Source organism: Actinomadura fibrosa, from assembly GCF_900659615.1.
Taxonomy (GTDB): domain Bacteria; phylum Actinomycetota; class Actinomycetes; order Streptosporangiales; family Streptosporangiaceae; genus Spirillospora; species Spirillospora fibrosa.
Window position 1 is genome coordinate 1 of record NZ_CAACUY010000026.1, and the last position, 57671, is coordinate 57671.

The 57671-nt window shown below is 73.4% G+C and carries 48 protein-coding genes (1 of these 48 running past the window's edge); 32 read left to right on the top strand and 16 right to left on the bottom strand.

The window, feature by feature from the left end; translation table 11 throughout:
• On the bottom strand, positions 1-152 hold a 152-nt coding region (locus E1300_RS53925; protein WP_165502805.1), incomplete at its 3' end, for a homocitrate synthase/isopropylmalate synthase family protein.
• A gap of 56 nt (positions 153-208) precedes the next feature.
• Between E1300_RS53925 and E1300_RS12440 the strand changes: the two genes are divergently transcribed.
• The 8 genes from E1300_RS12440 to E1300_RS12475 all read left to right on the top strand — a co-directional run bounded on the left by E1300_RS12440 (position 209) and on the right by E1300_RS12475 (position 10609).
• On the top strand, positions 209-1465 hold the full coding sequence (locus tag E1300_RS12440; RefSeq protein ID WP_131757134.1) for a bifunctional cobalt-precorrin-7 (C(5))-methyltransferase/cobalt-precorrin-6B (C(15))-methyltransferase: 1257 nt from the start codon (positions 209-211) through the stop codon (positions 1463-1465).
• Positions 1466-1470: 5 nt separating this feature from the next.
• On the top strand, positions 1471-2076 hold the full coding sequence (locus E1300_RS12445) for a cobalamin biosynthesis protein (protein WP_242619117.1): 606 nt from the start codon (positions 1471-1473) through the stop codon (positions 2074-2076).
• An 88-nt stretch (positions 2077-2164) separates the two neighbouring features.
• The gene (locus E1300_RS12450; RefSeq protein WP_131757136.1) at positions 2165-2779 is read left to right on the top strand and encodes a precorrin-8X methylmutase; all 615 of its coding nucleotides are present in this window, start codon (positions 2165-2167) and stop codon (positions 2777-2779) included.
• 35 nt (positions 2780-2814) lie between these two features.
• On the top strand, positions 2815-3855 hold the full coding sequence (gene cobC / locus E1300_RS12455; protein WP_370784774.1) for an Rv2231c family histidinol phosphate aminotransferase CobC: 1041 nt from the start codon (positions 2815-2817) through the stop codon (positions 3853-3855).
• 75 nt (positions 3856-3930) lie between these two features.
• Positions 3931-5166: a nicotinate-nucleotide--dimethylbenzimidazole phosphoribosyltransferase gene (locus tag E1300_RS12460; protein ID WP_131757137.1), complete on the top strand. Its 1236-nt coding sequence runs from the start codon at positions 3931-3933 to the stop codon at positions 5164-5166.
• A gap of 135 nt (positions 5167-5301) precedes the next feature.
• Positions 5302-6540, top strand: coding sequence for a uroporphyrinogen-III C-methyltransferase (gene cobA, locus E1300_RS12465; protein ID WP_131757138.1), 1239 nt, complete (start codon positions 5302-5304; stop codon positions 6538-6540).
• A complete protein-coding gene (locus E1300_RS12470; RefSeq protein WP_242619110.1) occupies positions 6537-8906 on the top strand; it encodes an AAA family ATPase in 2370 nt (789 codons plus the stop codon). The genes cobA and E1300_RS12470 overlap by 4 nt, the downstream gene beginning before the upstream one ends.
• A complete protein-coding gene (locus tag E1300_RS12475) occupies positions 8903-10609 on the top strand; it encodes a P-loop NTPase family protein (RefSeq protein WP_131757139.1) in 1707 nt (568 codons plus the stop codon). Before E1300_RS12470 ends, E1300_RS12475 begins: the two co-directional genes overlap by 4 nt.
• Positions 10610-10685: 76 nt before the next feature.
• On the opposite strand, the gene E1300_RS12480 is transcribed toward E1300_RS12475, so the two are convergent.
• Positions 10686-11303 carry a TetR/AcrR family transcriptional regulator gene (locus tag E1300_RS12480; RefSeq protein ID WP_131757140.1) on the bottom strand — a complete coding sequence of 206 codons (618 nt, stop codon included), beginning with the start codon at positions 11301-11303 and terminating at the stop codon, positions 10686-10688.
• Between the two features lie 51 nt (positions 11304-11354).
• Between E1300_RS12480 and E1300_RS12485 the strand changes: the two genes are divergently transcribed.
• From E1300_RS12485 to E1300_RS12515, 7 genes are all read left to right on the top strand, one after another.
• Positions 11355-12155, top strand: a complete 801-nt coding sequence (locus tag E1300_RS12485; RefSeq protein ID WP_278045355.1) for a glucose 1-dehydrogenase — start codon at positions 11355-11357, stop codon at positions 12153-12155.
• 102 nt (positions 12156-12257) lie between these two features.
• Entirely contained in the window at positions 12258-12719 is a 462-nt protein-coding gene (locus E1300_RS12490) for a single-stranded DNA-binding protein (RefSeq protein WP_131757141.1), read from the top strand.
• 1927 nt (positions 12720-14646) lie between these two features.
• Entirely contained in the window at positions 14647-15936 is a 1290-nt protein-coding gene (locus E1300_RS12495) for a sensor domain-containing diguanylate cyclase (protein WP_131757142.1), read from the top strand.
• Between the two features lie 61 nt (positions 15937-15997).
• Positions 15998-17659, top strand: coding sequence for an energy-dependent translational throttle protein EttA (ettA, locus tag E1300_RS12500; protein ID WP_131757143.1), 1662 nt, complete (start codon positions 15998-16000; stop codon positions 17657-17659).
• Positions 17660-18308: 649 nt separating this feature from the next.
• Positions 18309-18746: an acyl-CoA thioesterase gene (locus tag E1300_RS12505; RefSeq protein ID WP_131757144.1), complete on the top strand. Its 438-nt coding sequence runs from the start codon at positions 18309-18311 to the stop codon at positions 18744-18746.
• Entirely contained in the window at positions 18743-19447 is a 705-nt protein-coding gene (locus E1300_RS12510) for a GNAT family N-acetyltransferase (RefSeq protein ID WP_207399676.1), read from the top strand. The genes E1300_RS12505 and E1300_RS12510 overlap by 4 nt, the downstream gene beginning before the upstream one ends.
• A gap of 783 nt (positions 19448-20230) precedes the next feature.
• Positions 20231-21613 carry a S28 family serine protease gene (locus tag E1300_RS12515; RefSeq protein ID WP_207399677.1) on the top strand — a complete coding sequence of 461 codons (1383 nt, stop codon included), beginning with the start codon at positions 20231-20233 and terminating at the stop codon, positions 21611-21613.
• 169 nt (positions 21614-21782) lie between these two features.
• Here E1300_RS12515 and E1300_RS12520 read toward each other — a convergent pair whose 3' ends face one another.
• From E1300_RS12520 to E1300_RS52385, 4 genes are all read right to left on the bottom strand, one after another.
• A complete protein-coding gene (locus E1300_RS12520; protein WP_131757146.1) occupies positions 21783-23354 on the bottom strand; it encodes a glycoside hydrolase family 13 protein in 1572 nt (523 codons plus the stop codon).
• A gap of 18 nt (positions 23355-23372) precedes the next feature.
• Entirely contained in the window at positions 23373-23762 is a 390-nt protein-coding gene (locus E1300_RS12525) for a globin (protein ID WP_131757147.1), read from the bottom strand.
• A gap of 20 nt (positions 23763-23782) precedes the next feature.
• The gene (locus E1300_RS12530) at positions 23783-24778 is read right to left on the bottom strand and encodes a mechanosensitive ion channel family protein (RefSeq protein WP_131757148.1); all 996 of its coding nucleotides are present in this window, start codon (positions 24776-24778) and stop codon (positions 23783-23785) included.
• 217 nt (positions 24779-24995) lie between these two features.
• The gene (locus E1300_RS52385) at positions 24996-25463 is read right to left on the bottom strand and encodes a hypothetical protein (RefSeq protein WP_242619111.1); all 468 of its coding nucleotides are present in this window, start codon (positions 25461-25463) and stop codon (positions 24996-24998) included.
• A gap of 510 nt (positions 25464-25973) precedes the next feature.
• On the opposite strand from E1300_RS52385, the gene E1300_RS12540 reads away from it, so the two are divergent.
• Both E1300_RS12540 and E1300_RS12545 read left to right on the top strand, forming a co-directional pair.
• Entirely contained in the window at positions 25974-27542 is a 1569-nt protein-coding gene (locus E1300_RS12540; protein WP_131757149.1) for an NsdA family TPR-like regulatory protein, read from the top strand.
• A gap of 6 nt (positions 27543-27548) precedes the next feature.
• Positions 27549-28223, top strand: coding sequence for a GNAT family N-acetyltransferase (locus E1300_RS12545; RefSeq protein WP_242619112.1), 675 nt, complete (start codon positions 27549-27551; stop codon positions 28221-28223).
• 321 nt (positions 28224-28544) lie between these two features.
• On the opposite strand, the gene E1300_RS12550 is transcribed toward E1300_RS12545, so the two are convergent.
• Positions 28545-29366, bottom strand: coding sequence for a class I SAM-dependent methyltransferase (locus E1300_RS12550; RefSeq protein WP_131757150.1), 822 nt, complete (start codon positions 29364-29366; stop codon positions 28545-28547).
• 60 nt (positions 29367-29426) lie between these two features.
• Positions 29427-31514 carry a prolyl oligopeptidase family serine peptidase gene (locus tag E1300_RS12555; RefSeq protein WP_131757151.1) on the bottom strand — a complete coding sequence of 696 codons (2088 nt, stop codon included), beginning with the start codon at positions 31512-31514 and terminating at the stop codon, positions 29427-29429.
• A 297-nt stretch (positions 31515-31811) separates the two neighbouring features.
• Between E1300_RS12555 and E1300_RS12560 the strand changes: the two genes are divergently transcribed.
• The gene (locus E1300_RS12560; protein WP_131757152.1) at positions 31812-32321 is read left to right on the top strand and encodes an HNH endonuclease; all 510 of its coding nucleotides are present in this window, start codon (positions 31812-31814) and stop codon (positions 32319-32321) included.
• Positions 32322-32337: 16 nt separating this feature from the next.
• Positions 32338-32559, top strand: a complete 222-nt coding sequence (locus E1300_RS12565; RefSeq protein ID WP_131757153.1) for an FmdB family zinc ribbon protein — start codon at positions 32338-32340, stop codon at positions 32557-32559.
• A 4-nt stretch (positions 32560-32563) separates the two neighbouring features.
• Here E1300_RS12565 and E1300_RS12570 read toward each other — a convergent pair whose 3' ends face one another.
• The 3 genes from E1300_RS12570 to E1300_RS12580 form a co-directional block, all read right to left on the bottom strand.
• Positions 32564-32911 (bottom strand): DUF1330 domain-containing protein, encoded by a 348-nt coding sequence (locus tag E1300_RS12570; RefSeq protein WP_131757154.1) that lies wholly within the window; start codon positions 32909-32911, stop codon positions 32564-32566.
• A 117-nt stretch (positions 32912-33028) separates the two neighbouring features.
• A complete protein-coding gene (gene ilvD / locus E1300_RS12575) occupies positions 33029-34882 on the bottom strand; it encodes a dihydroxy-acid dehydratase (protein WP_131757155.1) in 1854 nt (617 codons plus the stop codon).
• A gap of 382 nt (positions 34883-35264) precedes the next feature.
• Positions 35265-36083, bottom strand: coding sequence for a nuclease-related domain-containing protein (locus tag E1300_RS12580; protein WP_242619113.1), 819 nt, complete (start codon positions 36081-36083; stop codon positions 35265-35267).
• Positions 36084-36285: 202 nt separating this feature from the next.
• On the opposite strand from E1300_RS12580, the gene E1300_RS12585 reads away from it, so the two are divergent.
• Positions 36286-37710 carry an amidase gene (locus tag E1300_RS12585; RefSeq protein ID WP_242619114.1) on the top strand — a complete coding sequence of 475 codons (1425 nt, stop codon included), beginning with the start codon at positions 36286-36288 and terminating at the stop codon, positions 37708-37710.
• A gap of 28 nt (positions 37711-37738) precedes the next feature.
• Positions 37739-39814: a 4-alpha-glucanotransferase gene (malQ, locus tag E1300_RS12590; RefSeq protein ID WP_131757156.1), complete on the top strand. Its 2076-nt coding sequence runs from the start codon at positions 37739-37741 to the stop codon at positions 39812-39814.
• 95 nt (positions 39815-39909) lie between these two features.
• Here malQ and E1300_RS12595 read toward each other — a convergent pair whose 3' ends face one another.
• Both E1300_RS12595 and pepN read right to left on the bottom strand, forming a co-directional pair.
• The gene (locus tag E1300_RS12595; RefSeq protein ID WP_131757157.1) at positions 39910-40938 is read right to left on the bottom strand and encodes a hypothetical protein; all 1029 of its coding nucleotides are present in this window, start codon (positions 40936-40938) and stop codon (positions 39910-39912) included.
• 162 nt (positions 40939-41100) lie between these two features.
• Positions 41101-43635 (bottom strand): aminopeptidase N, encoded by a 2535-nt coding sequence (pepN, locus tag E1300_RS12600; protein ID WP_131757158.1) that lies wholly within the window; start codon positions 43633-43635, stop codon positions 41101-41103.
• A 166-nt stretch (positions 43636-43801) separates the two neighbouring features.
• Between pepN and E1300_RS12605 the strand changes: the two genes are divergently transcribed.
• The 8 genes from E1300_RS12605 to E1300_RS12635 all read left to right on the top strand — a co-directional run bounded on the left by E1300_RS12605 (position 43802) and on the right by E1300_RS12635 (position 50264).
• Entirely contained in the window at positions 43802-44416 is a 615-nt protein-coding gene (locus tag E1300_RS12605; RefSeq protein WP_131757159.1) for a mycothiol-dependent nitroreductase Rv2466c family protein, read from the top strand.
• 204 nt (positions 44417-44620) lie between these two features.
• The gene (locus E1300_RS12610) at positions 44621-45346 is read left to right on the top strand and encodes an energy-coupling factor ABC transporter permease (RefSeq protein ID WP_165502806.1); all 726 of its coding nucleotides are present in this window, start codon (positions 44621-44623) and stop codon (positions 45344-45346) included.
• A gap of 15 nt (positions 45347-45361) precedes the next feature.
• Positions 45362-45733, top strand: a complete 372-nt coding sequence (locus E1300_RS49995) for a PDGLE domain-containing protein (protein WP_165502807.1) — start codon at positions 45362-45364, stop codon at positions 45731-45733.
• A complete protein-coding gene (cbiQ, locus tag E1300_RS12615) occupies positions 45733-46497 on the top strand; it encodes a cobalt ECF transporter T component CbiQ (RefSeq protein WP_131757160.1) in 765 nt (254 codons plus the stop codon). Before E1300_RS49995 ends, cbiQ begins: the two co-directional genes overlap by 1 nt.
• On the top strand, positions 46494-47258 hold the full coding sequence (locus E1300_RS12620) for an energy-coupling factor ABC transporter ATP-binding protein (protein ID WP_131757161.1): 765 nt from the start codon (positions 46494-46496) through the stop codon (positions 47256-47258). Before cbiQ ends, E1300_RS12620 begins: the two co-directional genes overlap by 4 nt.
• A 273-nt stretch (positions 47259-47531) precedes the next feature.
• Complete coding sequence (locus E1300_RS12625) at positions 47532-48479, top strand: ATP-binding protein (protein WP_207399678.1); 948 nt, start codon at positions 47532-47534, stop codon at positions 48477-48479.
• A gap of 44 nt (positions 48480-48523) precedes the next feature.
• Positions 48524-49711 (top strand): hypothetical protein, encoded by a 1188-nt coding sequence (locus E1300_RS51500; RefSeq protein ID WP_207399679.1) that lies wholly within the window; start codon positions 48524-48526, stop codon positions 49709-49711.
• Positions 49712-49787: 76 nt separating this feature from the next.
• Entirely contained in the window at positions 49788-50264 is a 477-nt protein-coding gene (locus E1300_RS12635; RefSeq protein WP_131757162.1) for a ribose-5-phosphate isomerase, read from the top strand.
• Positions 50265-50311: 47 nt separating this feature from the next.
• On the opposite strand, the gene E1300_RS12640 is transcribed toward E1300_RS12635, so the two are convergent.
• Positions 50312-50524 carry a hypothetical protein gene (locus E1300_RS12640; RefSeq protein WP_131757163.1) on the bottom strand — a complete coding sequence of 71 codons (213 nt, stop codon included), beginning with the start codon at positions 50522-50524 and terminating at the stop codon, positions 50312-50314.
• Between the two features lie 197 nt (positions 50525-50721).
• Between E1300_RS12640 and E1300_RS12645 the strand changes: the two genes are divergently transcribed.
• A complete protein-coding gene (locus E1300_RS12645) occupies positions 50722-51840 on the top strand; it encodes a PP2C family protein-serine/threonine phosphatase (protein WP_131757164.1) in 1119 nt (372 codons plus the stop codon).
• 35 nt (positions 51841-51875) lie between these two features.
• Here the strand turns inward: E1300_RS12645 and E1300_RS12650 are convergent, their stop codons facing one another.
• Entirely contained in the window at positions 51876-53207 is a 1332-nt protein-coding gene (locus E1300_RS12650; protein WP_165502808.1) for a serine/threonine-protein kinase, read from the bottom strand.
• A gap of 557 nt (positions 53208-53764) precedes the next feature.
• Here E1300_RS12650 and E1300_RS12655 point away from each other — a divergent pair.
• Entirely contained in the window at positions 53765-55186 is a 1422-nt protein-coding gene (locus E1300_RS12655; RefSeq protein WP_131757166.1) for a sensor histidine kinase, read from the top strand.
• 44 nt (positions 55187-55230) lie between these two features.
• Here the strand turns inward: E1300_RS12655 and E1300_RS12660 are convergent, their stop codons facing one another.
• On the bottom strand, positions 55231-56652 hold the full coding sequence (locus E1300_RS12660; protein WP_242619115.1) for an amidase: 1422 nt from the start codon (positions 56650-56652) through the stop codon (positions 55231-55233).
• A 120-nt stretch (positions 56653-56772) separates the two neighbouring features.
• Here E1300_RS12660 and E1300_RS12665 point away from each other — a divergent pair, with 120 nt between their 5' ends.
• A protein-coding gene (locus tag E1300_RS12665; RefSeq protein WP_131757168.1) for a carboxyl transferase domain-containing protein crosses the window boundary here: on the top strand, positions 56773-57671 show its 5' portion. It continues 586 nt past the right edge of the window; 899 of the gene's 1485 nt are visible here — the first part of the coding sequence; it begins with the start codon at positions 56773-56775; the stop codon falls past the right edge of the window.

The following is a 57671-nucleotide window of genomic DNA, read 5'->3' on the forward strand; positions in this document are numbered from 1 at the left end:
GGGCCGAGCGTCTCCTCGTCGTACAGCTCGTAGTTGCCGTGGTCCTTCAGCGCACCGTCCGCGTGGATGCCGGACTCGTGCGCGAACGCGTTCCGCCCGGTCGCCGCCCAGGTGGTGCTGGTCGACGCGGCGGGCGAGCGCATGGTCGGCATGTACGGGCGGATGGCGCGGTGAACGGCCCCGGCCCGTCCGCGGAACGGCGCCCGGCGTGCTGACGGTCGTCGGCCGCGCCGGGACGCCGCTCCCGGAGGCCGCCGCGACGGCGCTGGCGGAGGCCGCGCTCGTCATCGGCCCGCCGCGGCGGCTGGAGGGCCTGCCGGTGGCGCCCGGCACGCGCCTGATCCCCGCGGACGACGTCGTGGACGCCCTCCGAGGCGTGGATGTCAGGAAACAGGACGTCGTGATCGTCGTGGACGGCGATCCGGGGCACTTCGGGATCGTCCGGGAACTCCTCGACCAAGGGCACGCGCCCGACGTCCTGCCCGGGACACCGCTGGTCGCACGTGCCTTCGCGCACGCTGGCCTGCCCTGGGAGGACGCGCTCGTCGTGTCCGCCCGGGACGGGAACCTCGACCGCGCGGCGAACGCCTGCCGCGCCCACCCGAAAGTGGCCGTGCTGACCGGCCCCGGCGCGGGACCGGCGGAACTGGCCCGCGCCCTGTTCCCGGTGACGCCGCGCTCCTTCGTCGTCTGCGAGGACCTGGACGGGCCGAGCGAGCGCGTCGTCCACGTACGCCCGGCGGAGGCGACGACGCGTCCGTGGAACGAACCCGAGGTGGTCCTCGTCCTGGACAACCGCCGAGCCCTGGGCGAACGGGGCTGGATCTCCGGCGCCACGCTCACTCCCGCCGGATGGGCCCTGCCCGCGGACGCCTTCGGCGACGGACACGGCCCCGGCCCGGAGACGCGGGCCGTCGCCCTCGCCAGGCTCGGCCCCAGGGTCGGCGACATGATCTGGGACGTCGGCTCGGGCGACGGGTCGATCGCCATCGAATGCGCCCGCTTCGGCGCCGCCGTGGTCGCCATCGAACGCGACCACGCCGCCTGCGAGCGGATCCGCGAGAACGTCCGGCTGCACCGCGTGAAGGTCGCGATGGCCCGCGGCGACGTCCGCGCCATGCTCGGCCACGTCCCCGAACCCGACGCCGTGTTCATCGGACGCGGCGGCCCGGAGACCGTCCGGACCTGCGCCGGGCTCGCCGCCGGACGGCTCGTCGCGATCGCCGGAGAGGGCGAGGCCGAACCCATGCTGGACGTCCTGGCCGAGGCCGGATTCACCGCCGAGGCCGTCCGCCTCCAGACCGTCGCGATCACCCGCGGCACGGCCGGAGCGCCACCGGAACCTCCCGCGTCCGTGACCATCGTCTGGGGCGGACGCGGCGCCCGGGCGCCCGAGCGGCGGCCGTCCCCGGCGTCCCGTCCCATCGAGACCATCCCCGGCCCGCCCGGCGGGCCCGAGGCGTGACCGGGATGGTGATCGGCGCCGGGGCGTCCGGCGGCGCGAGCGCGGCCGAGATCGCCGAACTGATCGGAACCGTGCTGGCCGAGGCGGGCGCCGCGCCGGAGGACGTCCGCTGCGTGGCCACCGCGACCGGACGGGCCGGCACGGCCGCCGTCCGCGCGGCCGCCGGATACCTCGGATTTCCCTTCGTCGCCTACCCTGTGGACGTGTTGGCGCAGGTGGACGTGCCGCACCCGTCCGAGATCGCACGAGCCCGGACGGGCACCGCGAGCGTCGCCGAAGCCGCCGCCCTCCACGCGGCGACCACGCTGCTGGACGACGCCCTCTCCAACAACGGCCCAGCCTCGAACACGCAACCCAACGCCCAACCGGGCACGCGGTCAGGCGCTCGGCCGGACACACCACCACCGGACGCGCAGCCCGACGCTCGGCCGGACACACCGCTGGACGCGCAGCCGGACGCACGAACCAGCGCGCAGCCGGGCGCACGATCCGCCGCTCGACCGGACACGGCGCCCGGCGCTCGGCCGGTCGTGCGGTTGGTGGTGGGGAAGCGGCGGTCGGGGCGGGCGACGGCCGCGGTCGCCCGGATCGTCGTCCGGAGCGGTCCGTGACACCCTTGTGCCCGACCCGGGCGACCCGGGAACGCCCGTACGGATCCCCGGCGACAGCGAGGATCGCCGTGATCAGCCAGGAGGCGCAGTGACCGTCCGACAGCCCCACCCGATCGAGCTCCGCTCGTACGAGATCCTGCGGTCCCGGGTCGACCTGTCGCCGATGCCGCCGCTGTGGCGGGCCGTCGCCGAGCGCGTGATCCACGCCACCGCCGACCTGGAGTACGCGGTGGACATCGTGACGCGCGAGGAGCACCTCCGGCAGGGCTGGTCCGCGCTCCGGTCGGGCGCCCCGATCGTCACCGACGAGCGCATGGTCGCCGCCGGGATCACCGCCCGCGAGCCGCTCTGCCACGCGGACGACCCCGCGGCGGCGCGGATGGCGCGGGCCGCGGGCATCACCCGCTCCGCCGCCGCCGTCCGGCTGTCCTACTCGGAGGTGGGGCCCGGCGCGGTCTGGGTCGTCGGGTCCGCGCCGGAGGCGATCTCCGAGATCATCACCCGCGGGGTCCAGCCGGCGCTGGTGATCGGCATGCCGGTCGGGTTCGTCGGCGCGTCCGAGGCCAAGGAGGCGCTGCGCGCCAGCGGGCTGCCGCAGCTCAGCAACGTCTCGGAGAAGGGCGGTTCCGCGGTCGCCGCGGCGGCGGTCAACGCGCTGCTGTACTTCGACCCGGCGAACGACGACCGAGGGGGACGGGCGTGAGCGGGGCCGGACAGCGCGCGGCGATCGCCGCGGCCCTGGCGGCGGTGGCGGTCCCCGAGACCGGCGACGTCGACCTGCGGCACCACGGCGACAGCGAGGTCGGCGACGGGCTCGCCGACTTCGCCGTCAACGTCCGCGCGGGGACGCCGCCCGCCTGGCTGGCCGAGCGGCTGCGCGCGTCCCTCGGCGGCCTCGCCGCCTACCCGGACCCGCGCCCGGCCCGCCGCGCCGTCGCGCGCCGCCACGGCAGGGCGCCCGGGGAGGTGCTGCTGACCGCTGGCGCCGCCGAGGCGTTCGTGCTGCTCGCGCGGGTCCTGGAGCCGCGCCGGGCGGTCGTCGTGCACCCGCAGTTCACCGAGCCGGAGGCCGCGCTCAGGGCGGCCGGGCACGCGGTGGAGCGGGTCGTCCTCGGCAAGGACTTCACGCTCGACACCGCCGCCGTCCCCGCGGACGCCGATCTCGTCGTGATCGGCAACCCGACGAACCCCACGTCCGTCCTGCACCCGGCGGACGCGGTCGCCGCCCTCGCGCGGCCCGGCCGGACCGTCGTGGTGGACGAGGCGTTCATGGACTGCGTCCCAGGCGAGCCGGAGACGCTCGCCACCCGGCTCCCCGCCGGGATCGCCGTGATCCGCAGCCTCACCAAGACCTGGGGGCTCGCCGGGCTCCGCGCCGGCTACCTGCTCGCCGACCCCCGCCTGGTCGCGCGGCTCGCCGAAGCCCAGCCGCTCTGGGCCGTGTCCACCCCCGCCCTCGTCGCGATCGAGGCGTGCTGCGAGCCGGAGGCCGTCGCCGAGGCGGAGGCGTGGGCGGTGGAGCTCGCCGCCGAACGCGACCGGCTCGCCGCCGAGCTCGCCAACCGCGGGCTCTACGTCGTCCCGGAGGCGCGCGCTTCGTTCCTCTGCCTGCGCGTCCCGGACGCGCTCGGCATCCGGGCGCTGCTGCGCCAGCGCGGCTACGCCGTCCGCCGCGGGGACACCTTCCCCGGCCTCGGCACGGACTGGCTGCGGATCGCCGTCCGCGACCGCGCGTCCAACGACGCTCTCCTGGAGGTGCTCGGTGAGCTGGGCATCTGACGGCCCGCGGCCCCCCGCGCGCGGGCGGCGCACGACGAGGAGCACGGGCGGTGCGCCCCGCCCGGAAAGGACACCGTGAACCTGATCGAGCAGACCGTCGCCGAGATCGCGCCCCCGGACGAGGCCGCCATGCGCGACGCCCGCGACCACCAGTCCCGCCTCACCAAGCCCCCCGGCTCCCTCGGCGTCCTGGAGGAGGTGTCGGTCCGGCTCGCCGGGCTCGCCGGGCAGTGCCCGCCGCCGCTGCCCGCCCCCGCCGCCGTCGCCGTGTTCGCCGCGGACCACGGCGTCCACGCCCAGGGCGTCACCCCCTGGCCGCAGGAGGTGACCGCGCAGATGGTGGCCAACTTCCTCGCGGGCGGCGCCGTCGTCAACGCGTTCGCCGCCCAGGTCGGGGCCGAGGTCACCGTCGTCGACGTCGGCGTCGCCGCCGACCTGCCCCCCGCCCCCGGGCTGCTGCCCCGCAAGATCGCCCGCGGCACCGCGGACATGACCACCGCCCCCGCCATGACGCCGGACGAGGCCCGGCGCGCCGTCGAAGCCGGCATCGAGGTGGCCCGCGACCTCGTCTCGGCCGGGGCGCGCTGCCTGATCACCGGGGACATGGGCATCGCCAACACCACCGCGTCCGCCGCGCTGATCGCCGCCTTCACCGGCCTGCCGCCCGAGCGCGTCACCGGCCGGGGCACCGGCATCGACGACGCCACCCACGCCCGCAAGGTCGAGGTCGTCCGCACGGCCCTCGACCGGCACGGCCTCCTCGGCACCGCCCCGGACGCGGCCGCGACCGCAACCCCCGCCAGCGAGCCGGGCGCCGCGGGGTCGGGCGCCACGGAGCCGGGCGCTGCGGGGTCGGGCGCCACGGAGCCGGGCGGCGCATCTGCGGGCTCCGCGGAGGGCGCCGCCGGTGGACGTGATCCGCTGGAGGTGCTCGCGGCCGTCGGGGGGCTGGAGCACGCCGCGATCGCCGGGTTCGTCCTCGGCGCGGCGGCGCTGCGCGTCCCCGTCGTCCTGGACGGCGTGATCGCCGGATCCGCCGCGCTCGCGGCCGCGGCGCTGTGCCCGCGGGCCCTCGGCGCCTGCGTCGCCGGGCACCGCTCCGCCGAGCCCGGGCACGCGGCCGCGCTCGGCCGCCTCGGGCTGCGCCCGCTCGTGGACCTGGAGCTCCGGCTCGGCGAGGGGACGGGCGCGCTCCTGGCGTTGCCGCTGGTCCAGGGCGCGGTCCGGGTCCTGCACGAGGTCGCGACCTTCGACTCCGCCGGGGTCAGCGGCAAGGAGGCCGGGCACCGTAACGACATGATCACGGAATGAGTCACGCTCGGCTATCGACTGGGCGGAGGGCCTCTCCATGAGCTCGCCAAGCCGAGTACCTTTGTTCCACAAACACACGTGTCCGTCACCGGCGTCCGCGAGCTACCCCGAACACCAGATCGAGAGATTCACTCCGTGCCCCCGTACCTGCTAGGCCTGCGACTCGGCGGGCGACGCGTCCTCGTCGTCGGCGGGGGCCGGGTCGCCCAGCGCCGCGTGCCCGCCCTGCTCGCCGCGGGCGCCGACGTGGTCCTCGTCTCACCCGAGGTCACCGCCTCGCTGGAGGGGCTCGCCGACGCCGGGCGGCTCGTCTGGCACCGGCGGCCCTACCGGCGCGGCGACTGCGCGGGCGCCTGGCTCGTCCAGGCCGTCACCGACGACGCCAAGGTCAACGGGGACGTGGTCGCCGAGGCGGAGGCCGCGCGCATCTGGTCCGTCCGCGCCGACGACGCCGAGTCCTCCCCGGCCTGGACGCCCGCGAGCGGCCAGGCCGGCGAGACCACCGTCGGCGTGCTCACCGGCGGCGACCCCCGGCGCGCCGCGGGCATCCGCGACGCCGTCGTGGACGGGCTGCGCGACGCGACGCTGGAGTCCCGGCACTCCCGGCAGAAGCCCGCCGGCGTCGCCCTCGTCGGCGGCGGCCCCGGCGACGCCGGGCTGATCACCGTCCGCGGCCGCCAGCTCCTCGCCATGGCCGACGTCGTGGTCACCGACCGGCTCGCGCCCGCCCAGCTCCTGGACGAGCTGGCGGCCGACGTCGAGGTCATCGACGCCGCCAAGATCCCCTACGGGCGGACGGTCACCCAGGACCGCATCAACGACTATCTCGTCGAGCACGCGCGGCAGGGCAAGTTCGTCGTCCGGCTAAAGGGCGGCGACCCGTTCGTGTTCGGGCGGGGCGGCGAGGAGGCGCTGCACTGCGCCCGCCACGGCATCCCCGTCACGGTCGTCCCCGGCATCACCAGCGCGGTCGCCGTGCCGTCCGCCGCGGGCATCCCGGTGACCCACCGCGGCGTCGCGCAGGAGTTCCACGTGGTGTCCGCCCACGTGGCCCCGGACCACCCCGAATCCACCGTCGACTGGGAGGCGCTGGGCCGCGCCAACGGCACGCTCGTCCTGCTCATGGCGGTGGAGCGGATGGCCCTGATCGCGGCGGCGCTCATGCGCTATGGTCGGTCGTCTGACACGCCCGTAGCGGTGATCCAGGACGGTACCCTGCCCGGTCAGCGGGCGCTCACGGCGACGCTGGGGACGGTGGCCGACGCGATGGCCGCCGCCGGAGTCCGGCCCCCGGCGATCGTGGTCGTGGGCGACGTGGTCAACGTGGCACGAGAGATCGACATGATTCGAGCCGACATGGGACGGGATCCGTGACACCCCCGGCAGAGCAGAGCGCGGTTCACGACGAGGAGGCCGGCACCGGCCCGGGCCGCGGAACCGACGGGCCCGCCGCGCCCGCCGCGCCCGCCCAGGACACGGCGGCCGGAGGCGGCGCGGAGCCCGGAAGCGAGGCGAGGTCCGAGACGTCCGAGAAGCCCGGGAAGGACGACCCCGCCAAGGACGAGCCCGCCGAGAGCGCGCCCGCGAGGGGCCGGTCGGCCAGGGGCGGATCCAGGCGGAGCCGCGCGAGAAGGTCCGGAACCGCTAAGAGCGACCCCGCGAAGTCCGACTCGGCGACCGGCGGCTCAGCCGAGAGCACCTCCGCCAAGGAGGCCGCCGCTCAGGCGAAGACCTCGGCGGTCAAGGACGCGGAGGCGAAGGTTCCGGCGGCCGAGCACGCGCAAGCCAAGGACCCGGCGCGGCCCGACGACCCGGCGCCGAAGGACGCACCGGCCACGGACGCGACGGAAGACGCGGCCGAGAAACCCGGCACTGCCACGCCCGCAAAGGACGCGCCTGCGAAGGACGCGCCGGCAAAGGACGCGCCCGCGAAGGACGCGTCCAAGGACGTGTCGGCGCAGGCCGTGCCCGTCAAGAGCACCCCGGTGAGGGGGGCGTCCGCACGGGGCGTCCGGCCCGGCCGCACGTCCGAGACGTCCCGGCAGGGCGGCGCGACGGTGCGGCAGGCCGAGCTCGTCCAGGCGCTCACCGCCCTGCGCGAGCAGCTCGGCTCGTTCGACTTCGTCCTGGACGTGCCCGGTGTCGAGGAGGCCCGCGAGGCCCGCGACGAGCTGCGCAACCAGCTTGAGGACTACGTGCTCCCGCGCGTCCAGGCGGCGGGCACGCCCCTGCTGGTGGTCCTCGGCGGATCCACCGGCGCGGGCAAGTCCACCCTGGTCAACACGCTCGTCGGCGCCCGCGTCAGCGCCACCGGCGTGCTCCGCCCCACCACGAGCAGCCCGATCCTGGTCTGCCACCCCGACCACGCCGAGTGGTTCCTCGAAGGGCCGATGCTGCCCGGGATGGGCCGCGTCCGCGGGCCCGCGCCGGACGCCATCGCCGGCGACCAGCTGGTCATCATCACCAGCGACGCCCTCCCGCCCGGCCTCGCGCTGCTCGACAGCCCCGACTTCGACTCCGTCTTCGAGGACCACTACGAGTTCGCCACCAAGCTCATGGCGGCCGCCGACCTGTGGCTGTGCGTCACCACCGCCGCCCGGTACGCCGACGCCCAGGTGTGGCAGATGCTCCAGCGCGCCAAGGAGAACGGCGCCACCATCGGCGTCGTGCTCTCCCGCGTCCCGCAGGGCGCCGGGTCCGAGGTCGTCGAGCACTTCGGCGAGATGCTGGACGAGCACGAGGTCGGCGACGCGCGGCGCTTCACCGTCCCCGAGACGCGGATCGAGGAGAGCCGCCTCCCCGAGGAGGCCATCGAGGACATCCGCGCCTGGCTCGTCGGCGTCGCCGAGGACACCGGCGACCGCGAAGTCGTCGTCAGCGACACCCTCGCCGCCGTCCTGGACAGCTTCCGCACCCGCGTCCCCGAGATCGCCAAGCACGTGGAGGCGCAGGTCGAGCAGCGCGCCGAGCTGGCACAGCAGGTCGAGGCCGCCTACGCCACCGTCCTCGCCGAGCTCGACGAGGCCACCCGCAACGGGTCCCTGCTGCGCGGCGAGGTCCTCGCCCGCTGGCAGGACTTCGCCGGCACCGGCGACCTGCTGCGCTCGCTGCACGTCGCGCGGTCCCGCCGCGGCCGCGCCGCGAACCGGCGGCACCGCAGCCCCGCCCGGGTCCGCGCGCTCAAGGCCGCGCTGCGCAGCGGCCTCGAATCGCTGATCATGGCGTCCGCCGAGCACGGCGCCGAGCAGGTCCTCGCCCGCTGGCGCGAGCACCCCGCCGGCGGCCAGATCATGGCCGGCCCGGCGGGCGCGGTCAGCGGCGTCTCCCCGGAGCTGTCCCGCCGCGTCACCCGCGCCGTCAGCTCCTGGCAGGACCACGTGCAGGAGCTCATCCGCACCGAGGGCGTCACCAAGCGCTCGGTCGCCAAGCTCGTGTCCTTCGACACCGAGGCCGTCTCGCTCGTCCTGATGATCGGCCTGCTCGGCTACGGGACGTCCGACGTCGCCGTCGAGGGCGGCACCAGCGCCGTCCCGCAGCGGCTGCTGAAGGCCCTGTTCGGCGCCGAGTCGCTGCGCGGCATGGGCGCCAAGGCCCGCGCCGACCTGCGCAGCCGCATCGGCATGCTGTTCGACGAGGAGGCCATCCGGTTCGGCCAGGCGCTCGACGGCGCCGGCATCCCCGACGAGACCGTCCCCGTACAGCTCTACCAGGCCACCTACAACCTCGAGGTTGCCCGATGACCACCTCGGCCATCCCCGCGCCCACGGGCTCCGGCGGCGTCCCCGTCCTCGGGGCCCCCGGGCCCGCCGCGCCCGCCCCGCCCCCCGCGGCCCCCGGGCTCACCGACCGCCTCAACGGCCTCGACCGGCTCGTCCAGGCCGGCACCGGACGGCTCGACCGCGCCCTCCTCGACGACGCCGCCGCACTGCTCGACCGCGCCGGGCAGCGCCTCCGGCTGTCCGGCGAGCACACCGTCGTCACCCTCGCCGGCGGCACCGGCAGCGGCAAGTCGTCCCTGTTCAACGCCATCTGCGGCCTCGACCTGTCGCCGACCGGCGTCCGCCGCCCGATGACGTCCAAGGCGCACGCCTGCGTCTGGGGCCTGGACGGCGCCGGACCGCTCCTCGACTGGCTCGACGTCGACAAGCGGCACCGCTACGCCCGCGCCAGCGCCCTCGACCTGGAGCGTGCCGACAGCTCGCTCCAGGGCCTCGTCCTGCTCGACCTGCCCGACCACGACTCCGTCCAGGCGATGCACCGCGCCGAGGTCGACCGGTTCGTCACCATCGCCGACCTCCTCGTCTGGGTCGTCGACCCGCAGAAGTACGCGGACGCGGCCCTGCACCGCAACTACATCGTCCCGTTCGCCCGGTACGCCGGGGTCACGCTGATCGTCCTCAACCAGGTGGACCGGCTCGGCCCCGACGAGATCGGCGACTGCGTCGCCGACCTGCGCCGCCTCCTGGAGGCCGAGGGCCTCGACCGGCCGCGCATCGTCACGACCTCCGCGGTCAGCGAGGACGGCGTCCACGGGTTCCGCGAGATCCTCGTCGACACCGTCGCCGCCCGCCACGCCCGGAGCGAGCGCCTCAGCGCCGACGTCGACCGCGTCGCCGAGCGCTTCGCGGAGCAGGTCCTCGACGCCGACCCGCCCACCGCCGTCGAGGACGACCGGCGCCTCGAACTCGTCCAGGCCCTCACCGACGCCGCGGGCGCGCCCGCCGTCGCCGAGGCCATGGAGAGCGCCTACGAGCTGCGCGCCGCCGACTTCGTCGGCTGGCCCATCGCCGCGATCATCGCCCGCCTGCGCTCCGACCCCCTCCGCCGGATGCGGCTCACCGAACTGCGCGAGGAGCTCCGCAACGCCTTCACCGGCCCGATCGGCGCCCAGCAGGGCGACGTCGACAACGCCCTCCACAACGTCACCGAGGGCGTGACCGCCGAACTCCCCGCCCCCTGGGCCCGCTCCGTCCGCGCCGCCGCCCGCTCCCACGCCACCGAGATCCCCGAGGCCCTCGGCCAGTCCCTCAAGGAGGCCCTGCCCAGCTTCAACCAGGTGCCGCGCTGGTGGTGGCTGGTCAAGACCTGGCAGTACTTCCTCGTCCTCGTCGCCGTCCTCAGCGTCGTCTGGATCGGCCTCCTGGTCGCCTACGGCGTCTTCGACGCCGGCGGCGACGACCCCGGCGGCCTCATCGGCGAGGCGGGCCTCATCCCGTACGTCGCGGTCCTCGCCGTGTGCACCCTCGGCATGGGCTGGCTCACCGCGTCCGCCTGCCGCAACCTCGTGGCGCTCTCGTCCGCCAAGCACGGCGACAAGATGGAGCACCACATGCGCGAGGGCATCGAGCGCGTCGCCGACCAGAAGGTGATCGAGCCGATCGTCGCGGAACTGGCCCTCTACGCCCGCTTCCGCGAAGACGTGGCCTTGGCCCTGGGCCGCTAGGGCGCGTCTCAAGTCGACTGCCCTACAGCTCGCTACGTGAGACACGCTCTGGTACTCCAGTCGTCCTGCCGGACGATCAGTCCTGCGCCTGAGGCCAGGCGGCCAGTGCCAGTTCCGCCGTTCCGGTGAGCTCCGCGGCCGTGGCGCCGTCGCGGGCGCGCTGCGACATGCCCTGGATGACCGCGGCGAAGTACGAGGCCAGGGCGCGAGGGTCGGCGTCGGCGGAGAGCTCGCCCTGCCGCTGCGCGGTCCCCAGACGTGCCTGGAAGGCGGCCAGGTTCGCGTTCCGCAGGTCGCGAAGGAACGCCGCGACATCGGCGTCCTGGACGGTGACATTGGTGGCGGCGCTGATGGTCAGGCAGCCGGCCGGGTGCGAGGGGTCCGGGTAGACGGCGGCCGCCTCGCGAAGGATGCGCCGGAACGCGCCGCGAGCCGTCGGCTCCTCCTCCAGGGCGGTACCGATGAACGCGCCGGCAGGAGAGCGTCCGTAAGCCTGGACGACCTCTTTGAACAGGGACCTCTTGTCCCCGAACGCCGCGTACAGGCTGCCGGGCCGGATGCCCATGGCCTGGGTCAGCTCACCGATCGAGGTGGCCTCGTAGCCGTGCTCCCAGAACAGCCGGGTGGCGGCCGTCAGGGCCGTCGTCCGATCGAACGCCGGCGGCCGCCCTCGCCTCGCTCCTGATCCACTCATGCCCTCGATTCTAGAGCGACCACTCAAAAATCTGTGCTACCGTATTTTTGAGTGATCGTTCAAAAAGAAGGGAAGGCCATGGCAAGCCGAGCACTCAAGGGAAAGATCGCGCTGGTCACCGGAGGCAGCCGAGGCATCGGCCGGGCCATCGCGGAACGGCTCGCCCGTGACGGCGCCACCGTCGCCGTCGCCTACGCCCGCGACGAGACGGCGGCAAGCGAGGTGGTCGAGCGCATCCGCAAGAACGGAGGCCTCGCCTTCGCGGTGCACGCGGAACTGGGACGGCACGGCGACGCCGCGCGCCTGTGGGCCGCCTTCGACGCCGCGGGCAAGGACCACGTGCCCGACGGCAAACTCGACATCATCGTCAACAACGCCGGCATAGGACGCAGCGCGGCACTGACCTCCCTGACCGAGCAGGAGTTCGACGAGGTCTTCGCCGTCAACGTGCGCGCGCCGTTCTTCATCGTGCAACAGGGGCTGCCGCGCCTGCGTGACGGAGGGCGCATCATCAACATCTCCAGCGGCGCGGCCCGCCTGGCCATGCCGGAGATCATCGCCTACGGCGCCACCAAGGGCGCGCTGGACACCTTCACCCTCAACCTCGCCAAGGAACTGGGCCCTCGGAACATCACGGCCAACTCGGTGGCCCCCGGAATCGTCGACACCGACGTCAACGCGTCCTGGCTCCGCGGCAACCCGCAGGCCGAGGCGCACGCGGCATCCCTGGCCGCCCTCGGCCGCGTCGGGCAACCGGAAGACGTGGCCGACATCGTGGCCTTCCTCGCCTCCGACGACGCGCGCTGGGTGACCGGCCGAGTCATCGACGCGACAGGCGGCGCCGGCCTGTAAGCCGACTCGGCGGGGCGAGTTATCCACAGGTTCAGGAAAGCAGTACGCCCAGCTCGGAGCTCCGCCACCGTTGAACGCATAAGCACAAACGACGGAGGAGTCATGAACGAAGCGCACGTCACCGTCACCGGCTGGATCGCCGCCGAGCCGTACTACAGCGTCACGGCCAACGGCACCCCGTTCCTGTCCCTACGGGTCGGCTGCACGCCCCGCCGCTACGACCGCCAGACCGCCCAATGGCAGGACGGCGACACGATGTTCCTGACCGTCAACTGCTGGCGCGGCCTCGCCGACAACGTCAACGCGTCCGAGTTCCAACGCGGCCACCCGGTCCTCGTCACCGGCCGCCTCCGCGTCCGCCAGTACGAACGCGACGGCCAATGGCGCTTCTCCGCCGAGATCGAGGCGACCACCCTCGGCCACGACCTCAGCCGCGGCACCGCCGACTTCCGCCCCGTCCAGCGCGGCGGCGCCCTCACCGACGAAGACCGCCAGGAAGCCCGAGACGTCGCCGACCAGTGGGCCCTGACAGCCCCACCCGAAGAAGAACAAAAAGCCGCCTAACCCGAAACGGCAAGCGAAGGCACCAACACCAGGCAAGATCACCAAGCACCCGAGCCGGATGCCGCGAGCGATGGCGCCGAGACGCAACGTTGCAGCACAGCGACTCAAGAACACGCCAACTGCACCCACTCCGACACTGCGACAACAAACGACCCGAAAGCGACCAAAAGAGGCAGACGGTAAAGCCCGACGCAGTACTGGAGCCGGTCGGCGCTGAAGCGCAACTTGGCTAGCGAACGGGCAACTGCACGCGCGGCGTACGGCGCCGCACAAGATCCCCAAGGAGGTGGATCCGACGATACGTCAAGACGCTCGACCTCCGGACGGCCAGCCCCACGCGCAGCGTGCGCCGCGCCAACAAGCTCCCTGAGGGGACGGGCTAGGAGGTACGAAGACGCTCGACCTCCGGACGGCTCCACGCATGGCGTGCGGCGCCGCAGCAAGATCCCCGACAGTTGGGCTTGGGGGGATAGCTCAAGGCGCTCGGCCTCTGGACGGGCAGCTCCACGCGTGGCGTGCGCCGCGCCAACAAGATCCCCATGGAGGTGGGCTTGGCGGTATGAAGGCGCTCGGCCTCTGGACGGGCAGCTCCACGCGTGGCGTGCGGCGCGACGAGAAGAATCCTTAGGGGTGAGCTGGAGCGTATCTCAAGGCGCTCGACCTCCGAACGGACGGTGGTTCCACGCGTGGCGTGCGGCGCCGCAACAAGATCCCTGAGGGGCGGGCTTGGGTAGGGAGGCGCATCAACTCTGGACGGGCGGCTGCACGCGTGGCGTGCGTGCGACAACGACGTTCCCGACGGAGGCGAGCTTGGAGTATGTCGAACCGCTCGGCCCTCGATGCGCGACGCTCCCGTCCGGACGGGAAGGCGGCCAGCTGGACGTCAAGCGGCCAGCTGGGCGTCAAGCGGGCGGCTGGGCGTCAAGCGGGCGGCTGGACGTGAGGCGGGCGGGTGGACGTCAAACGGGCGGTGGACGGGAGGAGGGTAGCTGGACGTGAGGCGGGCGGGTGGACGTCAAGCGGGCGGTGGACGGGAGGCGGGTGGCTGGACGGGAGGCGGGTGGCTGGACGCGAGGTGGGTGGTGGGGGTGCCCGAAGCGTCCGAGAGGGCGGGGATACGAGAGGTGGTGGCTTGAGTTGCGTGTGTGGAGACCGGGATGTCGAAGGCGGGCGCCTCCCGCGTGCTGACAAGTGTTCGGCCTTGTCGAGGCGCTGGAGACGGCTGGCGTTGCGATCGCGTGCGAAGCCAAGTTCGAGCGAAGCGAGAACTTGATCGCGCAGTGAGCCGCCAGGCGAGCCGGAGCGATGCCAGCGATCGCCGCGCCGCCCGTTGGAGGAAGGCCCGCCAGGGCCTGACGCCAAGGGCGACGCATTGAACACAGCGATCGCCGGGACGCCCGTTGAAGGAAGGCCCGCTGGGGCCTGACGCCAGGGGCGACGCAATAAGCACAGCGATCGCCGCACTGTCCGTGGAAGGAAGGCCCACTAGCGCCTGACGTGGAGGGCACTGCGATCGGCGCAGAGGGCGCCAGCGTCTGACGCGGAGGACATTGCAATCAAACAGAGGGCGCCAGCGCCTGATGCGGAGGACACTGCGATCAGTGCAGAGGGCACTGGCGTCTGACGTGGAGGGCACTGCGATCGGCGCGGAGGGCGCCAGCGTCTGACGTGGGGGACGCTGCGATCAACACAGGGGGCGCTAGAGCTTGACGCCGAGGGCAATGCAAAAAATACAGCCTTAGATCCAGGAAACGCCGCGCATGGTGTTTCCCCCCTCGGATGCGCTGTGGTCCGCGCCGTCGCGTGCCCTGGCCAGATGCCCGAAACGGTCATCTGCATGTGCCTTACCGAAGGTACCGGTTTCCCGCCCACTCCGCACACGTTGCAACTATCGTGTTACACAACGTGATGCGTGTAAGGGGGAAGGATGACGGCAGTGCAGTCGTCCGCCGAGGATCGGGGCGGGGAGCTGGCCCGCAGGCCCCGGCGCCGCGTGCTTTCGGGGCGTCCGCGCCTCCTCGTGGTGTACGTGCCGGCGGTCGTCGCCGTCCATCTCGGGCTCACCGTCGCGGCGCTCGCCGGCACCGCCCTCCGGGTCAATGATCTACTGACTTTTGCCGCTTTGCTGGCCTGCGGGGCGGTGTGCATCGAGGCGACGCGGCGGCTCGGCATGCCTGCGGGCGTGGCGCGCGACCTGCTGTCGTCGTGGTGGCTGCCGGTCGCGCTGCTGCTGCCGCCGGTGTACGCGCTGCTGATGCCGGTGCCCTTGCAGGCGCTGCTGCAGTTCCGGGTGCGGCGCACGCTCGTCTACCGGCGGGTGCTGGTCGCCTCGGCCTACGGGATCGCCGGGGCGTGCGCGTCCGCGGTGTTCCACATGGTGGTGCCGCATCCCCTGGACGGCACCCCGCAGTGGGCCCTGCACGCATGGCCTGGGATCCCCGCGGCCGTTGCGTGCGCGGCGCTGTTCACGGTGGTCAACACGGCCCTGGTGGCGGTCGCGGCCCGGGCGGCGAACCCCGAGAGCCGCTGGCGGGAGGTCCTGTGGAACCGGGAGAGCCTGCTGCTGGACGTCGTCGACCTCTGCGTCGGCGTTCTCGTGACCGTGTCGAGCTCGCTGACGCTGGGGATGCTGCTGCTGGCCCTGCCGCCGGTGGTGCTGCTCCAGCGCAGCCTGATGCATCAGCAGCTCCAGGCCGCCGCGCGGACGGACGCGAAGACCGGGCTGCTGAACGCGGCGGCCTGGCAGCGGGAGGCCGACACCGAGCTGTCGCGGGCGCACCGGTCGGACGATCCGCTGGCGCTGCTGCTGATCGACATCGACCATTTCAAGCGGGTGAACGACACCCACGGGCATCTCGTCGGTGATCAGGTGCTGGTGGGTGTGGCGAGCACCCTGTGCCATCAGCTGCGCGACTACGACGTGGTCGGGCGGTTCGGCGGCGAGGAGTTCGTGGTGCTGCTGCCGGGCACCGACACGGTCGAGGCGTGCCGGGTCGCCGAGCGGCTCCGGGGCCGCGTCCGGAGGCTCGCGGTGCCGGCGGAGGAGGGGACGGTGACCGTCACGGTGTCGGTGGGGGTCTCGCTGTTCCGCACCCACGGGCAGGACCTCATCGAGCTGCTGACCGCCGCCGATCTGGCCCTGTACCGGGCGAAGGCGTCCGGGAGGGACCGCGTTTGCCTGCCCGCGGTGGACGGCCCGGAACCGTCCGGAAGCTGAGGCGCGGCGGGCGTGGGTTCGTGCGACCAAGCGGTGCCCGCGACCCTCTAGTCTTTAACATATGGCCGAGTACATCTACACGATGCAGCGTGTGCGCAAGGCACATGGCGACAAGGTCGTCCTGGACGACGTCACCCTGCATTTCCTTCCCGGTGCCAAGATCGGCGTTTTGGGGCCGAACGGCACCGGCAAGTCGACGCTGCTGCGCATGATGGCCGGCCTCGAGCAGCCGTCCAACGGCGACGCGCGGCTGATGCCGGGGTACACCGTGGGCATGCTCCAGCAGGAGCCCCCGCTCAACGAGGAGAAGACCGTCCTCGGGAACGTGGAGGAGGGCGTCGCCGAGACCAAGGCGATGCTCGACCGGTTCAACGAGATCGCCGAGAAGATGGCGACGGACTACTCCGACGAGCTGATGGAGGAGATGGGCAAGCTCCAGGAGCAGCTCGACCACCGCAACGCGTGGGACCTCGACAGCCAGCTCGAACAGGCGATGGACGCCCTGCGCTGCCCGCCGGCCGACGCCGACGTGACCACCCTGTCCGGTGGTGAGCGCCGCCGCGTCGCGCTGTGCAAGCTGCTGCTCGAGGCCCCCGACCTGCTGCTGCTGGACGAGCCCACCAACCACCTGGACGCCGAGAGCGTGCAGTGGCTGGAGCAGTTCCTCGCCAAGTACGAGGGCACCGTCCTGGCCGTCACCCACGACCGGTACTTCCTCGACAACGTGGCGACGTGGATCCTGGAGCTCGACCGGGGCCGCTGCCACCCCTACGAGGGCAACTACTCCACGTACCTGGAGAAGAAGGCCGAGCGGCTCAAGGTCGAGGGCAACAAGGACGCCAAGCGCAAGAAGCGCCTCCAGGAGGAACTGGAGTGGGTCCGCTCCAACCCGAAGGCGCGGCAGACCAAGAGCAAGGCCCGCCTTGAGCGCTACGAGGAGATGGCGGCCGAGGCGGCGAAGACCCGCAAGCTCGACTTCGAGGAGATCCAGATCCCGCCGGGGCCCCGCCTCGGCAACACGGTGATCGTCGCGGACGGGCTCGGCAAGGGCTTCGGCGACCGGCTCCTCATGGACGACCTGTCGTTCAACCTGCCCCCGAACGGCATCGTCGGCGTCATCGGCCCGAACGGCGTCGGCAAGACGACGCTGTTCCGGATGATCGTCGGCGAGGAGCAGCCGGACACCGGCGCCCTGCGGGTCGGCGACACCGTCAAGATCTCCTACGTCGACCAGGGCCGCGGCGGCCTCGACCCGAAGAAGACCGTCTGGCAGACCGTCTCGGACGGCCTGGACCACATCAACGTCGGCCAGGTCGAGATGCCGTCCCGCGCGTACGTGGCGGCGTTCGGGTTCAAGGGTCCGGACCAGCAGAAGCCGACCGGCGTCCTGTCGGGCGGTGAGCGCAACCGGCTGAACCTGGCGCTGACGCTCAAGCAGGGCGGCAACGTCCTCCTGCTGGACGAGCCGACCAACGACCTCGACACCGAGACGCTGTCCAGCCTGGAGAACGCCCTGCTGGAGTTCCCCGGCTGCGCCGTGATCACCTCGCACGACCGGTGGTTCCTCGACCGCATCGCCACGCACATCCTGGCGTGGGAGGAGGGCTCGAACTGGTTCTGGTTCGAGGGGAACTTCGCCGACTACGAGAAGAACAAGATCGAACGGCTCGGAGCCGACGCCGCCCGCCCGCACCGCGTGACGCACCGCAAGCTCACCCGGTGACGGGCGGTCCGTCCCGGCTACCGGGCCGGATCCAAGCGGCCTGAAGGGCCGTGCGGGCAAACGCCCCCACGGCCCTTCCGCACAAACCCTCCCTTAAAGCCCTTCATGCCCGGCCGTTAGCGCACGGCACGGTCATTCGCGGGCGGCCCTCCGTGCGCGGCCCTTCGTGCGCGGCCCTTCGTGCGCGGCCCTTCGTGCGCGGCCCTTCGTGCGCGGCCCTTCGGGGGCGACGCTGCGTGCACGGCCCCGTTGGGGGCGCTGCTACTCCCGCAGCTGGTCACGCAAGGCGCTTCGTGCGCGGCGCTGCGTGCGCGGGCGCCTCTGTTCACGCAGCCTTTCCCGAACGGCGCTGCGTGCGGGGCCGTTCGTGCGGGGCCGTTTGCGGGCGGCCCTTCGGGCGCGACGTTCGCGGACGCCTTTTCTCGCGCGGCTGTGCGCGCACGGCCCCGCGTGCGCGGTCGTTCGTGCGCGGTTGTTTGTGCGCGGTTGCTCGTAGGTGCCCCTTCTCACGTGGCGTTCGTGTGCGGTGCTCGTCGTGTGTTCCGCATGGAGGCGGGTGGCGAGGGGATGGAACGGGGCGGAAATCTTCTCCGGGTAGCATCGGGCGCACCGGCGGAATCCCCCCGTCACCCGACTCCCAGGCGAGGACATGCAGCAGACCGACCTGCCCGCGGCCGAGTACCGGCACGTCTATGAGTTCAACATCCGCTTCGGGGACATCGACTCCCAGGGCCACGTCAACAACGTCAAGTTCCTCGGTTACCTTGAGGACGCGCGGCTTGAGATGTTCCACGGCGACCCGGTGCGCAAGGGCGAGCAGCCCGTCCGCGGCATGGTGATCTCCCGGCACGAGATCGACTACCGTCTGCCGCTGTTGCCGACCGTCTACCCGATCCGGGTGGAAACGTGGGTGACCGAGGCCCGGGCCGCCTCGTTCAAGCTCGCCTACGAGGTGCGGGACGACGAGAACGTCTACGCCACGGCCACGTCGACGCTGGTGGCGTTCGATGTGGAGGCGAACCGGCTGCGCCGCTTCACGCCGGAGGAGCGGGAGTTCATCGGCCGCTATCTGGCGCCGCCGGCATGACGGCGGTCACCGGCCCCGCCCTCGACGGCGACCCGCACGATCCGCTCGTCCCGTTCGCGAGCCTTGGAACCGCGTCCGGGGCCGCCTTCGGAGCGGCCTTCGGCTCCGTTCGGACGGACGATCCCACGCCGGATGAGCCCGCGCGGACGCCATCGCGCGTCCAGCTGCGCGTCGTGCGACCGTCGGACGCCGAGGCCCTCGCCGAGCTTTACCAAGAGAACCGCGCGTACCTGCGGCCGTGGGAGCCGGAGCGCGGCGACGCGTACTTCACCGTCGAGGGGCAGCGGGAGAACATCGGAGACCTCTGCGAGGCGCACGGTGCCGGTGAGATGTGGCCGGCCGTCGTCCTGCGGGACGGTGAGATCGTCGGACGCATCACCCTGAACAACGTCCTGCGGGGGCCACTGCTGAGCTGCTTCGTCGCCTACTGGGTGGCGCGCGCGCACGCTGGGCAGGGCGTGGCGACGGAGGCCGTCCGGCAGGCGCTGGACGTGGCGTTCCGGGTGATGCGCCTGCACCGGGTGGAGGCGTTCACCCGGGTCGACAACCACGCGTCCCAGCGCGTGCTGGAGCGGAACGGCTTCATGGCCATCGGGACGGCGCGCCGCCACATCCACGTGGACGGCCGCTGGCACGACCAGCGCATCTTCGAGCGCCTGGCCCCCTGGGACGACGGCATAGCCCTCCTCCCACCCGCCTAATCCCACACACCCGCCACCCGCCTAATCCCACACACTCGACCGCCTAACCCCACACACCCGCCCGTCTAAGCCGTCATACCGGGCCGCCGAAGACGCCCCCGGCCCTCTGGGCGGCGACCTGCTCATCGCCGCGCGCGCCAAGTTGCCCGGAGGCGCCCGCCGGAGGCGCGCCATCCCTGCCGGAGGCGTACATCCTCGCCGGAGGTGCACCAATCCCCGCCGGAGGTGCACCATCCCGCTGGAGGCGCGCCATCCCCGCCGGAGGCGCGCCAGCCTTGCCGGAGGCGCGCCAGCCTTGCCGGAGGCGCACCATCCCCCCGCCGGAGGGCACCAGCCTCGCCGGAGGTGCACCATCTCCGCCGGAGGCGGATTGTTCCCGCCGGAGGTGGGGTGCCCCGCCCGGAGCTTGCCTGCTTGCTCAACGGTCCGCTGTCTGTACACGTTTGCTCGCTTGAGGCGCGCCGCCCGTCCGCGCGTCCGGCTGTGTGGGTGCGCCCGCCGCGGTCGTGTGTCTGGGGGCGGTTGCCTGGCTGGGCGTGGCCGTTCGTCTCCGGTGGGCCCCCTCGTATCAGTGCGTTCGCCCGTCTGCGTGTGGTCGGAGGGTGTTGGAGGCGGGGCGTGTTGTGGCGTGTCTGTTGTGGGGGATGACCACCGAGTCGTCACGGGTCGGTAACAAGCGCGACAGAGATCCGTTTTCGCCCTACTTCTCCCTCTAGGGTCGCGACGCGAAATGTGGAGATCCCACGTGAAAGGGGCACAATGCGGCGCGTCTCACGAGGAGCGATGGCACTGCTGATCGCCGCGGGACTGACGGGGACCGGCGCCACCGCGGCGCAGGCCGGGGTCACCGCGCGGGCGGACGACATCGCCGCCCAGCTGAAGGCGATCCCGGGCATGCAGGTGACGGAGAAGGCCTCCACGTTGCCCGGCTACCGGTGGTTCTGGCTCAGCTACCGCCAGCCGGTCGACCACACCAAGCCCAAGGGGCAGTGGTTCGAGCAGCGCATCATGCTCCAGCACAAGTCCTCCGACCGGCCGATGGTGCTCTACACCAGCGGCTACAACACGCCGGAGACGATGTTCACGTCCGAGCCGACGGCGCTGGTCGACGGCAACCAGATCTCGGTCGAGTACCGGTACTTCACCCCGTCCCGGCCGGAGCCGACGGACTGGCGCAAGGACACGATCTGGCAGGCCGCCACGGACGAGCACCGGCTGATCGGCGCGCTCAAGAAGATCTACAAGGCGAAGTGGATCTCGACGGGCGCCAGCAAGGGCGGCATGACCGCCGTCTACCACAAGCGGTTCTACCCGAACGACGTCGACGGCAGCGTCGTGTACGTGGCGCCGAACGACGTGGTGAACAACGAGGACAGCGCCTACGACAGGTTCTTCAAGACCGTCGGGACGGACCCCCAGTGCCGTGCCCATGTCAAGGCGCTGGCGCGGGAGTTCCTGAAGCGCCGTCCGGCGATGCTCACGCGGTTCAAGGCGGCCGCCGCGGAGAACGGCTGGACGTTCACCATCCTCAAGACGCCGGACCGCGCGTTCGAGAACTCGGTGATGGACTACGAGTGGGGCTTCTGGCAGTACAGCCTCCAGTCCGACTGCGCGAGCCTGCCCGCGGTGAACGCCTCGGACGACGAGATCTACGGGACGCTCGACAACATCTCCGGGCTGTCGTTCTACACCGACCAGGGCCTCGCCCCCTACATCCCGTACTACTACCAGGCGGGCACGCAGCTCGGCTGGCCCACGCCGCAGTTCACGAACCTGCGGCCGCTGCTGCGCTACGAGCGCAGCTACCAGCCGCGCACCTACGTCCCGCGCGACATCCCGATGCGGTTCGACGGCGGCAGGGCGATGCGGGACATCGACGGCTGGGTGCGCGCGCACGGCAGCCACATGCTGTTCCTGTACGGCGCGAACGACCCGTGGGGGTCGGAGCGGTTCCGGCTCGGGAAGGGCAGCCGCGACTCGGCCGTCTACACCGCGCCCGGCATGAACCACAGCGGCCGGCTGATCGCCAAGCTGCCGGACGATCAGAAGGCCAAGGCGACCGCTGACGTCCTGCGCTGGGCGAACGTCCAGCCCGGCGCGAAGTCGCTGAAGACGATGTCGGTGACCGCGGACGACCCGCTGCTGCTCCAGCGCCCGCCGCTGTAGCCGCGTCCCGGGCGGCACACGCCGAACATCACACCGTGCCGCCCGGCGGACGTGCGGAGCGCGGCCAACCCCGCCCTCTCCTCAGCGGAGTCGAGGAGAGGGCGGGCACGCCTCCGGCAGACGCGGGCCAAGGTCAGTTGGTGTGAGCAGCGGCGCGCAGGCTTGCTGGTCAGGGGGTTGTTAGCCAGGTGGCCGCGTTGCCGGGGAGTAGGTCGCCGTAGAGGGGGATGGTCGTCAGCAGCGGACGCCCGGCGGGTAGGCGTACCGGGTTGTCGCCGCAGTTGAGTGCGCAGGTGAGCGGGCCGCGCCGGAAGAACAGGGCGGTCTCGGGGGAGTCGAGCCACTCCAGGTCCTCCGGCAGGCCTTCCGCGAGCAGGCGGCGGCGCAGGGCCAGGGCCTCGCGGTAGAAGGACAGGGTCGAGGCCGGGTCGCCCTCCTGGGCCTCGACGGTCAGCGAGGCCCACTCGGCGGGCATCGGGAGCCAGGGGCGGACGCCCTTGGGGGAGAAGCCGTACGGTTCGGCCTTCCCGGACCACGGGAGCGGCACGCGGCAGCCGTCGCGGCCGATCTGGCCGCCGTCGCTGCGCTTCCAGATGGGGTCTTGGCGGGCGTCGTCCGGCAGGTCGACGACCTCCGGCAGGCCCAGTTCCTCGCCCTGGTACAGGTAGGCGGAGCCGGGCAGCGCCAGGAGCAGCAGCAGCGCCGCCCTCGCCCTGGCCAGTTCGACGCCCGGGATGCCCTCCGGCTGCTCGTAGCGGGTGAGGTGGCGGACGGAGTCGTGGCTGGACAGCACCCAGGTCGGCGCGGCGCCGGTCGGTTCGACGGCCTTGATCGCCGCCTTCGCCACGTCCTGGAACGCGGCGGCGGACCAGGGGGCGAGTTGCAGGTCGAACTGGAAGACCTGGTGGAGCTCGTCCGGACGGAGGTAGAGGGCGAGGTCCTCGGGGCCGTCCGTCCAGACCTCGCCGATCGCCATGCGCTCGCCCTCGTACCCGTTGAGGATGCGCCGCCACGCGCGGTAGATCTCGTGGACCTCGGGACGGCTGTAGATCGGGCCGTTCGCGGCGCGGCGGCTGCGTCCGGCGAGGTCGCCGAACGACTCGTCCTTGACGAGGCCGGCGGCGACGTCGATGCGGAAGCCGTCGACGCCGCGGTCGAGCCAGAAGCGGAGGATCTCCTCGAACTCGTGCCGGACCTCGGGGTTGCGCCAGTTCAGGTCGGGCTGCTCGGTCGCGTAGAGGTGCAGGTACCACTCGCCGTCGGGCAGCCGCGTCCAGGCGGGGCCGCCGAACGCCGACGGCCAGTCGTTCGGCGGGTCCTCCTCACCGGGACCCTGGCCTGGCTTGCCGGGGCGGAAGATGTAGCGGGCGCGCTCGCGGGAGCCGGACGGCGCGGCGAGCGCCTGCCGGAACCACGGGTGCCGGTCGGAGGTGTGGTTCGGGACGATGTCGACGATCACCCGGAGGCCGTGGTCGTGCGCGTCCGCGACGAGCGCGTCGAAGTCGTCCAGCGTGCCGAACCGGGGGTCGACGTCGCGGTAGTCGGCCACGTCGTAGCCGCCGTCGGCCAGCGGGGACGTGTAGAAGGGCGTGAGCCACAGCGCGTCCACGCCGAGGTCGCGCAGGTGGCCGAGGCGGGAGCGGATCCCCTGGAGGTCGCCTTCACCGTCCCCGTCCGAGTCCGCGAAGCTGCGGACGTAGATCTCGTACACGACGGCGTTGCGCCACCAGGGGGTCGTCATACAGGGCGATCTACCCGCTTATGTCGGGGCGTTCACCATGCTGCGCGCGGCCATCGTGAAGTAGTCCCAGAGCATCTTCTCCAGCTGCTCGGGCAGTTCCAGCTCGTCGACGGCCACGCGCATGTGCCGCAGCCACGCCTCGCGCTCGGCCTCGCCGATGACGAACGGGACGTGCCGCATGCGCAGCCGCGGGTGCCCGCGGCGCCGGCTGTAGGTGTTCGGCCCGCCCCAGTACTGGATGAGGAAGAGCCGGAGCCGCTCCTCGGCGGGGCCGAGGTCCTCCTCCGGGTAGAGGGCGCGGAGGTCGGGATCTTCGGCGACCCCCTGGTAGAAGCGGTGGACCAGGCGGCGGAACGTCTCCTCGCCGCCGACCGCTTCGTAGAAGGTGACCTGTTCGGGTTCAGCCATAGCGTCCCCAGCCTATGTGATCAGGTGGCGGCGGGGGTGGCGACCGAGACGCCCGCCTCGTCGAACGCGCGCTTCACCCGCTCGCGGAGCTCGCGGGCGACGTCGCCCTGCTTGCCCGGGGCGGTCTTGAGGACGACGCGGATCACGATCGCGTCGCCGGCGAGCGCCTGGACGCCCCACACGGACGGCTTCTCCAGGATCAGGTCGTCCCAGTCGGGCGAGGCGGCCATCTCGTCGGCGGCGGCCTGGAGGAGGTCCTTGACCTTCTCGGTGTCCTCGTGGATGTCGACCGGGATGTCGAGGACGGCGCGGCCCCAGTTCTGCGACTCGTTGCCGACCTTCTTGATCTCGCCGTTCGGGACGTACCAGACGACGCCGTTGACGTCGCGCATCCGGGTGACCCGCAGGGTGACGGCCTCCACCGTCCCCTTGGCGCTGCCGACGTCGATGATGTCGCCGACGCCGTACTGGTCCTCCAGGAGCATGAACAGCCCGGCGAGGAAGTCCTTCACGATGTTCTGGGCGCCGAAGCCGACCGCGACGCCGATGACGCTGGCGCTGGCCAGGATGGGCGCGAGGTTGAGGCCGAGGGAGCCGAGGATGGTGAACGCGGCCGTGCCCATGATGATGATGGACGAGATCGAGCGCAGCACCGAGCCGAGCGTCTTGGCGCGCTGGGCCCGCCGCTGGTTGAGCAGCGCGGGGCTGCCGTCGAAGACGGTGCGGGAGCGCTCCTTGACCCGCTCCGACATCGTGCCCTCGGCCATCCGCAGCGTCACCCTGGTGATCGCGCGGTGCACGACGTTCTTGACGATCAGCGCGACCACGAAGGTCAAGATGATCATCAAGGCGGTGGCGATGGGCTTGTCGAGCCAGGTCGCGTAGAACGAGGTGAACCCGGTGTCGCGGGAGATGTTCCAGACGAGCCTGCACGCCGTGGTGGGCGTGTCGTCCTTGCACGCGACCTCGGGCGTGCCCTTCTCCGCCCAGGGCAGCAGTCCGAGCACGAGCGACATCGGGCAGACCCTCCCCGGCCGTTGTGGGCGTCAGGACACCTCGCCGTGGACCTGCGGCGGGTACGAGCCCGATCGTAGGGGACGGGAACGACCGGTTCGTACGCCACCGGACGAGGCGGCGCGGCCTGGCCGGGGAGGGGCTGATCAGGCGGGCGTGCCCCGCGGGGTCCGCGGCTGCCGCGCCGTTCCGGCCGCGGTCCGCGGGGCACGCCCGGTCTCAGGAGCGGCCGGCCCGCCGCCGAAGGGCGTCGCGGGCGGGGAACGCGTCCCTGCCCGGACGAGCGTCTCTACTGGGGAGCGTGTCGCGGCCTGGGCGAGCGTCCCTGCCCGGATGCGGGTCCCTGCCTGGATGCGCGTCCCGGGACGGGAGGGTGTCGCAGCCCGAGGGCGCGTCGCGGCCCTGGAGCCGTTGCAGCGGTTGCAGCACGTGCGCCAGCTTCAGGGCGGCGCCGCCGGGGTCGTCGACCCGGTGCATGAGCTCCCCCCAGGACCACCAGAAGTAGTGGTCGCGGGACTCGGGCGCCGGCGCGCACGTGACGTCCTCGGCGAGGCTCGCCGCCGCCGGGTTCACCACGCGCAGGAACGCCGGCCCGGACCGGGTCCGTACGACGCGGGCGACCAGCCCCCGCGTGTCGAGTTCGTGCTCCAGCTCCTGGAGGTAGCCGACGCGTCTGTCGCTGACCACCTGCGCACCCCCTCTGTCCTTCGTGCTCCGAGGACTGCTCGGCCGACCCCGCGGAACCGCCCGCGGTGCGCGGCCGCCCGCCGGTCGAGCCTGCTGTGATCCACTCTGCGGATTCGTTTCGTTACTCGCGGCGAGAATTGCAACTCTCACGGTCCCGGGTCAAGGGCGGCGCGGTGCGGCGGAGTACCGGATTACCCCACCTCGGAGCGAGTTTTTTCCCCGGCGGAGGAAGAATCTCTACCCTGGGGGGCGAGGACGCACCCCAGGCCCTGCTCAATTGGGTTGAACCGCTTGGCCGGCCCCGGTGACAGGGTTACGCTGCGTGCGCGAGAGATTATCTGTCGTGTCCATCCAGTTACCGGTCGCCGTGCAGGAGCGTCGCCCCTCCCCCGGGGGGAACGTCCCCGCCCAGCGGTGAGGAGGCCGGAACCCATGTCGGACCCCCCTCGGAAGGAAACGGACGTCGCTCGCCGGATCCGCGCGCACGGCCTTGCCCGAGGGCGGTGTCCCGTGGAGATCGCGCAGGACATCCACGAGCAGTGCGGCCCCCTGTTCGGGACCAGCCGCGTCAAGGCGCACCGGCTGGCCCACGGCGTCGCCCTGTCCGACATCGTGGCGCAGGTCCGGGCGCTGTACGAGATCGACGGCAAGCCGCCGCCCCGGCTCGGGGAGACGCTGCTGTCGGCTTACGAGAGCGGGTACAAGAGGCCCGGTCCCGAGTACCTGCACTATCTCTGCGCCGTGTACCGGGTCGAGCCCGACGTCCTGGGGTTCCGCAGCCCCTGCATCTGCGGACGCGGCCACGCGGTCCGTGTGAGCGCCGCCCCCGTCCCGCAGCCGCGGGCACCGGAGCGTCCGCACGTCCGCGAACCGGACGCCCCGCTCGTCGGGGCGATCATCACCAGGGCCGAGGAGCGGCCCTGGGTCACCGTCAACGACCAACGGGGCCTCGACCGCGCCGACGGCCCCCTGTCCATTGATGTGGGAGAGGAGGACATCGTGCTTCGTAGGACCCTTCTGCAACTTCTGGCCGGAGCGGGCGTGGCGCTCGACGGTCAGTTCCTGGGGGCGGTCGACAACCTCAGGCGCAAGATGGACGACACGCTCGTCGGCGCCACCGTCTCGCCGACCATGCTCGACCAGTGGGAGGAGACCACCTACGGCTACGGCCAGCAGTACCAGGCCACGCCGTCCCTGCGCATGCTGTGCGACGTGCTGCTGGACTTCAGCGAGGTACGGCGGATGTGCGACAAGCGCCAGCCGGTCGAGCTCCAGGAGCGGCTGTGCCGGATCGCCGCGCAGCTGTCCGGGCTGTCCGGCCTGATCATGATCAATCTGGGCGACCACCGGCTCGCCCGCTCGTTCTTCCGCACCGCGCGGACCGCCGCCGACGAGACCGGCGACCGGCAGCTGCGCGCCTGGGTGACCGTCCGCGAGTCGCTCGTGCCGATGTACTACGGCGACCCGCGCGAGGCGCTCCACCTGGCCCGCAAGGCGCAGGACCTCGCGGGCCGCACCCCCGGCGTGGCGGCGGCGATGGCGCCCGCCGTGGAGGCCCGCGCCCTCGGGATGCTGGCCATGCGCGGACGCGGCGACGCCGCGCCCAGCGCCCGGCGCGCCCTGGTGCGGGGCCGTTCGGTGTTCGACCAGCTCTCCAAGGCCGACACCAGCGACCTCGTCTTCGGCTTCACCGACCGCCAGATGGCGTTCTACGAGGGCGACACCTTCACGAACCTCGGCGACCACAAGCACGGCGACGAGGTGCTGAGCCACGCGCTGACCCTGTACGCGCCCACCGACCGGGTCGACCTCACCCTCGTGCGCCTCGACCGGGCGATGTGCAAGCTGCACGCTGGGCATCCCGACGCCGCGCTGTCCGCCGGGCAGGAGGCCATCCTCGACCTGCCGCCCGACCACCGCTCCGACATCCTCGTCCACCGGGCCCGCCAGATCGGCGCGGCCGTGTCGGCCAGGCACGGCGACATCCCGAGGCTGAAGGAGTTCAACGAGGCGCTCGCGGGCCCCTGGGTCACCAGCCCCACCGCCGAGCAGCCCGGTCCCCCGTCCGAGCAGGTCTGAGCGGCCATGGGCATGCCCGACGGCGCCCACGGACGGGACCACCGGCCGCCCGCGGGCGGCCCCGGCGGCGCCCGGCACGGGAAGGACCGCGCGGTGAACGGCGCGGGGGCCCGCACGCTGGTGCGGCTCCAGAACGAGCCGCCCGTCTGGGGTTTCGGCGACCTCCGGCTCCGCCGCTACCGCACCAGCGACCACGCCACCGTCCTCGCTCTGCACAGGGAAGGGCTGGCCCAGGTGGGCCTGCGGCCGGGCGACGGCGTCTACTACGACCACGACTTCTTCCGGATGGAGGACATCTATCTCCGCAACGACGGCGAGTTCCTCGTCGGCGAGTCCGGCGGGCGGATCGTCGCGATGGGCGGCCTCCGCCGCGCCGACCTCGTCCCCGGCGGCAGCGCCCGCGCGTTCGGCGGGTACGCGCCCGGCGCGCCCGTGCTCGACGCCGTCGAGATGGTGCGCCTGCGCGTCCTGCCCGCCGTGCAGCGCCGCGGCTACGGCGCCGCCGTGGTCGCCGCCCTGGAGCAGCGCGCCGCCGAGTACGGCTACCGGATCCTGCGCGCCGACACCACCGAGCTCCAGAAGCCGGCGCTCGCGCTCTACCGCAGGTTCGGCTGGACGGAGACGCGCCGCGAGGTGATCGGCGGCATCGTGAACATCTACCTGGAGAAGCCCCTCCGCTAGGACGTGTCCCACGGGCTTCCCGCCGTGAGCGGTGCCCGGGCCCGGCGCCCGGCACCGCGGCAGGCGGGGACACGCCTTGAGACCCTGGGCCGCGGGCGGCCTCGCGTCAGCGGCGCGGCGCAACGCGACCCCCGCGGCCCGGGCTGCTCGACGCGCCCAGCAAGCCGCCCCCCGTACTTGAGCGCGCCCCGGACGCAGGCGGCCGGACGCACGCGGGCCGGGTCACGTGGAAGGCCGCAGGCCGGGTGCCGCGGGTGTGCGCGGGGCGGGTCGTGTGGGTGTGCGCGGGGCGGGTCGTGTGGGCGGGTGTGGAGCGGTGGGCTAGGGGTGTTTTGCTGGGGGTTGTCGGGTGCCGGCTACCAGTTGCATTAGCGGGTAGCGGTGTTGGCGGACGGCGGTGAGGCCGCGGCTTGTGAGGGCGTTGGTGACCTCTCGGTCGCCGAACACGGTGAAGCCCGCGGCGCGTCGCAGGACCTCGCCGGTGAGGCGGGAGACTGGCAGCGCGACGGGACGCCGCGAGGTCAGGATGATCAGACGTCCGCCGGGACGGAGCACGCGAACCATGCCGTCCAGCGCGCCCCAGGGGTCGTCGAACATGTACAGCGCGCCGAAGCAGCAGACGGCGTCGAACGTCCCGTCCCGGAACGGCAGGTCGACGGCGTTGCCCCGGACGTAGCAGACCTCTCCGTCGCCGGAGCCGTTCCGGGCGGCGACGGCGCGGGCCAGCATGGTCTCCGAGGCGTCGAGGCCGACGACGAGACCGCCTTCCCCGACCCCCGCCGCGAGGGCGCGGGTCACGTTCCCCGGGCCGCACGCCACGTCCAGGACGGTCGCGGACGGCTTGGCGGTGTCGGCCGGCTGCGCCAGCCCGAGCCAGTCCCGGGCCGTCGCCTGCTCGGCGGCCGTGTCCGGGCCGAGCGGCCAGCCCTTCGCGAGGTTGAACCCGACGGGCCGCCACACGCGCTCGTAGATCCGCGGCAGGAACGTCGACCGCATCATCGACTGCGCGAGCGAGGGCGGCGGCTCGGCGGCGGGGCCGAGCAGGTCCAGGTAACCGGCGGACGCGTCGGGGCTCGCGGGCGGCTCCTTGAGCAGGCCGATGGTCCGGTCCAGAGCGGACACCCGCACTCTCGAAGGGCTCATCCGGCAATTAGAACACGCGTCAATTCCGGCCCGGCAGCCGCACCCGCCGCCTGCCGCGCGTCAGTCCTCTCCGGACAGGTCGAGGCCGGTCTGGGCGGCCATGAAGGACAGCGTGTCGGCCATGAGCGCGACGGAGCGGCTCACCGAGCGGGCGGCGTGGCCCACGTCGGCCTCGTTGCGCAGCAGGACCGGGTTGTCCGAGGTCGTCGCGTGCTGGAGCGCGGCGCAGAGCTTGCGGGCGTGCAGGGGATCGACCCGGGTGTCGCTGCCGAACGTCGTGAACAGGACGGCCGGGTAGGCGGTGCCGGGGCGGACGCGGTGGTAGGGGGAGTAGCCGAGCAGCCAGCCGAACTCCTCGGGGTCGTCCGCCGTGCCGTACTCGTCGTTCCAGGTCTGCCCCAGCCCGAACCTCTCGTACCGGACCATGTCGAGCAGCGGCGCGGAGCAGACGACCGCGCGGTACAGCTCGGGGCGCTGGGTGAGGGCGGCGCCGACCAGCAGCCCGCCGTTCGAGCCGCCGGAGATCGCCAGCTGGGACGGGGTGGTCAGGCCGTCGGCGACGAGCTTCTCGGCGGCGGCGTGGAAGTCGTCGAACACGTTCTGCTTGTGCTCCCGCATCCCCGCGCGGTGCCACTCCTCGCCCTCCTCCGACCCGCCGCGCAGGTTCGCGACGGCGTACACGCCGCCCGCCTCCACCCAGGCCAGGATGCTCGCCGAGTACGCGGGCGTCAGCGCGATGTTGAAGCCGCCGTAGCCGTAGAGGATCGCCGGGCGCGGGCCGGAGAGCCCGGGACGGGACGCGACCAGCATCCGGACCTCGGTGCCGTCCGCCGAGGCGAAGGCCACCTGGCGGGTCTCGATCTCGGGGACCTCCACGGCGCCCGGCGCGGACGCCCACAGCGTCGTCTCGCCGGTGCGCGCGTCGTAGCGGAGGACCGACGACGGCGTGACGTTGTCGGTGTAGCCGAACCACGCCTCGTGGCCGCCCTCGGGCCGCTCGATGATCCCGCCGATCGAGCCGAGGCCGGGCGTCGGGACGGTGCCGAGCCGCTCGCCGGTGCCGAGGTCGTGCACGGTGATCTCGCTGATCGCGTGCCGGGTCCATCCGGCCAGGAGGACGGGCCGGTCGAGGCCGTCGAGGATCGCGAAGTCGGTCAGGACGGCCTCGGGGTCCTCGGGAACGAGGTCGCGCCACGTCTCGTACGACGGGTCGGACGGGTCGGCGACGCACAGCCGCGACCGGGGCGCGTCCCGGTCGGTGAAGATGTAGGCGCGCCCGTCGCGGCCGACGTGCAGGCCCGTCCCGGCGTCCACGCCTTCCTGGACGGGACGCATCTCGGGCTTCTCGGGCGGCGAGGCGGACAGGTCGGCGATCCACAGGTCGTTGCGCGGCGCCGTGCCCTGGGACGAGGAGATCGTGAGCCAGCGGCCGTCGCGGCTGACCCCGACGCCGTAGTAGTTGGTCTTGTCCCGGCCCGCCCCGAAGATGAGGACGTCGTCGCTGTCGGGCTCGGTGCCGAGCCGGTGCAGGTAGACGCGGCGGTGGTACTGCTCCTCGCCCTGCGGGACGTCCCGGGCGTGCAGCCGGCGGGCGTAGTAGAACGCCTCGCCGCCGGGCAGCCACGCGACGGACGACTCGCGGACCCGGTCGATCGGGCCCTCGACCAGCTCGCCCGTCGCGACGTCCAGCACGTAGAGGAGCGACTCCTCGTCGCCTCCGGTCGACACCTTGTAGGCGAGGAGGCGGCCCTCCTTGTCGGGCTGCCAGCCGTCCAGGGTGGTGGTGCCGTCGGGGTCGAGGGCCATGGGGTCGATGAGCACCCGCTCGGTGCCGTCCGGGTCGACGGTGTAGAGGACGGGGTGCTCCTGCTCGGCCGTCCGCCGCGTGAAGAAGCGCCGCTCGCCGCGCCAGACGGGGGAGCCGACGCTGCCCGCGCCGAGCAGCTCGCCGAGCCGCCGCCGCAGCCGGTCGCGCCCGGGCAGCGCGTCCAGGATCGTGTGGAACAGCTCGTCCTGTCCGGCGAGCCACTCCTTGGTCTCGGCGCTGTCGGGGTCCTCCAGCCAGCGGTACGGGTCGGCGACCCGGTGCCCGTGGATCTCCTCGACGATGTCCTGGCGCGGCGCGGGCGGGTACGGCATTCCGGTCATGCTGTGAACTGTATTGGGCTCCGGGGATGGTCCGCTCCGGCCGCCAGGGAGGCCCTCCGACCCGCTCCGGCAGGTACCGGGCGTGTTGTTCGCGTTCGATCAGGCGTCCGGATGGGGATTATTGGGGTAGCGAACGGGCTCCTCAGAGGCCACACTGATTTCGGGTCGGTTCGCCCCTGAGGAGGACCTCATGGCGGGTGCGCAGGTGCCGGAGACAATAATCGGGCCTCGGTGGGAGGCGCGCTCAGCCGCGTCCGCCGAGGCCAACGGACGACGGTGCCCGGCGGAGGCCGTCTGATGCGACAGGTCCTCCTCCTCAACGCGACCTACGAACCGCTCACCACGCTGCCGCTGCGGCGGGCCGTCTGCCTCGTGCTCCGGGACAAGGCGGAGATCGTCCACCACGACACCTCCGGCGCGGTGCTGCACTCGGCGACGATGGCGATCGAGGTGCCGTCGGTGATCCGGCTCCGCCGCTACGTGCGGATCCCGTACCGCACGCGGGTGCCGCTGACCCGCGCCGCGCTGATGCGCCGCGACAGCTTCCGCTGCGTCTACTGCGGCCGCCGCGCCGAGACGATCGACCACGTCCATCCGCGCAGCCGCGGCGGCAAGCACGTCTGGGAGAACTGCGTCGCGTCCTGCATGACGTGCAACCACCGCAAGGCCGACCGGCTGCTGGAGGAGCTGGGCTGGACGCTCAGCATCACGCCCGGCGTGCCCCGCGGCGCGCACTGGCGGCTCATCGGCATCGTCCACGACGGCGACCCGCAGTGGGCCGCGTACGTCTCGGAACCGGCCGCCTGAGCCGTATCCTGGAGGCGTGCCACGCTATGACTACCGCTGCCGCGCCTGCGGGTCGACGTTCGAGGTCTCCCGCCCGATGATCAACGCCTCGGATCCGGCGCCGTGCCCGGACGGGCACGCCGACACGGTCAAGCTGCTGTCCACGGTCGCCGTCACCGGCACGTCCCGCGGTGGCGCCCCCGCGTCCCCGCCGCCGTCCGCCGGAGGCGGCTGCTGCGGCGGAGGCTGCTGCTCCTGACGCCTCAGGCGTTCTGGGCTTCGCGCATCGCTTTCGCGGTCGCGGTGGGGTCGTAGCCGTCCGGGACGCCTCGGAGGAGGACCGTGGTGCCCTCGATGTGGTCGGTCCGCATGGGCAGGATCTCCTGGTAGGCGTCCGACGCGTACCAGGCGCGGGCCTGCTCCATGTCGGGGAACTCGATGAGGACGTAGGCGCCCTCGAAGGGGCCTTCGAGCACCTCGGCCTGCGTGTTGTGGACGAGGAACCGGCCGCCGAACGGGTCCATGGTGTCCTGGATCCGCTCGATGTAGGTGAAGACGTCGTCGTGGAGCGGCGGCTGCGGGCGCATGTAGGCCAGGGCGTAGGCGGTCATTCGAGCCTCCTCGGGGAGTGGTGGCCGGGCCCGTCCGGATCGGCCGGGCCCGGCTTGACGTCACTCACTCTGCCCGAGGGAGGGAACGGTGGCGATTACGTCGGAGGTAGCGCGCGGTCAGCGTTCGAGCTGGCTCACGTCGCGGGCGGCGCCGGTGGACGCGGACGTCGCCATGGCGGCGTAGGCGCGGAGCGCGGCGCTGACGGGGCGGTGCCGGTCGCGGGGGCGGTAGCCGCCGAGGTCGGCGAGCAGCTTCTCGCGGCGGATCTCCAGCTCGTCGGCCGGGACGTCCAGCTCCAGGACCCGGTTCGGGATGTCGATCACGATGCGGTCGCCGTCCTCGACGAGGGCGATGATGCCGCCGCCCGCGGCCTCGGGGGAGGCGTGGCCGATGGACAGGCCGCTCGTGCCGCCGGAGAAGCGGCCGTCGGTGATGAGCGCGCAGGCCTTGCCGAGCCCGCGGCCCTTGAGGAAGCTCGTCGGGTAGAGCATCTCCTGCATGCCGGGGCCGCCCTTGGGGCCCTCGTAGCGGATCACGACGACGTCGCCCGCCTTGATCCTGCCGCTGAGGATGCCCTCGACGGCGTCGTCCTGGCTCTCGAAGACGACGGCGGGGCCGGTGAAGGTCCACAGCTCCTCGTCGACGCCGGCGGTCTTGACGATCGCGCCGTCGGGGGCGATGTTGCCGCGCAGGACGGCGAGGCCGCCGTCGGCGGTGTAGGCGTGCTCCACGTCACGGATGCAGCCCTCGGCGCGGTCGAGGTCGAGCTCCTCCCAGCGGGCGCTCTGGCTGAACGCCGACGTGGTGCGGACGCCGCCGGGCGCGGCGTGGAACAGCTCCACCGCCTCGGGGAGGACGTCGGGGGAGCGGACGTCCCACTTGGCGAGGTGCTCCTCCAGGGACGCGGAGTGGACCGAGTGGACGGTCCGCTTCAGCAGTCCCGCGCGGTCGAGCTCGCCGAGCAGGGCGGGGATGCCGCCCGCGCGGTGGCAGTCCTCGACGTGGTACTTGCCGGTGGCCGGGGCGAGCTTGCAGATGCAGGGGACGCGGCGGGACAGCTCGTCGATCTCCTTGAGCCCGAAGTCCACGCCGGCCTCGTGCGCGGCGGCCAGCAGGTGCAGGATCGTGTTGGTGGAGCCGCCCATGGCCACGTCCAGGACCATGGCGTTCTCGAACGCGTCGGCGGTGGCGATGCTGAGCGGCAGCACGGACGCGTCGTCGCCGTCGTAGTAGCGGTGGGCGATGTCGACCACGGCGCGGCCGGCGTCCTCGTAGAGGCGGCGGCGGGCGGTGTGGGTGGCGAGGACGGTGCCGTTGCCGGGCAGGGCCAGGCCGATCGCCTCGGTGAGGCAGTTCATGGAGTTGGCGGTGAACATGCCCGAGCAGGACCCGCAGGTCGGGCAGGCGCTCTCCTCCATCTCCAGGAGCTTGTCCTCGGCGACCGAGTCGTCCGCGGAGGCGATGATCGGGTCGATGAGGTCGAGCTTGTTGCCGCCCATGACGCCCTCTACCGGCTTGCCGGCCTCCATCGGGCCGCCGGAGACGAACACGGTCGGGATGTTGAGGCGCAGCGCGGCCAGCAGCATGCCCGGGGTGATCTTGTCGCAGTTGGAGACGCAGACGAGGGCGTCGGCGCAGTGCGCGTTGACCATGTACTCGATCGCGTCGGCGATCACCTCGCGGGACGGCAGCGAGTAGAGCATGCCGTCGTGGCCCATCGCGATGCCGTCGTCCACGGCGATCGTGTTGAACTCGCGGGGGACGCCGCCGGCCTCGCGGACGGCGCCGGCCACGACCTTGCCGACCTGGTCCAGGTGGACGTGGCCGGGCACGAACTGGGTGAAGCTGTTGGCCACGGCCACGATGGGCTTCCCGAAGTCCTCGCGTTCGACGCCGCTGGCCCGCATGAGGGCGCGGGCGCCCGCCATGTTCCTGCCGTGGGTGACCGTGCGTGACCTGAGGGCGGGCATCTCGGAACCTCTCTGACCTGTGGCGTGCCGTGACTTCCGATCGTACGACCGCGCCGGCGCCGGTCGGGCGGGGAGCGGGGTGCGGCGATCGGGCCGCGCGACGGGAACGGGGCAGCGGCGGTTCGCGGCGCTGCGGCCGGCTCAGCGGAGATCGTGCGGGGTCGGCCCTGTCGTTCGATGCTACCCAACGGCGCCGGATGCTCGGGCGGCGCGACCGCGGGGAGGGGTGATCGCGGGAACGCGTGATCACGGAAGAGCGGAGGCGGCACCTGCGCCGCGGGGGCGGCGAGGTGCCCCTCCGAATGCCGGGCGCCCGCGGGGCCCGGTGGTCCGGGGCTCGTCGTCGAGCCGTGCCGGGCGGCCCGGGGCCGCCCGCGTGCGCTCAGTCGGGGTACTTCGGCGGCAGCGCCTTCTCGGCCGCCTGGAAGATCCGCTCGACGTCGGCGTCGGTGAGGATCTTCGGCCGGCGGCGCAGGTAGGCGCGCGCGCGGTTGCCGGCGTAGACGTCCACGTCCCTGACCCGCATGACCTTCCACGGGATGGACGGGCCGTAGATGGCCACGGAGGGCTGCACCGGCACCTCGAAGCCGACCGCGCCGCCGATGATCCGGCTGGCCTGCTCGGCCTCCCAGCGCGCCTCGTCCAGCCGGTCCTTGCGGTTGAAGGGGCCGTGGAAGAGCTTCAGGTGCGACATCGTGCGCACCGGCAGCCGCTTGTCCCAGTTCTCGGAGTCGATCGCGTAGACGCCGCTCGGCCCGATCACGAGGTGGTCGATCTGGCCGTCGCTGACGCCCTCGTCGTCGCGCGGGACGGCCCGCGCGTGCAGCACGAGGTAGCCGTTGCGCTGGAGGGACTTCAGCTGCTTCTCGGTGCGGCGCTCGGCGGCCGACGACTTCTGCCAGGCCGAGACGCTGGACTGCGTGCGGGCCCGGCGGACGGTGTCGACGATCACCACCAGGACCGCGGCGGTGAGGCCGAGCCGCACGCCGACGACCAGGGTGCAGGCCAGGCCGACGACGATCGCCGTGCCGATCCGCCACATCCACCGGCGGATCTGGGGGTCGCTCAGCAGCGCCCCGCCGGTTCGCTCCTCGGCCGCCTCCTTCACCGGCGTGCCGTACGGACGGTCACGCGACTCCTCCGTCTCGTCCCCCGGGTGGTCTCGCGATTCCTGCCCTTTGCCCCGCTCCATGATCGCCATGAGTGACGCTCCGTATTCCTTTCCCATCGGGGGCATGATCCTCCGTGCGCAGAGTAATCATTCCTACGGTTGGCGACTAGTCATGCCGGGTTAATACTTTTGTCGCCGGGCGCGCGTGATTCACCGCCGCGGCAGGCGGGTAGATTATGTGCCGCTCTATCATCTTTGATGCTTGTGCGTCCGGCGTCTACCGTTCCGCCTTGTGACTCATACCCACGACCTGAGCGTCATGCAACTCGCCGGGGCGATCCGGGCGCGCGAGCTGTCGCCCGTCGAGATCGCCGACCACTACCTCGACCGCATCGAGCGCCTGGACCCGCAGGTCGGCGCCTACGTGACCGTGACCCCCGAGCGGGCCCGCGCGGAGGCCAAGCTCGCCGAGCGCGCCGTCCTGGACGCGGTGGACCCCGCTGACCTGCCGCCCCTGCACGGCGTGCCGGTTCCGGTCAAGGACCTGAACATGGTGAACGGCGTCAGGATGACTTTCGGCTCGGACGTCTTCGCCGATCTGACGGGCTTCGCGGACGATAACGTCGTGTCCCTGTTGGGGCAAGCGGGTTCTGTCCTCCTCGGTAAGACCGCGACCCCCGAATTCGGACTTCCCTGTTACACCGAAAGTGCCGTCGCGCCGCCCGCCCGCACCCCGTGGGACCTGACGCGGTCGGCGGGCGGCTCCAGCGGCGGCGCCGCCGCGGCGGTGGCGGCGGGGCTCGCGCCGGCCGCCCAGGGCAGCGACGGCGGCGGGTCGATCCGCATCCCGAGCAGCGTCTGCGGCCTCTTCGGGATCAAGCCCACGCGCGGCCGGATCTCGCAGGGGCCGATCATCCCCGACCTGTTCGGGCTGTCCACCAACGGCCCCATCGCGCGGACCGTCCGCGACGCCGCGCTCCTGCTGGACGTGATGGCGGGCCCGATGCCCGGCGACCTCTACGCGGCGCCGCCCGTGGCGGGAACGTTCCTGTCGTTCGCCGACCGGCCGCCGGGGCGGCTGCGGATCGCGCGGAACCGGCAGCCCGCCGTCCCGGGCGCGGAGGTGCACCCGGACTGCGTCGCGGCCTACGAGGACGCGTCCGCGCTGCTGGAGGAGCTCGGCCACGAGGTCGTGGACCTGCCGCCGGTCTTCGGTCCGGAGCTCGTCCCGCACTTCGAGCTGCTGTGGGGCGTCATGGCCACGCTCACGCCCGTCGCGGAGGACCAGGAGCACCGCCTCCAGCCGCTGACCCGCTGGCTGCGGGAGCGGGGGCGGGCCACCTCGGCGCCCGCCCTGTTCGAGGCGCACGCCCAGTTGCAGGCGGCGATGCGGGCGGCGTTCCCGGTGATGGACGCGTTCGACGCGATCCTGCATCCCACGCTGGCGCGGCCGCCGGTGCCCGTCGGGTACTTCCACGACCAGGAGCCCGCGGAGAACTTCGAGCGGCAGAAGCACTTCACGCCGTTCTGCGCGGCCTACAACATCTCCGGGCAGCCCGCGGTGAACGTCCCGCTGCACTGGAACGCCGAGGGGCTGCCGATCGGGGTCATGCTCGCGGGCCGGCTCGGCGGGGAGGGCACGCTCATCTCCCTCGCGGCGCAACTGGAGGAGGCCCGCCCCTGGACCGACCGGAAGCCGCCCGTCTGGGACGCGTGACGCCGCCCGCCGGGGGCATGTGTGCAGCGTGGCTGAGGACGAACTGATCAGGCTGGCCGAGCGGTACCAGGTGGCGACGCACTACACCGACTGGCGGGGGAAGGAGGCGAAGGTCTCGCGCGACACGCTCGTGGCGGTCCTCGCGGCGCTCGGCGTCGACGCGGACTCCCCGCCGGAGGCCCCCGACCCGGGACGGCGCGGACCGGCGGGCGGGCACTCCCCGGCACTGCTGCCCCCGGCCGTCCTCCTGCGCCGGGGCGCGGAGCGGGAGCTCGTGCGGGCGCGGCCAGGCGAGACGCCCGAGCTCAGCGTGGAGCTGGACTCCGGCGAGCTGGTCCCGGTCCGCGGCGGGTCCGCCCGGATGACGCGGGACGTCCCGCTGGGCTGGCACCGCCTGCACGCCCGCCTCGGCGACCGGCACGAGACCGCGCCACTGCTGGTCGCGCCGGAGCGGCTGCGGCGGCCGCCGCGGATGTGGGGGCTCACCGCCCAGCTCTACTCGGTGCGCTCCGGCGCGTCCTGGGGGATGGGCGACCTCGGCGACCTCGCGCGCCTGGCGGCCTGGAGCGGCCGCGAGCTCGGCGCCGGGTTCCTCGTCGTCAACCCGCTGCACGCGACGGAGCCCGTCCCGCCGGTGGGGCCGTCGCCGTACTCGCCGATGAGCCGCCGCTTCGCCGCGCCGATCTACCTGCGCGTCGAGGACCTCCCCGAGTACGCGGCGCTGCCCGCGGACGACCGGGAGCGGCTCGCCGCCCTCGCGGCCCCGCTGCGGGCGTCCGACGGCCCGATCGACCGGGACGCCGTGTGGGCCGCCAAGCTGGAGGCCCTGGAGCTGATGTACCGGCTGCCCCGGGACGCCGCGGAGCAGCGGCGCTTCGAGGAGTTCCGGCGGCGCGAGGGCGACCCGCTGAAGGCGTTCGCGACCTGGTGCGCGCTCAGCGAGGTCCACGGCACCGACTGGCGGCGCTGGCCCGCCGAGCTCCGCGACGCCGGGGGCCGCGCCGTGGCGGAGGCCGCCGCGCGGCACGCCGACCGGGTCGGCTTCCACACCTGGCTCCAGTGGCGCCTCGACGGCCAGCTCGGGGACGCGCAGCGGGCGGCCAGGGAGGCGGGGATGCCGGTCGGCGTCGTCCACGACCTCGCGGTCGGCGTCGCGCACGGCAGCGCGGACGCCTGGATCTACCGGGACCTGTTCGCGCAGGGCATGAGCGTCGGGGCGCCACCGGACGAGTTCAACCAGCGCGGCCAGGACTGGGGGCAGCCGCCGTGGCATCCGCGCCGCCTCGCCGGGGCCGCCTACCTGCCGTTCCGGGAGATGCTGGCCGCCGCGTTCCGGCACGGCGGCGGGCTGCGGCTCGACCACGCCATGCAGGTGTCGCGGCTCTGGTGGGTGCCGGAGGGCGGGTCCCCGGCGGACGGCACCTACGTCCGCTACGACCGCGACGCCCTGCTGTGCTGCCTGACCTGGGAGGCCGAGCGGGCGGGCGCCGTGGTCGTCGGCGAGGACCTCGGCACCGTCGAGCCCGGGGTCCGCGACGACCTCGCCGACCGGGGCGTGCTCGGCACGTCGCTGCTGTGGTTCGAGCGGGGCGACACGGGCCTGCCGAAGCCGCCGCAGGCGTGGCGGGAGCTGTCGCTCGCCACGGTCGGCACGCACGACATGCCGCCGATCACCGGGTTCCTGCACGGCGACCACATCGCGCTCCGCGACCGGCTCGGCCTGCTGACCCGCCCGCTCGCCGAGGAGGTCGCCGACCACCGCCGCCAGCTCGCCGACTGGCTCGCCGTCCTGCACGCCGAGGACCTGCTCGCCGTGCCGCCCGAGGACGTCCTCGACGCCCTCGCGGACGGCTCGTCCGCCTACGACGAGCAGGTGGTCGCCGCCCTGCACGCCTTCCTCGGCCGCACCCCGGCCCGGCTCATCGGCGTCTCGCTCGCGGACGCCGTGGGGGAGCGCCGCACCCAGAACCAGCCGGGCACCACCGACGAGTACCCCAACTGGCGGGTTCCCCTCGCGGACGCCGAGGGACGTCCCGTCCTGCTGGAGGACCTGCCGACGGACCCGCACGTCCAGGCGACGCTGAAGAACCTCCCGGTCGGCTGACCACGGGGTGCCGACGCGGGGCGGTACCAAGCCGATCACGCGCCGCCGACGCGGGCCGTCACTCGGCTGAGCGTGCCGCCGACGCGGGGCGGCGCTCAGCCGAGTGCGGCCTCGATGCGGATCGTCACGTCGTGCAGCAGCGTGTCGGGGACGATCGGCGCCGTCGCGATCGCCGAGAACAGGGCGGGCAGGCCGGGCAGGGGGTAGGGGTCGGCGTCGGCGCCCTCCAGGGCGCGGCGGCCGAGGGGCTGGTGCAGCAGCGACTTCCGCGCGCGCGTCCACGCGGTCTGCACCTCCTCCGGCGACGGCACCCCGAACCCGTGCCCGACCGGGGCGGCGTGCCGCAGCCTGACCAGGGCGCTGTCGGTGAACTCGGCGGCCAGCTTGCACCGCTCGGTGAGGCCGGCGCGGACGGGCGCGTCCAGCCGCGTCATCACCGAGCACGGCGTGCGGCAGCGGGCCGCGCAGTCGCCGAGCGCGGCGGCGACCTGGCTGTGCTGGCGGTCCAGGTAGGCGCGCCAGCCGGGCGGAGGCTCCTTGGAGACGCGCAGCGTCCGCTCGCACGCGGACCGTTCCGGCCGGGTGTGGTCGCAGGTCCGCGGCGCGCCGGGCTGGACGGGCACGCCGAACCGGCTGCCCGCGCCGTTCACCGCCGCGCCGATCAGCGCCGGGTCGCCCGCGTGGCCGAGGACGGGCTCCCACGCCAGCAGCGCCAGGTACTCGCCGGCGATGTGCACCGCCGCGACGAGCGCCGCCATGTCGCGGCGGTGCCAGCGGATCGCGATGACCTCCAGCAGCAGCGCGTACGCGGGGCGCAGGCTCGCGAGGGCGCCGCGGGGCCGCTCGCGCGGCGCCTGCGGCATGCGGCTCGCACGGGCGCGGTCCAGCAGGTCGGCCGGGACCTCGCCGACCTCCTCGGGCATGCCGAAGTCCTCGGCGTCCAGGTCCAGGACCCGCTGCCCGAACGCGCACAGCGCCGCCAGCCCGTTGTGCCCAGGCGCGTGCGTCCCGTGCGTCCCGTGCGCCCCGTTCGCCTTGTGGGCGCCTTGCGCGATCAGCGCCTCCAGGTCCCCGAACGCGTACCGCCGCGCCAGTGCCCTGAGTACGTCCCGTGCGGTCTCCACTCACTCACCCTTCCACCCCGTGACCATGCGATCCATCGCCGGACGGCGCGGTGCCGCCACCCGTCCGGAGACGGCCGCATGGCCACGGAGACGCCCCCAATCGGGTCAGCGCAACCCCTGGGGGTGGACCCCCAGACCCCCAGGGCTCGCGCCCAAAAGCGGTCAGCCTGCCGCGCGGTCCTTGGCGCGGGCGCGCAGCGCTCGGGCCACGCCGTCCCGGCCCTCCGACAGCAGCCGGACGAGCGCCGCGGGGGGCCGCTCCTCGGCGATGTAGGCGTCGGTCCGGTCGACGGTGGACTGCTCGATCACGAGGAACGGGTAGGCGACCTCGGCGAACGTCTGCGACATGTCGCTGCTCCACTCCGCCCAGACCCGCCCGACCTCGGCGAAGTACCGGTCCACGTAGGGGCGCAGCAGCTCCGCCTGGTCGGGCTCCACGAAGCCGCCGAGCGTCGCCCGGTAGACGGCGTTCGGCAGCGTGCCGGACACGATCCGCTCCCACGCGGCGGCCTTCGCCTCGGCGGCCGGGATCGCGGCTTTGCCCGCGGCGGCGTGCCGCTCGCCCGCGGCGGTCCGGTCCCGCTCGTGCTCGGCGTCGATCTCCGCCTCGCCCGCCCGGCCGGTGACGACCAGCCGGCGCAGCAGCGTCCAGCGCAGATCGGTGTCGACCGTGAGCCCGTCGAGCTTCTGCGAGCCGTCCAGCAGGCCCTGGACGAAGTCCAGGTGCGCGTCATCGACGGCCGAGGCGGCGAACGCCTGGACGTAGGCGAGCTGGAAGTCCGACCCCGGCTCGGCGGCGCGGAGCAGGCCGTGCAGGGCGTCCGCCATCAGGCGGAAGCCCTCCTCGCGCCACTCCGGGTCCGCGTACTGCTGGAGGGCGAGGCGGGCCTGGCGCAGCAGCGTCTGGGTCACGGAGATGTCCGTGACGCCCGCGATGCCCTGGACGACGAGCTTGACGTAGTCGCGGGTCGCCATCTCCGCGTCGCGGGTCATGTCCCACGCCGCCGACCAGCACAGGGCGCGCGGCAGGCCGTCCTTGATGTCGCCGATGTGGTCGACGAGCGTCCGCAGCGAGTGCTCGTCCAGGCGGATCTTGGCGTAGGTGAGGTCGTCGTCGTTGACCAGCACGAGGTCGGGCCGCTTCTTGCCGGCCAGTTCCGGGACCTCGGTGCGGGCGCCGACCACGTCCAGCTCGATCCGATCCCGCCGGACGAGGCCCTCGTCCGTCAGGTCGTAGAGGCCGATCGCGACGCGGTGCGAGCGCAGCGTCGGATAGTCCTGCTTGGCCTCCTGCAGAACGGCGAAGGAGGTGAAGTTGCCGTCGCCGTCCACCTCGTAGGACGGGCGGAGCGTGTTGACCCCGGCCGTCTCCAGCCACTCCTTCGACCACGACGCCAGATCGCGTCCGGACGTCTCCTCCAGCGCGCCCAGCAGGTCGGCGAGGACGGTGTTCCCCCACGCGTGCCGGTCGAAGTAGTGCCGGACGCCCTCCAGGAAGTTGTCGCGGCCGACGTAGGCGACGAGCTGCTTCAGGACGCTGGCGCCCTTCGCGTAGGTGATCCCGTCGAAGTTGACCTCCACCGCGCGGATGTCGGGGATGTCCGCGGAGATCGGGTGCGTCGAGGGGAGCTGGTCCTGCCGGTACGCCCACGCCTTCATCAGGTTCGCGAACGTCGTCCACGAGCCCTTCCACTTCGTGGCCTCCGCCTGGCACAGGACGCTCATGTACGTGGCGAACGACTCGTTCAGCCACAGGTCGTCCCACCAGCGCATCGTCACGAGGTCGCCGAACCACATGTGCGCCATCTCGTGCAGGATCGTCTCCGCGCGGCGCTCGTAGGCGGCGTCGGTGACCCGCGACCGGAAGACGTAGTCCTCCAGGAACGTCACGGCGCCCGCGTTCTCCATCGCGCCCGCGTTGAACTCCGGGACGAACAGCTGGTCGTACTTGGAGAACGGGTACGGGCGGCCGAAGACGTCCTCGAAGTAGGCGAAGCCCTGCCGGGTCACGTCCACGATCGCGTCCGCGTCGAGGTGCTCGGCCAGGGAGGCGCGGCAGAACACGCCGAGGGGGATGACCGTGCCGTCCGCGCGCCGGTACTCGTCCCGGACGACGTGGTACGGCCCCGCGATCAGGGCGGTGATGTAGGTCGAGACCTGGGGGGTCGGGGGGAAGTGCCACGTCCCGCCGCCGGACGTCTCGGCGGACTCGTTGGTGACGACCTGCCAGTCCTCGGGGGCGCGCACGGTCAGCTCGAACGTGGCCTTGAGGTCCGGCTGGTCGAAGCACGTGTACATCCGGTGCGCGTCGGCCGTCTCGAACTGGGTGTAGAGGTACACGCCGTCGTCCACCGGGTCCACGAACCGGTGGAGGCCCTCACCGGACCGGGAGTAGGCGCAGTCGGCGACGACGCGGAGCTCGTTCTCGGCGGCCAGGCCCGGCAGCGGGATCCGGCCCTTCTCCGCGTCGTAGGACGCGGGGTCCAGGGCCCCGCCGTTCAGCGTCACCTCCCGCACGACCGCGCCGTGCAGGTCGACGAAGGTCGACGCGCCCGCCTCGGCGCTGCCGAACCGGATCACGGTGGTGGAACCGAACCGCTCCTCACCCGTCGTGAGGTCGAGCTCGACCGCGTACGACTCGACGGTGAGCAGCCGGGCCCGTTCCCGCGCCTCGTCGCGCGTGAGGTTGCCTGCCACATGTACTCCTTGGTCGGCTCAGTCTCTGTTGGTTCCCCCATGTCTACCAACCTGCCGGTGTTCCGGTCCCGGCGCCACGGCTTCGGATACCGCCGGGAAACGGGGAATGGGGGCGCCGTGCGCCGGGTTGTCGCTGCTGATACGTATCGCATCGAGGAGGCCCGCCATGGCGACCGACGCCCCGACCCCCGTCGACTTCTGGTTCGACCCGCTGTGCCCGTGGGCGTGGATCACCTCCCGCTGGATCCTGGAGGTCGAGAAGCTGCGCCCGATCGAGGTGCGCTGGCACGTGATGAGCCTGTCCGTCCTCAACGAGGACAAGGACATCCCGGAGGAGTACCGGCAGGGGCTCAAGGAGGGGTGGGGCCCGGTGCGGGTCGCCATCGCCGCCGAGCAGAAGTACGGCCCCGAGGTGCTCGGACGCCTCTACACCGAGCTCGGGACGCGCCGCCACCACGACCGGCGGAAGTTCGACCGGGAGATGATCGAGGAGGCGCTGGCCGCCGCCGGCCTGGACACCGGGCTCGCGGCCGCCGCCGAGTCGACCGAGTACGACGAGGCGCTGCGGGCGTCCCACAAGGACGGCATCGACCGGGTGGGCCAGGAGGTCGGCACCCCCGTGATCGAGGTCGAGGGCAGCGCGTTCTTCGGCCCGGTCGTCTCGCCGATCCCGCGCGGCGAGGCCGCGGTCAAGCTGTTCGACGGCGTGCTCGCGGTCGCGTCCACGGACGGCTTCTTCGAGCTGAAGCGCACCCGCACCCGCGACCCGATCTTCGACTGAGCCGGGATCCCGGCCGCGCCGGGGCATCGACCGCGCCGGGCATCGACCGCGCCGGGCACGACCGCGCCGGGCACCGACCGGGCCCGGAACGGCAGGCGAGGCGGGGTATCGCGGCGGTGAGGCAGTTGCGATCGACTTGCAATTACGAGCGGGCCGTCGTCACACTGGGTCCTACGGCTCATACCAGGTAGGACGGTGAAGGACGTGCACGTACCGGACGGATTCATCGATGCTCCGGTCTCGATCGCCGCGGGCGCGGTCGCGGTGGCAGGCGTCGCCGTCGCCCTGCGCGGCGCCCGCCGCGAGCTCGACGACCGCACCGCGCCCCTCGCCGGGCTGACCGCGGCGTTCGTCTTCGCCGCCCAGATGCTGAACTTCCCGGTCGCCTCGGGCACCAGCGGGCACCTGCTCGGCGGGACGCTCGCCGCGATCCTCGTCGGGCCGTACACGGGGATCCTGTGCGTCTCGGTGGTCCTGCTGATGCAGGGCCTGCTGTTCGCGGACGGCGGGCTCACCGCGCTCGGCGTCAACATCACCAACATGGCGCTGGTCACGGTCGCCGTCGGGTACGGGCTGTTCCGGCTGCTGCTGCGAGTCCTGCCCAGGACGCGCGCCTCGGTGGCCGGGGCGTCGTTCGCCGCCGCCGTGGTGTCGGTCCCGGCCGCCGCGGTCTCGTTCACGCTGATCTACGCCCTCGGCGGCACGACGGACATCTCGCTCGGCAAGGTCGCGGGCGCGATGATCGGCGTGCACGTCCTCATCGGCATCGGCGAGGCCGTGATCACGGCCGTGACCGTGTCGAGCGTGCTGGCCGTCCGGCCCGACCTCGTGTACGGCGCCCGCGGCCTGATCAAGCCGCTGGAGCTGCGCACCGGCGCCCCCGTCCGCCCGGCGGGCGACGCCGGCCCGGCCGAGCCGTCCCGGGCCTGAGGAGGAGACACCCAGATGACCACCAAGCGCTTCTTCGCCGGCTTCCTGCTCGTCTCCCTCGTGCTCGCGGGCCTCGTCAGCTACTACGCCAGCAGCAGCCCCGACGGCCTGGAGAAGGTCGCCTCGGACAAGGGGATCAGCGCCAAGGAGAAGGACCACTCGCTCAAGGACTCCCCGCTCGGCGACTACGGCGTCAAGGGCGTGGACGACGCGCGGCTGTCCGGCGGCCTCGCGGGCGTGATCGGCGTCGCGGCCGTGCTGGCCGTGGGCGGCGGCCTGTTCTGGGTCGTCCGGCGGCGCGGGCCCGCCGCACCCGCCACCCCGGCCGCCGGCGCTGCCTCCGGGACGCCCGCTCCGGCCTCCGAACCGTCACAGAACGCCTCCTAGTGGGCGCTGGGCACGCGCACCGGCTCTACCTGCCGGGCGACTCGGCCGTCCACCGGCTGCCGCCGCAGTGCAAGCTCGTGGCCGTGCTGGCGTTCGTCCTGCTCGTGGTCGCCACGCCGCGCGAGCGGATGTGGGCGTTCGCCGTGTACGCCGTCCTGCTCGGCGCCGTGGCGGTGACCGCGCGCGTGCCCCTGCGGGTGATCGCCCGGCGGATCGCCATCGAGGTCCCGTTCGTCGCGTTCGCCTTCCTCATGCCGTTCGTGGCGAACGGCGAGAAGATCACCGTCCTCGGGCTGCGGCTGAGCGAGAGCGGTCTCTGGGGCGCCTGGAACGTCCTCGCCAAGGGCACGCTGGGCGTCGTCGCGTCCATCCTGCTCGCCGCCACGACCGAGCCGCGGCTGCTCCTGCTCGGCATCGAGCGGCTCCGGATGCCGCAGCTCATCACGCAGATCGCCACGTTCATGCTGCGCTACGGCGACGTCGTCACGGCCGAGCTGGGGCGGATGAGGACGGCCCGGGCGTCCCGCGGGTTCGAGGCCCGCGACGTCCGGGCCACCCGAATCCTCGCCAAGTCCGTCGGGGCGCTGTTCCTGCGCTCCTACGAGCGCGGCGAGCGCGTCCACCTGGCCATGGTGAGCCGCGGCTACGACGGCCGGATGCCCGTCCTGTACGACGTCGGCGCGACCGCGGCGCAGTGGTCGGCGGCCGCCGCGCTGCCCGCGGCCGCGGCGCTGGTGGCGCTGGCTGCTTGGATGGTCCCATGACCCCGTCGCCGCCGCCGTCCCTCGAAGTGCGGGGGCTCGCCTACGCCTACCCCGACGGCACGCAGGCCCTCTACGGCGTGGACGTGACGATCGGCCGCGGCGAGCGCGTCGCCCTGCTCGGTCCCAACGGCGCCGGCAAGACCACGCTTGTCCTGCACCTCAACGGCATCCTGCACGGCGGCCTGGGCGAGGTCAGGGTCGGCGGCCTCCAGGTCGATCCCAAGGACAGGAAGTCGCTGCGGGAGATCCGCCGCCGCGTCGGCATCGTCTTCCAGGACCCCGACGACCAGCTGTTCATGCCCACCGTCCGCGAGGACGTCGCCTTCGGCCCCGCCAACCTCGGCCTGCGCGGCCCCGACCTGGACCGCCGCGTCGACGACGCCCTGCGCCGGGTCGGCATGCTGCACGTCGCCGACCGCCCGCCGCAGCACCTCAGCTTCGGCCAGCGCCGCCGGGTCGCCGTCGCCACCGTCCTCGCGATGGAGCCGGAGATCCTCGTCCTGGACGAGCCGTCCTCCAACCTGGACCCCGCCAGCCGCCGCGAGCTCGCCGAGATCCTCCTGAGCCTGGACGTCACGGTGCTGATGGTCACCCACGACCTCCCCTACGCGGCGGAGCTGTGCCCGCGCTCGGTGATCCTCTCCGGCGGCGTCATCGCCGCGGACGCGCCCACCCGCGACCTGCTCATGGACGCCGAGCTGCTGAGCGCCCACCGGCTGGAGCTCCCGTTCGGCTTCGACCCGGCCGCCGCCCTGCGCTGACCTCGCGGCTCCGGACGCGCCGCGCCCCTGCGGCGCCTCCGCGATGCCGTGCGCCTCCGCGATGCTGTGCGCTTCCGCGATGCCGTGCGCTTCCGCGGTGCCGCGCGGCGTTCCGGTCCCTTCCGCGCGCCGCCCTCTCACGCGCGGCCGCGAAGCACAAGCCGGGCCGGGTGAAATCTCGGTTCGGGGTTTCTGCTTGCACGTCCCCCCGCCCTCCGCAAGACTCGTACGCCTGGAGATGGCAATGGTTTTCATTCCGAATTGAGGGCATTCATGAAGATAGCGTTCGTGGGCAAGGGCGGGAGCGGCAAGACGACCCTGTCCTCGCTCTTCGTCCGGCACCTGGCCGGCCGGGGCCTGCCCGTCGTGGCCATCGACGCCGACATCAACCAGCACCTCGGCATGGCGCTCGGGCTCGACGAGGCCCGCGCCGCCAAGATCCCGGCGCTCGGCGACCGGCTGACCGAGATCAAGGAGCACCTGCGCGGCGACAACCCGCGGATCTCCTCCGCCGCCGCCATGGTCAAGACGACCCCGCCCGGCGCGGGCTCGCGGCTCCTGCGGTTCCGCGGCGACGACCCCGTGCACGCCCTCGGGGAGGAGGTGGACGGCGCCACCCTGCTCGCCACCGGCCCGTTCAACGACGACGACCTCGGCGTGGCCTGCTACCACTCCAAGACCGGCGCCGTCGAGCTCTACCTCAACCACCTCGTGGACGAGCCGGGCGAGTACGTCGTGGTCGACATGACCGCGGGCGCCGACACGTTCGCGTCCGGGCTGTTCACCCGGTTCGACCTGATGTTCCTGGTCGCCGAGCCCACCCGCAAGGGCGTCGGCGTCTACCGCCAGTACACCGAGTACGCCCGCGACTACGACGTCGCCATCCGCGTCGTCGGCAACAAGGTCGCCGGCGAGGACGACGTCGCCTACCTGCGCCGCCACGTCGGGGACGACCTCCTGACCTGGCTCGGCCAGTCCGCGGCCGTCCGGGCGCTGGAGCAGGGCCGCCACGGCGTCCCGCTGGAGGAGGCGAACACCGCCGCCCTCGACCGGATGCTCGCCGAGGTCGACGCGTGCCCCAGGGACTGGGACCGGTTCCAGCGCCAGGCCGTCGAGTTCCACGTCAAGAACGCGCGCAGCTGGGCCAGCCGCGCGGTCGGCGAGGACCTGGAGGCCCAGGTCGACCCGGAGTTCCGCTTCCCGGTCGCGCACGCCCGGTAATTCCGCTCTATCGGCGGCGGGCGATCCGCACTAATCTGCCCGCCATGACGACGCGGCGGATGTTCGTGGCGACGGGCGGCGCGCTGGTGCCGGTGCTCCTGCTGGCCCTGCTGTTCGGCAACCAGTGGGTCATCGACGAGATCAACAAGAGCGACTTCGAGTACGACAAGGGCATCGGCCCGCTGGTGAGCTGGCTCGAGTTCCCGTCGTGGCGCCTCACCACCCGCGGCGGCGAGGGCTCCTGGAAGTACGTGCTGACCCTCGACTTCTCCCTGATCGTCTTCCTCGTCCTGCTGGCCATGCTCGTCCTGGTGGGGATCCGCTCCGTGGAGCCCCGCCAGGGCCTGCTCGGCGCCGTCATCACCGGCTGGTGGGCCACCGTCGTCGCGGCCGGCCTCGCGGGCTTCCTGCGCGGCTTCATGGTCCACTGGGCGCTGGACTTCCCCGACCCGATGATGGCGCGGACCGTCTGGAGCAGCGCCGCCAACGGCGCCGGCTTCGGCTTCGCCTTCGGCTGGCTCGCCGGGCTCGGCGCCCTCGCCGGCTTCCTGATCATCCGCCAGCGCGAGTACGCCCCGGGCCAGGCCGCGCCCGGCGGCCCCCTGCCCCCGGGCGGGCCGCTGCCGCCCGGCGGCCCCATGCCGCAGATGGCCCCGCAGACCGCCCCGGGCGCCCAGGGACTCCCGCCGCAGCACCCGGCCTCCATGCCGTACGTCCCGCCGCCGGGCACGCCGCAGCAGCCGCCCGCGTGGGGCGCCGCGCCCGGCCAGGCCTATCCGCAGCCGTACGCGGGCGGCGGCCTGCCGCCGCAACCCGGCGCCGTCCCGCCCCATCCGGGAGCCGTGCCGCCTCAGCCAGGGGCCGTCCCGCCTCAGCAGGGAGCGGTACCGCCGCAGCCCGGCGCCGCTCCGGCGCAGCCCGCGACGCCCGTCCAGCAGCCCGGTGTCTGGGGACGGCAGCCGCAGGCCCAGCCTTCCGCGCATCCCGCACCGGAACCGGCCCCGTCCGTGGAGACCCCGCCGACCGGTGAGGAGACCCCGAAGGACGCGGAGGAGACCCCTCCGGACGACTCTCCGACGCCGCCCGAGCCCGCCGGAGGCGCCTCCGAGCCGAAGGACGAGCCGTCCGGCGACGCGCCGGACCGCTCCACCCCGCCGGAGAGCACGGGGCCGTCCGACCAGACCATGGTCGACCGCAGGCGCGAGGACGACGACCTCCCGCCCCCGCGCTGATCCGGACGCCGGCCCCGGCGGCGCGGGCGTCCGACCCGCGCACCGGCGGGCGGCGGCCGCCTGCGAGAATCGGCGCATGCGCGTCTTCCTTGGAACCGACCATGCCGGCTACGAGCTCAAGGAGCACCTGGTCTCCTGGCTGAAGGCCAACGGGCACGAGGCCGTCGACTGCGGCGCGTTCGAGTACGACGCCGTCGACGACTACCCGCCGTTCGTCCTGCGCGCCGCCGCGCGGACCGCGGCGGAGCCCGGCACCCTCGGCATCGTGCTCGGCGGGTCGGGCAACGGCGAGGCGATTGCCGCCAACAAGGTGCGCGGCGTGCGCGCCGCGCTGGTCTGGAACGAGGAGACCGCCCGGCTCGCCCGCGAGCACAACGACGCCAACGTCATCAGCCTGGGCGCCCGCCAGCACGACGCGGCCACCGCCACCCGGTTCGTCGAGATCTTCCTGACCACGCCGTACTCCGGCGAGGACCGCCACACGCGCCGCATCGAGATGCTCGGCCGGTACGAGCGGACCGGCGACCTCCCGCCCCTTCCGCACGAGTCCTGACCCCGGAGCGACCCCACCCCCGCCGAACCCGGGCCTCCGGCCGGGGGTCAGGTGTCGTTCTCGGGTGGCTTGCGGGTGCCGCCGCGCTTGCCGAGGCGGCGCCGCTCGTTCTTCGCGGCCTTCGTGCGCCGTGCGGGCTCGGCGGCCTTCGGTGAGCCAGGCCCGGTCGCCTCGCCCTCGCAGCCGTCCGGGCGCGGCCGCGAGACGTCCCGGGCCCGCATCGCCGCGTCCACCGTGATCCGCATGCCTGGCTGGACCATGCGCCGCCTCCTCGCCGTGCCTCGATCACCCATTGGACACCATGCGGACGGGTTCCGGCACCCCCGGCGGCGCGCGCGGGACGGCCCGGGCGCGTCGCACGGTGACCGAGGTCACGGAACCGTGGAGCGTTGCAAGACGCCGCCGCTGGCGCGGATGGCCGCCGACCGGCGCCAATGCTCGATACAGTGCCGGAGTCATGCTGCAACGACTGGTGCACCTCCTGCCGCCGAGAGTGCGCGCCGTCCTGCGCAGGGTTCCGCCGCTGGTGGCCCTCTACCGCTGGCTCAGGCGGGGGAAACTGACCCGCGAGCGCTACGTGTTCGTGGCGCTCGCGCTGCTCGCCATCGTGATCGGTTTCGCGTCGGCGACCGACACGCGCGGGCTGGCGCCGTCGGGCGCGCTCGTCCTCACGGTCCTCGGCGGCGGCCTGCTGCTGCGGGTGCGGAGCCTGATCGCGCTGCTGGTCGTCGTGATGGCGATGGTCGCCTACGACGCCTGGCACGACATCGCCGCGGTGGGGCCCGGCGTCATCGCGACGCTGGCGATCACGGCGGTGCTGGCGCTGACCCTCGCGCGGACCCGGCAGCAGCTCGGCGTGCAGGGCCTGCGCGGCGACTCGATGCTGCTGGAGCTGCGCGACCGGCTGCGGCGGCAGGGGCAGATGCCCGAGCTGCCGGACGGCTGGGACTCCCAGGTCGTGATGCTCCAGGCGGGCGGGTCGTCGTTCGGCGGCGACTTCGTGGTGTCCGCCAGCCACGGCGACGCGCTGGAGGTGGCGCTCGTCGACGTCTCCGGCAAGGGCACCGATGCCGGGACCCGCGCGCTGATGCTGTCGGGGGCGTTCGGGGGCCTTCTTGGATCGATCCAACCCGACCGGTTCCTCCCGGCCTGCAACGACTACCTCCAGCGCCAGCGCTGGGACGAGGGCTTCGTCACGGCCGTGCACGTCGTCGTCGACCTGCGCACGGGCGAGTACACCGTCGAGTCGGCCGGGCATCCGCCCGCGGTGCAGTTCGACGCGGGCAGCGGCGCCTGGCAGGTCAGCTCCGCCAAGGGCGTGGTGCTCGGCGTCGTCCCCGATCTGCGGTGCGTCCCCGAGCGCGGGCTGCTGCGCCCCGGCGACGCCCTGCTGCTCTACACCGACGGGCTGGTCGAGTCGCCCGGCAGCGACCTCGACGCGGGGATCGACCGGCTGCTCGGCGAGGCGGAGCGGCTCGTGCCGCAGGGCTTCCGCAAGGGCGCGCGCGAGCTGGTCGAGCGCATGGCCGCCGCCCGCGACGACGACTGCGCCCTCGTCCTGATCTGGCGCACCTGACCGGGCCGGATGACGGCTCCGCGGGCGGGCGCGGGTCAGTGGGAGTGGGCCTTTCGCTTGCCCTTGGCCTTGCCTTTTCCGGCGTGGCCTTTCTCCGCGTGCTTCTTCGGCTTGGGCGGTTTTCCGGGCTTCTGCGCCTTCTGTGTCTTCTGTGCTTTGACCGGCCACCGCGACGGGCGGGGCTTGACCGCGGTGTCCGCCTTCTTCGTGGTCGGGACGGAGACGCTCGGCGCGCGCGAGCCCGGCGCCGGCGTGGCGGTGCCGCGGTCGGCGACCAGGCTCGCGATCACGGCGCCGATCAGGACGGTCCCGGCGGCGGCCCCGATGCCGGCGAGCAGCCGCGTCCTGCCGGACGACAGGGCGCCCGCCAGGCCGATCCCGAGCGGCGTGAACGCCCTCGTCGCCGTCTCGGCGTCGGACCCGCCGTCCACCGGGACGTGCGGCGGGGTCCGCGAGGGAAGGGCGGGCGGCGCGGGGCCGGGGACGGGGGCCGAGACCACCGCGGAGAGCGGCGGGCGCGGCCCGCCGGCGCTCATCACGGGCCCGTCGGCGGAGCGCGGCTGCTCCACCAGGGCCAGCAGGAGGTCGGGCGCGGTCGGACGGTCCGCGGGCGACTTCGCGAGCGCGGCGCGGACGGTGGGCAGGAGCGACTCGGGCAGGCCGGCGAGGTCGGGCTCGTCGGTGGTGACCCGCATGGTCTCGACGTCCCCGCCGAAGGGCATGCGGCCGGTGCCGGCGTGGGCGATGAGGCAGCCCCACGCGAAGATGTCGGCGGCCGGGGTGGCGGGGCCGCCCATCAGCACCTCCGGGGCCATCCAGCCGGGGGTGCCGAGCACCTTGCCGTTGGCCGCGGTGGCGGTGTGGGCGTCCTGGCTGCGCGCGATCCCGAAGTCGATCACGCGGCAGCCGGACAGGGTGAGCATCACGTTCGCGGGCTTGAGGTCGCGGTGCACGAGCCCCGCGGCGTGGATCGCGGCGAGCGCCGAGGCCACGCCCACGGCGACGCCGTGCAGGTCGGCGGGCGGCAGGGGGCCGTCGCCGGTGAGGCGGGCGTGCAGCGAGACGCCGCCCACGTAGTCGGTGACGAGGTAGGGGCGGCCGTCCTCCTCGCCGTGCGCGAGGACCCGTGCCGTGCAGAACGAGGCGACCCGGCTGGCGAGGTCGGCCTCGTCGCGGAAGCGGCGCCGGTACGAGGGGTCTCCGGCGAGGTGCGGGTGGATCGTCTTGACCGCGACGCGTCCTCCGGACACCGGGTCGGCGCCCAGGTAGACCGTGCCCATGCCGCCCGAGCCGAGGCGGCCCAGGAGGGTGTGACCGCCGACCACACGCGGGTCGGCGGGTTCCAGCGGCCGAATGTCACCGTCCATGCGATGTCTGGCTCCCTTGCGTCTCTCCTGTCCATCCATCCCCGCTCGTCGGCAAAGTATGGCGTTCTTCCAGCACGGGAAGAGGAAACGTGATCGTCACGTCGATGTAGCACCCAGTGCATCGGCGGGGTGCAGAGTGGAACACAGGTCGACAGCAGGCCCGATCCCGTCGGATCCTCCTCGGCGCGCGGGTGGCGGGCGGCTGGCGGCACCGAAGGCGATGTCCGCGCGGACGGCACCCCAGGGGTGGGAGGCGCCGTTCGCGCGGACATCGATCCCCCGAGTTCCCTATAAATCCTGTTGACTTAGTAGGGCAAAGGGGGCAGGATAAGAACCGCGAGTCCAGCGCTCGTCGTTCTCGCCGCTAGGGGCGCTCTGCGGCGGGGACCGCCGGAAGGCCGGGGTGGTGCGGCACGGCCCGCCCCGGCCCCCGGCGACTCGCGAGAACCTCCCCCCTCGACCGGCCGGTCCCCATGTTTCGCAGGGCGACCGCCCGGTTACAACCAGGTTGGCGAACTCCCCCCGGGTACGCCGAGCGGGAAGGGGGATTCGGCCGCGTGGGGAGCGTCGGGAAACGGCTGTCGCCCTCCTGCTGGTCGGTGCGCACCCGGGTGACGGTGGCCGCGACGCTGATCGTCGGGGTCCTGCTGACCCTGGGCGTCACGATCTTCGACCAGGTCATGCGGCGGACGGTCTACCAGGACCTCCGCAAGAACGGGGTCGTCGCCATCGCCGGCCTCGTCGCGACCGTGCGCGCCGACGACCCGCACGGCCGCCTCCGCGTCCAGGACGTCGACTTCCCCCTGCTCCAGGTGGCGGACGAGAACGGCCGCGTCATCGCCAGGAGCGAGCCGCTGCGGGGGCGCCAGCCCCTCCGGGTGCCGCGCCCGAAGACCGAGGACCGCTTCGAGACCCATTCGACCTCCGTCCGCGGCGTGACCAACGAGGTCTACGTGATCGTCGAGCGCGTCCGCACGCCGTTCGGCGACCGCACCGTGTACGCCGGCGCGCCGATCCCGTTCAGCCAGCGCAAGGGCTTCTTCCTCGCCACGCTCGTCGCCGCGGTGCTGCTCGGCACCGCCGTGGTCGCGTGGATCGTCGCCGTGGCGGTGAGCAGGGCGCTGCTCCCGGTCCGGCGGATGAGCGGCGAGCTCGCCGCGATCACCGGCGGCGAGCTCGACCGCCGGGTGACGGTCCCGGGGCCGGTCGACGAGGTGTCCGACCTCGCCCGGTCGGTGAACGTGACGCTGGCGCGGCTGGAGGACGTCCTGGTCCGGCAGCGCGCCTTCGTCGCGGACGTCTCGCACGAGCTGCGCAGCCCGCTCGCCGGGCTCCGCGCCCAGCTGGAGGTGGCGCTGGAGCATCCGGACGACGAGGACTGGGAGGCGGTCGCGCGGGCGGCCCTCGGCGACGCCGACCGGCTCCAGGGCATCGTCACCGACCTGCTCATCCTCGCCAAGCTCGGCGCGGGCGTGAAGGTCGAGCGGCAGCCGATCGACCTCGGCGAGCTGGTCCGCACCGAGGCGGCGCGGCGCTCCCGGCGCGTCCCCGTCGAGGTCGGGGTGGAGGACGGGATCGTCGTCACGGCCAACCGCGGCCACCTGATCCGGCTGCTGACGAACCTGCTCGACAACGCCGAGCGGCACGCCCGCTCCCGGGTCCGGGTCACCGCGCGGCGGGACGGGCGGACGGCGGTCATGGAGGTCGCCGACGACGGCTCCGGCATCGCGCCGGAGGACCGCGAGCGCGTCTTCCTGCGCTTCCACCGGCTGGCCGAGAGCCGCGAACGCGACCGCGGCGGCACCGGCCTCGGCCTCGCGATCTGCCGCGACATCGCCCACGCCCACGGCGGAACCCTGATCGCCACGGGCGGCGACGACCCCGGCGGCGGCGCGGGCGGCGAGCCGCCGGGCGGCGGGGAGCGGCTCGGGGGCGCCCACCTGATCCTCCGCCTGCCCATCGCCGACGAGTACACCTGACCGCTGGCCCGGGCCGGCCCGGCTCGGCCCTGGCCGCGGCCCGGTCAGCGCGCGGTGAGCGGAGGGCGCCGGGCGCCGTGGCCGGTCGCGCGCTCGTAGGCGTGCCCGATCTGGAGGACGGCGAGGTCCGCGCGGTGCGGGCCGACGATCTGGAGGCCGACCGGCAGCCCGTCGGGGGTGAAGCCGGCGGGGACGGACAGCGCGGGGCAGCCGGTCGCCGACACCAGGTAGCAGGACCGCATCCACTCCAGGTAGTCGGCCATCGGGACCCCGGCCACCTCGGCCGGGTACTCGGCGCCCGCGTCGAACGGCGGCACCTGGCTGACCGGCAGCAGCAGGGCGTCGTAGCGCTCGAAGAACGTCCGGACGCGGTGGAAGAGCGCCGTGTGCAGGGCCTCGGCGCGCCCGACGTCGGCGCCCGTGAGGAGCCGTCCCGCCTCGATGTTCGCTGCCAGGGACGGCTTGAAGTCCCCGCGCCGCTCGTCCAGCAGGGGGCCGAGGCTGAGGTCCCAGTGCCAGGCGCGGAGCGTCCGGAAGACCTCGTCGGCGCCGGACAGGTCCGGGCACGCCTCCTCGACGGTGCAGCCGAGGTCGGCGAACACCTTCGCGGCCGGTTCCAGGGCGGTGGTGACGGCGGGATCGACGGGCACCGTCCCGCCGAGGTCGGGGGACCAGGCGACGCGCAGCCCGGCGAGGTCGCGGTCCAGCGGGACGGCGAACGCGGCGCCGGGCGTCTCCAGCGCGATGGGGCTCCGCGGGTCGGGCCCGGCGAGCACCGACAGCAGCAGCGCGACGTCGGCGACGTCGCGGGCCATCGGCCCCTGCACGCTCATGGTCGCCCACGCGGCGGGCACCGGCCAGGACGGGACGCGTCCGGGGGAGGGGCGGAACCCGACGACGTTGCAGAAGGACGCCGGGTTGCGCAGGGAGCCGCCCATGTCGCTGCCGTCGGCGAGGGGATGCATGCCGCACGCCAGCGCGGCCGCGGCGCCGCCGCTGCTCCCGCCCGCCGACCGGGACGGGTCGTAGGGGTTGCGGGTCACGCCGAAGACCGGGTTGAAGGTGTGGGATCCGGCGGCGAACTCGGGGACGTTCGTCTTGCCGAGCGTGACGGTCCCGGCGGCGCGCATCCGCTCGACGATGAGGTCGTCGGTGTCCGGGACGTGGTCGGCGAAGATCGGCGATCCGGACGTCGTGCGGATCCCGGCGGTGGCGTGGGTGTCCTTGTGGGCGACGGGGAGGCCGTGCAGCGGCCCGGTCTCCGCGCCGGACGCGAGCCGCTCGTCGGCCGCGAGCGCCTCCCGCTCGGCCCGCTCGGGCACGAGCGTGACGATGGCGTTGACCTGCGGGTTCGTCCGCTCGATCTGGTCGAGATGGGCTTGCAGGACCTCGCGCGCCGACAGCTCGCGGGTCCGGACCAGGCGGGCCAGCTCCCGCGCCGGGGTGAAGACGATCTCGTCTGACACAGGGACTCCTCCCGCCGGGGCACCCGGGTGCCCGCGCCGTCCGCTCACGACGTCATCATGCAGGGGGAAGCTCGCCCGGGGCCATGACCGCGGGCGCCCGCCGAGAACGGAGGCGACCGGGTGACGGAACGGGTCGGTGCGCGCGAGCTGCTGCGCCGGGTGCTGGACGGCGGCGAATGGGAGTCCTGGGACGCCCCGCCCGCCGAGGTCGCCGCCCCCGGCTCGGCGTACGCGGCGGAGCTGGCCGCCGCGCGGGAGCGCTCCGGGAGCGACGAGGCGGTCGTCACCGGGGCGGGGCGGTTGCGCGGCCGGCGGGTGGCGTTCGTCGTGTCGGAGTTCCGCTTCCTCGCGGGGTCGATCGGGCTGGCGACCGCCGACCGGATCGTGGCGGCCGTCGAGCGCGCCACCGCCGAGGGGCTGCCGCTGCTCGCCGCGCCGTCCTCGGGCGGGACGCGCATGCAGGAGGGCACGGCCGCGTTCGTGCAGATGGCCCGCATCGCCGCGGCGGTCATGGCGCACCGCGCGGCCGGGCTGCCCTACCTCGTCTACCTGCGGCACCCGACGACGGGCGGCGTGTTCGCCTCGTGGGGCTCGCTCGGCCACGTGACCGCCGCCGAGCCGGGCGCGCTCATCGGGTTCCTCGGCCCGCGCGTGTACGAGGGCCTGTACGGCGAGCCGTTCCCGGAGGGCGTCCAGGTCGCCGAGAACCTCGCCGCCAAGGGCCTGGTGGACGCCGTCGTCGGCATCGACGACCTGGCAGACGTGGCGTCCACCGCGCTGAAGGTTCTGTGCGCCCGCCCGTCCGCGACCGTTGCTGACGCGTATTCCGGCCAGGCAGCGAAGCCGGACGAGACTGCGGGCGATACGGCGTGGGAGTCGATCGAGCGGTCGCGGAGGGCCGACCGTCCGGGCGTCCGCGAGCTGCTGCGCCACGGGGCCGCGGACGTCACGCCGCTGTCGGGCACCGGCCAGGGGGAGGCGGAGCCGGGGCTGCTGCTCGCGCTCGCCCGGTTCGGCGC

What these genes read in the sequence shown, in the direction of transcription:
- E1300_RS12445 (WP_242619117.1), top strand. Translation starts at nt 1,471, where the DNA reads ATGGTGATCGGCGCCGGGGCGTCCGGCGGCGCGAGCGCGGCCGAGATC.
- E1300_RS12475 (WP_131757139.1), top strand. Translation starts at nt 8,903, where the DNA reads ATGACCACCTCGGCCATCCCCGCGCCCACGGGCTCCGGCGGCGTCCCC.
- E1300_RS12480 (WP_131757140.1), bottom strand. Translation starts at nt 11,303, where the DNA reads ATGAGTGGATCAGGAGCGAGGCGAGGGCGGCCGCCGGCGTTCGATCGG.
- E1300_RS12490 (WP_131757141.1), top strand. Translation starts at nt 12,258, where the DNA reads ATGAACGAAGCGCACGTCACCGTCACCGGCTGGATCGCCGCCGAGCCG.
- E1300_RS12495 (WP_131757142.1), top strand. Translation starts at nt 14,647, where the DNA reads ATGACGGCAGTGCAGTCGTCCGCCGAGGATCGGGGCGGGGAGCTGGCC.
- ettA (WP_131757143.1), top strand. Translation starts at nt 15,998, where the DNA reads ATGGCCGAGTACATCTACACGATGCAGCGTGTGCGCAAGGCACATGGC.
- E1300_RS12505 (WP_131757144.1), top strand. Translation starts at nt 18,309, where the DNA reads ATGCAGCAGACCGACCTGCCCGCGGCCGAGTACCGGCACGTCTATGAG.
- E1300_RS12510 (WP_207399676.1), top strand. Translation starts at nt 18,743, where the DNA reads ATGACGGCGGTCACCGGCCCCGCCCTCGACGGCGACCCGCACGATCCG.
- E1300_RS12515 (WP_207399677.1), top strand. Translation starts at nt 20,231, where the DNA reads ATGGCACTGCTGATCGCCGCGGGACTGACGGGGACCGGCGCCACCGCG.
- E1300_RS12520 (WP_131757146.1), bottom strand. Translation starts at nt 23,354, where the DNA reads ATGACGACCCCCTGGTGGCGCAACGCCGTCGTGTACGAGATCTACGTC.
- E1300_RS12525 (WP_131757147.1), bottom strand. Translation starts at nt 23,762, where the DNA reads ATGGCTGAACCCGAACAGGTCACCTTCTACGAAGCGGTCGGCGGCGAG.
- E1300_RS12530 (WP_131757148.1), bottom strand. Translation starts at nt 24,778, where the DNA reads ATGTCGCTCGTGCTCGGACTGCTGCCCTGGGCGGAGAAGGGCACGCCC.
- E1300_RS12545 (WP_242619112.1), top strand. Translation starts at nt 27,549, where the DNA reads ATGGGCATGCCCGACGGCGCCCACGGACGGGACCACCGGCCGCCCGCG.
- E1300_RS12550 (WP_131757150.1), bottom strand. Translation starts at nt 29,366, where the DNA reads ATGAGCCCTTCGAGAGTGCGGGTGTCCGCTCTGGACCGGACCATCGGC.
- E1300_RS12555 (WP_131757151.1), bottom strand. Translation starts at nt 31,514, where the DNA reads ATGACCGGAATGCCGTACCCGCCCGCGCCGCGCCAGGACATCGTCGAG.
- E1300_RS12560 (WP_131757152.1), top strand. Translation starts at nt 31,812, where the DNA reads ATGCGACAGGTCCTCCTCCTCAACGCGACCTACGAACCGCTCACCACG.
- E1300_RS12570 (WP_131757154.1), bottom strand. Translation starts at nt 32,911, where the DNA reads ATGACCGCCTACGCCCTGGCCTACATGCGCCCGCAGCCGCCGCTCCAC.
- ilvD (WP_131757155.1), bottom strand. Translation starts at nt 34,882, where the DNA reads ATGCCCGCCCTCAGGTCACGCACGGTCACCCACGGCAGGAACATGGCG.
- E1300_RS12580 (WP_242619113.1), bottom strand. Translation starts at nt 36,083, where the DNA reads ATGGCGATCATGGAGCGGGGCAAAGGGCAGGAATCGCGAGACCACCCG.
- E1300_RS12605 (WP_131757159.1), top strand. Translation starts at nt 43,802, where the DNA reads ATGGCGACCGACGCCCCGACCCCCGTCGACTTCTGGTTCGACCCGCTG.
- E1300_RS49995 (WP_165502807.1), top strand. Translation starts at nt 45,362, where the DNA reads ATGACCACCAAGCGCTTCTTCGCCGGCTTCCTGCTCGTCTCCCTCGTG.
- E1300_RS12620 (WP_131757161.1), top strand. Translation starts at nt 46,494, where the DNA reads ATGACCCCGTCGCCGCCGCCGTCCCTCGAAGTGCGGGGGCTCGCCTAC.
- E1300_RS12625 (WP_207399678.1), top strand. Translation starts at nt 47,532, where the DNA reads ATGAAGATAGCGTTCGTGGGCAAGGGCGGGAGCGGCAAGACGACCCTG.
- E1300_RS51500 (WP_207399679.1), top strand. Translation starts at nt 48,524, where the DNA reads ATGACGACGCGGCGGATGTTCGTGGCGACGGGCGGCGCGCTGGTGCCG.
- E1300_RS12635 (WP_131757162.1), top strand. Translation starts at nt 49,788, where the DNA reads ATGCGCGTCTTCCTTGGAACCGACCATGCCGGCTACGAGCTCAAGGAG.
- E1300_RS12640 (WP_131757163.1), bottom strand. Translation starts at nt 50,524, where the DNA reads ATGGTCCAGCCAGGCATGCGGATCACGGTGGACGCGGCGATGCGGGCC.
- E1300_RS12645 (WP_131757164.1), top strand. Translation starts at nt 50,722, where the DNA reads ATGCTGCAACGACTGGTGCACCTCCTGCCGCCGAGAGTGCGCGCCGTC.
- E1300_RS12650 (WP_165502808.1), bottom strand. Translation starts at nt 53,207, where the DNA reads ATGGACGGTGACATTCGGCCGCTGGAACCCGCCGACCCGCGTGTGGTC.